This window comes from Bacillus hominis (assembly GCF_018332515.1).
GTDB lineage: Bacteria > Bacillota > Bacilli > Bacillales > Bacillaceae_G > Bacillus_A > Bacillus_A hominis.
In genome coordinates this window covers 1-57,671 of sequence record NZ_BOQD01000030.1, presented here as the reverse complement: position 1 = coordinate 57,671, position 57,671 = coordinate 1, and the positions used below count along the sequence as shown (strand labels likewise).

Sequence of the window (57,671 nt, the reverse complement as noted above, 5' to 3'; positions counted from 1 at the left end):
TATGGAAAATGCGATTGCTAGAGATAGAATGTCAGCAACGACAATTGGTGCAGGGGTCGCCATCCCGCATGGAAATCCTAAGCTTATTAAACAGTCAGTAATTGCGGTCGCTACGCTTAAGGAACCATTGGATTGGGGAGTAGAGAAGGTATCGCTCGTATTTATGTTGGCGGTTAAGAGTGACGGAAAGGAAGTTACGAAACAACTATTTCATGAGTTATCTTTTATAAGTGAACAACCTGTTTTTGTTCAGAAGCTTATAAAGGAAACAAATATAATAAAATTTTTATCTCATTTGAGATATGAATAGGTAAGGCGAGAAGCCTTACCTATTTGTTTGTTTCAGTAAAATAATGTTTTTTCCGGAGGTTACGGTAAAAAACAAAACTTTTATGAAGCGAGTATTGATATATATTATTTGTAGGCGCTTACATAAGGGTTGAGGGGGATTAAAATGAAAGTACTAGCGATTACATCGTGTCCAAATGGGATTGCCCATACGTATATGGCTGCAGAAAATTTACAAAAAGCAGCGGATAAATTAGGAATTCAAATGAAAGTTGAAACACAAGGTGGTATAGGTGTTGAAAATGAACTTACTGAGCAAGAGATTCGTGAAGCGGATGGCATTATTATAGCTGCAGATCGAGTAGTAAATAAAGATAGATTCGTAGGTAAAAAGCTACTAGTTGTAGGAGTTAAAGATGGTATTCGTAAACCAGAGGAGTTAATTCAAAAAGTAGTAGATGGTAATGTTCCTGTTTATCATTCGGATGTGAAAGAAAAAGGAAATGATTCACAAGGAAAAACGCAAAATCCAATATACCGCCATTTAATGAATGGTGTATCGTTCATGGTTCCTTTCATTGTGGTAGGTGGATTGTTAATTGCAATTGCATTAACACTTGGTGGTGAGAAAACGCCTGGTGGTTTAGTAATACCAGAAGGATCTTTTTGGAAAACGATTGAGCAAATAGGTGGAGCTTCGTTTGCATTTATGGTTCCAATTCTAGCTGGATATATTGCTTATAGTATAGCTGATAAGCCTGGACTTGTCCCTGGTATGATCGGTGGATATATCGCAGCAACAGGAAGTTTCTATGGTAGTGAGAGTGGGGCTGGCTTCTTAGGTGGAATTATCGCAGGTTTCTTAGCCGGTTATGTAGCTTTAGGAATTAAAAAGTTAAAAGTACCAAAAGCGCTTCAACCAATTATGCCAATTATCATTATTCCGGTATTTACATCGCTTATTGTTGGTTTAGCCTTTGTATTTATTATAGGTGCTCCTGTAGCACAAGTATTTGAATCATTAACGGCTTGGTTAGCTGGTATGCAAGGTTCAAGTTCAATTCTTTTAGCATTAATCTTAGGTGCAATGATTTCATTCGATATGGGTGGTCCAGTAAATAAAGTAGCATTCTTATTTGGTTCTGCAATGATTGGAGAAGGAAATTATGAAATTATGGGACCAATCGCAGCTGCAATTTGTATTCCACCAATCGGGATGGGACTTGCTACATTTATAGGAAAGAACAAATTTCAAGAGTCAGAAAGAGAAATGGGGAAAGCCTCATTTACGATGGGCTTATTCGGTATTACAGAAGGCGCTATTCCGTTTGCAGCGCAGGATCCATTACGTGTGATTCCAAGTATTATGGCTGGCTCAATGACTGGCGCTGTTATTGCAATGATTGGTCATGTAGGTGATAGAGTAGCACACGGTGGCCCAATTGTTGCTGTACTGGGAGCGGTAGATAATGTCTTCATGTTCTTTGTTGCTATTATTGTAGGTTCTATTGTAACGGCAATCATTGTGAACGTATTAAAGAAAGATATTTCAAAAGTTGAAGAAATACAAGAATCAAAAGAAATGAAAGAAGTTTCAGCAACAAAGGAAGTAGCAGAAGTTCAAGAGCAAGTAATAGAAAAGAAAGCTGAAAAGGTAGAAATTCAGAAGTTAACAGACATAACGAGTTTAGAGCTTATTGATATTAACTTAGCGGGAGAGACACGTGACGATATTATTGATGAGATGATTGGGAAATTAAATACTGTAGGCGCTTTACATTCTGATTCGGAATTTAAGCAAGCTATTATGAATCGTGAAGCTGAGAGTACTACAGGTATTGGAATGAATATTGCGATTCCTCATGGGAAGTCGGATGCAGTAAAAAAACCGAGTGTTGTATTTGGGATTAAACAATCGGGAGTAGATTGGAAAAGCTTAGACGGAACGGATGCAAAATTAATATTTATGATCGCAGTTCCAAAAGAGAGTGAAGGAAATGAGCACTTGAAGATTCTTCAAATGCTTTCACGAAAACTTATGGATGATAGTTATAGAGAGAGATTAATATCTGTCCAAACAAAAGAAGAAGCACATAAATTATTAGATGACATCGTATAAAATGGAGGATTTTAATCATGACGGAACCGCTATTTTTTGCACCCATTTTTAAAGAAAGAATTTGGGGTGGTACGAAATTAACTTCTTTCGGATATGAAATACCATCAGAACAAACGGGAGAATGTTGGGCGTTTGCTGCGCATCAGAACGGACAAAGTGTAGTTAAGAGCGGAGAGTATAAAGGCTTATCTTTAGGACAATTGTGGAATAATCATCGAGAATTATTTGGAAATATTGAGGGGGATCGCTTCCCTCTTCTTACAAAAATTTTAGATGCAAATCGTGACTTATCTGTTCAAGTACATCCGAATGATGAATATGCACGTATAAATGAAAATGGTGAGCTAGGAAAGACTGAATGCTGGTATGTCATTGATTGTAAAGAAGGTGCTGAGATTATTTATGGGCATCATGCAAAAACAAAGGATGAACTAGTAGATATGGTTGAACAAGGAGGATGGGACAAGCTATTACAGCGTGTAAAAGTGAAGCCGGGTGATTTCTTCTTCGTTCCAAGTGGAACTGTTCATGCAATTGGTGAAGGTATTTTAATATTAGAAACGCAGCAAAACTCTGATACTACTTATCGATTATACGATTATAATAGAAGAGATTCAGAGGGAGAATTACGTGAACTGCATCTTGAGAAAAGTATTGAAGTGATAGAAACACCATTTATTTCAGATCAACAAACTGTTCAATATGAAGAGATAGAAGATCTACATGTAACAAAGTTTATTGAGTGCCCTTATTTTTCAGTTAAAAAATGGGAGTTAGATGGAGTGGTCAACTTAACGCAAAAAAATTCATTTCTTCTTTTAAGTGTAATAGATGGAGAAGGAGAGTTGGTACATGGGACTGAAAAGTATCGATTTGAGCAAGGGGATCATCTCATATTACCAAGTGATTTTGGGGAATATAGAGTTGTAGGACGTGCTGAATTTATTATTGCGAGCGTGTAAGAGAGAAATATAACAGGAGAGAGTATCGTCGTTCAAAATACGTTCGACAATACCCTCTCTTTTTTTATCTGATTTTTGCTATACTAAACTGTACTATAATACAGGATGGAAGGAGGAGAATGATGAAAGTACTTGTAGTAGATGATGAGTCGAGTATTCGTAATTTGATTCGGATGCAGTTAGAGATGGAAGGGTATGAAGTATTGACGGCGGCTGATGGGAGAGAAGCTTTAGAGAGATGGAATGAAGGGCCGGATGTACTCATTTTAGATGTGATGCTTCCTGATACGGACGGGTATGAATTACTTCGATTGTTCCGTGAGAAAGATAGGGATATTCCGGTGCTTATGCTGACAGCGAAGAGTCAGATGAATGATAAGTTACTTGGTCTTCAGCTTGGGGCTGATGATTATGTGACGAAGCCTTTTAATTATGCGGAGCTTATTCTTCGTGTGAAGAATATGAGCAGGCGTGTGAAGAAGGAGGAGGCAACTGTAAGTCATGAAGTAATTCGCGCAGGCGAGTTAGTGATTTGTCCTAAGGAGAGAAAGATGCATGTTAGTGGACAAGAAATTCAGTTAACGTACCGAGAGTTTAATTTATGTCAGTTGTTTGTTTCGAATCCGCAGCGTGTGTTTATGAGGGATGAGTTGCTAGAGAAGGTGTGGGGGTTTGAGTATATAGGGAATACGAGAGCGGTTGATATTATGGTGCAAAGACTTCGAAAGAAGCTCGGTACGAGCGGTGAGTATATTAAGACAATTTATGGCGTTGGCTATAAGCTAGATTGTTAAGTGGTGATGATATGTCTTTAAAACGAAATATGGTGTTTGGAATAGTTGGCTTGTTGATTCCAATTCTTGTTCTGTTGTATGCGGTTGTTTATATTTCGCTAGAGAAGAATGTGTATCGTAATGCGGCAGATTCCTTAGAAAAGTTAAGTGTGGAAGCGCAAATTTATACGATGAATTATTTAGAGAAGGAAGCAGAAGTGGAGACGCTAGGTCCTAATTCGCTTTTAATTGCTTCATATTTAGCGAAGCGAATGGATGTCCGTGTGCAGATGATTGGGAAGAATGGAGATGTCGTTGCAGACACACAAAAGGGAGCATTACTTCACCGGAATATCGATATTGAGAGTTCTTTGAAGGGAAAGAAATCTTATGTTTTCGAGGAGGGAGACCCAGCTCCAATTCTTTTGTTTTCAAGTCCGGTTTATTATGGAAACGATGTCATTGGGAGTATTCGTTTTATAAATGGGTTAACGGATGAGAAGGAAGTTTTAACAAATGTGAGTTGGACGTTTTTAATGACGTCTCTTTGTTTAGTAGCTGCTGGTATTTTCTTTGCGATTCGTTTGGCGAAGTCTCTTCATAAGCCAATTGATCAGTTAAGACAAATGGCGCAGCGGCTTGCGAATGGAGATTATGAAAGTAAGATTGAGCTGAATGAGTATGTGGAAATTGCGCAGCTTTCAGCGTCCTTTAATGCGATGGCTGATGGGATTGAACTGCATATTAAGCAACTGAAGGAAGAGAAAGAGAAACAGAAAGATTTCTTGGACCGCATTACGCATGAGCTGAAAACACCGCTTACGGCAATTATCGGTTATGTTGATTTAATTCCGAAGTTACAATCGAAGGAGGATGTGCAGGAGAGCCTCCGTTATGTGTCTGTAGAAAGTGAGCGTCTATTATCACTTGTAGAGGAATTACTTAAGTCTTCAAAGTACGGGGCGAGTACGTTTGAAGTGTCACCTACAGTCGTGAATATAAAAGAATTGGCAGAAGAAGCAGTTTCGATTGTGAAACTTAGGTTGCAGCAGTTTGAAATTGAAGTTATGAATGAGTTAACGGATGTACATGTTGTTGCGGACTTTGATAAGACGAAGCAAATTTTCTTGAATGTGCTTGATAATACGATTAAATATAGTGACGCTACGCAAGTTCGTATGAATGTAATTATAAATGAGCAGGAAGCAAAAGTTTTTGTTCATGATGATGGTATTGGTATGGATGAAGGTGTGCTTGCAGAATGGAATGAGTCTCCGGAAGGTAAGGTGCTTCCTTCTAGTTACGGGAATGGTTATGGTTTATACATTTGTCAGGAGATTATGAAGAAGCAAGGCGGAAGTATGCGAATTGAGAGTAGTGAAGAAATGGGAACTACAATATGTATGACATTTTTACTTCCGAGACGGATGGAAGACATAAAAAACTTGAAAGCGGTTAAATGATACATTTATGAAACAATTATGCGGTATTTTCGAAACAACGTTTTTTTATCTTGGAGGTAGGCAGAAATGAAAAGGCTATCATTTCAAATTCTTATGTTTGTCTTTTGTATGATCGTTTCTCTTATTTTGTTTTATGTTATGGAGAAGCAAATATATAATCGAATCACAATTGTGGATGACAAACAAGCCGTTTTACAAAGAGTGAATGAATCTCTTCCTATTGAAGTGAAAGTAAGGCATGAGAAGTGGGGAGAAATTGTTGTAACGGATGAAGTTCGTTTGCATACGATTGTTTCATTCTTTGACCGAATTCGAATAGAACCGAGAGAAGCTAAGAGCCAAGAACAAGTATTTACTGGAGAAGTAACGTACTTGAATGGACATAAACGTACTTTTGCAGTAGGTGACTTGTTCCAGTATGAGGCTAATGTATACGGAAAGAATGGCACGGATCCGATGATCTCAGCATTTCAAACGTATTTGTTAAGTCTGTATTATACACCAGAGCGCATTAGTAATTTCTTTGCGGAGGCAAAGGAAGTTGTAGTGAGGCAAGGGGATGTAGTACGTACTATAGATCTTACGCAAATATTTGATTCTATTCGATACGCAAAGCAAATTACAGATTACGGAGAAATTCAGAAGTTATTACAATCACAGAAGGATCCTATCGCTTATATTACCGCTTATAAAACAGGTAAGCATGTAAAGAATGAGCGTGAGGATATTCTTACAATTTCTGTGTATCCATCGTATTTTGTTGTGCAATATCTCGGTGATAATAACGGGAATGTTATGTATATGAAGGGCTCCCTAGCAGATTTACTCGTAAAGGAGAGTGTGTCATGAGAAAGATAGCCTTTTTCTTCTTTTTGCTAGTAATCGGAGGAGCGATGTCTAGTTGCTCTCGAGATACAACCTCTATTAAATATAATAAAAGTGGTCTCCCTATTTTGGATAATCGTCATCTCGTTGCGTATGTAGCAGCCCGCGAGGAAGTTGGTGAAGCTTTGCTTTCGTCATTTTGTAAAGCGCGAGGGTGTACATATGAATTTATTCGCCTATCGACAGAAGAACTTCTTCGGAGAGTGGAAGAAGAAGCTGGAAATCCGAAGGCGGATATTATTATTGGCGGCACAGTAGATGCGCATCAAATGATGAAGCAAAAGAACCTTTCTATTCCAGTTATGAGCCAGCATGCGAACCGTATTTCAAAGTCTGTTAAAGATAAAGACGGTTATTGGTACGGTTATGAAGTGGAGAAACTGGCAATCGCGATTAATAAAGAGCGGTGGAATGAAGAAATAGCACCGCTCGGTCTTCCATATCCATCAAGGTGGCAAGATTTATTAGATCCGGTATATACGGGTAAGATTGCAATGCCTGATCCAAATGTTTCCGGCACAGCATATACTTTGTTTCAATCACTTATTGATACTTTAGGTGAAGAAGAAGCGAAAGAGTATGTTAAGAATCTCGCAAGGCAAGTTGGTGAAGTAACGGTGAATGGTTATATGCCCGCAGAACTGGTTGCGAGCGGTGAATATATGATAGGCATCAATTTTGCGGGAGATCAGAGAATGCTTCAGAAACAAGGCTTTCCTATTGTAAGTAATGAACCTGAGCAAACAGGTTTGTCTGTCAATGCGATTTCAAAACTAAAACGTGCACCGAGTGGTCTTATTGCGGATTTATTTATTGATTATTGTTTATCAGAAGAAGCGGGGCACATTTTAGAAAAAGTTTCGTTTGGCGTACCAACGATGTTTGCGAAGAATCAGAAAGAGATAGAAGGTCAGCCGGTTAGAAGGACGAACAAAAATATATCAAATAGTGGAATAATCGAGATATGGAATAGACAGCGTCTCTCTCAGCAGTGAGAAAAGGAGACGAAAGAATATGTTTAAATGGCTTAAGCCAGCACCTGCAATTGAGAGATTGCCGGCGGATATGATTGATAGAGTATACAAATTATTACGTATTCGTGTGCTAATGGGAATTTCAGTTGGGTATGCTGCTTATTATTTAGTGCGCAGTAACTTTACGTTATCAAGTACGTATTTAGTACAAGAATATGGTTTTAGTACAGCTGAAATTGGATTACTAGGTTCAGTAATGGCAATTGTTTATGGATTTAGTAAGTTCTTTATGGGGAATTTATCAGATAAAGCTTTCGCCCAGCGCTTTATCGCAGTCGGATTATTCTTATCAGGGCTTGTAAATATTTGTTTCGGTTTTGCATCTTCATTTGGAATGATTGTTACATTGCTTGTCCTAAATGGTATTGTACAAGGTATGGGAGCACCACCTTGTAGTATCGTTATGACGAAATGGTTCTCAAAGAAAGAACGTGGTACGAAAACAGGTATTTGGAATATTTCACATAACGTTGGCGGAATGCTAGTGCCGCCCCTTGTCGGAATTGGTGTAGGTATTTTCGGTGAAAATCATTGGCAAGGCGGCGTATTTATTTTCCCAGCGATTATCGCAATGGTAATTTCAGTTCTTGTTTGGATTAATGCGAAGGATACACCAGAGTCTGAAGGTCTTCCTCCAATTGATGAGTATCGTAATGACTATGAAAATCTTGAAAAAGCAGATAATGCTAGCAAGATGTCGCCAAAAGAAATTTTAATGAAATACGTAGTGAAAAATAAATTTGTATGGTTCTTATGTATTGCGAATGCATTTGTTTATTTAATTCGTTTCGGTGTTATTAATTGGGTTCCACTTTATTTAACGACAGTTAAAGGTTTTTCAAAAAATGAAGCACATGCAGCATACGCAATCTTTGAAGGTATGGCAATTCCAAGTTCATTAATTGTTGGTCTTTTAAGTGATAAATTATTTAAAGGAAAACGTATGCCATTGTGTATTATTAGTATGGTTGGAGTTGTTATTGGTACGGTTGTATATTGGCAAGCAACTAGCGTACTTGTTGTAAGTATTGCCGTTTCTATTATTGGATGTTTAATTTACGTACCACAGTTCTTAATCGGTTTAAGTGCGATGGAATTAGTACCGAAATTTGCAGTAGGTACGACAGTTGGTATGTGTGGTCTGTTCGGTTATGTAGGCGGGAGTCTTGTAGCAAACGCAGCAATTGGTGTTATTGTTGATCGTTCTGGCTGGGATGGTTGCTTTATCTTACTATTAACAGGTGCAATTTTATCAACAGTCTTCTTGTTCATCGTTCAACGTGGGCATGAGAGAAAAGGTCCTAAAGTGGCATAATAGTTTGTATAAAAAAGCGATCCAATTATTATTTTGGATCGCTTTTTTTATATAAGGTAATCTTTCCTTAAAACTATCTTAAAAGATAGGATGTCATATTTCTAATCATTGGTATTTTTGTTACAATATAAATGATTGTGTAAAACTTTGTAAAATGAGTGTAACAATGTAAGTGGAACTCTTATTTTCAGAAAGTTTTATATAATTAAATATCTATTAAACTATAAGATATAAAAAGGAGCGAGAATATGTTACCAAATACGGTTCGTACTCCAAACAAGAAGAAGAAATGGATTATTATCGGAGTTATTGCACTAATTGTTATTGTTGCAGCAGTTAATATTTTTGTTATGCAAGGTAAGAAGAAAGGTACAGCGACGAATGAGGCTGTGAGCTTTGAGAAAGTGACAGAGCGTAAGCTTAATAATACGAAGTTAATTTCGGGTCAGGTGAAGCCAGGGAATATTGAAAGTTTCTATGCAGATCCGACTAAAGGAAAAGTGAAAGATATCGCAGTGAAAGAAGGACAAGAGGTAGAGAAGGGAACGAAATTATTCTCTTATGATAATGAAGAAATTAATCTTCAAATGAAGCAAGCTGAGCTTGATCAGAAGATGGCTGATATGCGTTATGATCAAGGGAAAAAGAAGATTGATTCATTGAAGAAAGAAATTAAGAAGGTAAAAGATAGTGGGGCTGGGAAAGAAGTAACGGACCCAATGGAAGAGCAAGTAAGTGAGTTAGAAATGGCACAAAAGACAACTGACCTTGAGAAAGAAAAAGGGAAGTTGCAAAAAGAAGAGTTAAATAAAAAGCAGAAGGAACTTACGATTTATAGTAACTTTACGGGTGTTGTACAAAAGTTAGACAAAGATGCAGCGCAAAGTTCATCTCAGGCATTAGGTGGTCAAGGGAAAGCATTCTTGCAAGTTGCTTCTAAAGATCCGTTCCAAGTTCAAGGGACTTTAACAGAGCTTCAAAAATCACAAATTCAAAAAGATCAAACGTTCACTGTAACTGCGAAAGCAAATAATAAGAAGAAGTGGACAGGTAAGATTACGGAAGTAAGTGAGTTCCCAACAAGTGCGGAGATGGCTCAAGCTGCTGGTGAAGGAACTCAAAATATGTCTCAATATACATATAAGGCAAGTCTTGATAGCCAAGATGGTTTATCTCCAGGTTATCACGTTTCTCTGCAAGTGAATTTAGAGAATAAGACGATGATTGCTGTTCCAAGTAAGAGCATTGTAGAAAAAGGCGAAGATGCATTTGTTTATATCGAAGAAAAAGGAAAGCTTCGTAAACAAAATGTGAAAAAAGGTGCTACTGATGGAGATTGGACGGAGATTGTTGAAGGCGCAACAGTGGGGCAAAAGGTGGTTAAAAATCCTTCCGACAACGTGTATGACGGAATGGAAGTGAAAGAGAAATGATTACGTTAAATAATATTTCTAAAACGTATTATCAAGGGAAATTGGCAGTGCCAATTTTACATGGTATTAGTTTAACGATTCAAAGCGGTGAGTTCGTTTCGATTATGGGACCGTCTGGTTCTGGTAAATCAACGCTTATGAACATTATTGGTTGTTTAGATCGTCCAACAGAAGGTGAATATATGTTGAATGATGTGAATATCTTAACAGCAGACGAGTCAAAACTAGCTTTAATTCGTAATGAATATATCGGCTTTGTATTCCAGCACTTTAATTTATTACCGCGTCTTTCCGCAGTGGAAAACGTTGAACTTCCGCTCATCTATGGCGGGGTGAAGAAAGCAGAGCGTCGTCAAAGAGCTCTTGAAGCGCTGGGGAAAGTTGGATTATCAGATAGAGTACACCATTTACCTAGTGAGTTATCAGGTGGACAGAAGCAACGGGTAGCGATTGCAAGATCGATTGCAAATAATCCAACGTTCATTATGGCCGATGAGCCGACAGGTGCTCTTGATACGAAGTCTGGTGAACAAGTTATGGACATTTTCACGAAGCTAAATGCAGAAGGTACGACAATCGTTATGGTTACGCATGAAGAAGAGGTAGCAGCTTATTCTTCTCGTCGTATTGTACTGAGAGATGGGAAAGTTACAGAAGATAGAAGGTGTGCAGTATGAGTTTACTAGATAGTATAAAGATTGCCTTATCTTCTATTCTAGCTCATAAACTACGCTCAGCTCTTACGATGCTCGGAATTATTATCGGTGTTGGTTCAATTATTACTGTCGTTGCGATTGGGCAGGGCGGGGAAGCGATGTTGAAGTCGAAATTCGCAGGTTCTGGTGGTAATAACCTTATGCCAATTCAATTTAAACCAGATATTAATGATGAGTTTGCTATAGGTGGATTTGAAATACCAAAGTTAACGGAAGAAGATATTTTGGAAGTAAAACAAGTGAAAGATGTTTCACACGTTATTACGACAAACCAGAATTCAGAGGTGCTTGATGTAAATGATAAAAAAGCAAATCTGAATGTTATTGGTCTTGATAATGAATATTTTGCGGTTAATAAAGTAAAGGTTGTAAAGGGACGTACTTTAAATGAATCAGATATTTCTCATGCAAATAACGTTGTGATGATTAGTACAAAAACAGAAGAAACGTTATTTAAGGATGTAAACCCAGTTGGACAAATTATTGAGATGAAGGGGCAACCAATGCAAATTATTGGTGTGTATAGATCTGATAATGAGTTTATGGGATTTGAAATGGAAGAAGCGTTAATCCCCCTTACGTTATGGCCTGTTTTATACGGAACAGATGATATTCAAAATATCGCAATTCAAGCTAAAAATGTAGACGATTTAGAATCCGCGGGGAAAAAAGCTGTTGATGTATTAAATAGTCGTAAGCCAAGTGAAATTCCAGGTAAATATGAACTGGTGAATTTAAAAGAATTCCAAGAAAATGTTTCTAAAGTCACTAACATCATGACGATGATTATCGGCGGTATCGCTGGTATTTCACTAGTCGTTGGTGGTATTGGCGTTATGAACATCATGCTCGTATCTGTAACGGAGCGTACGCGTGAAATTGGGGTACGAAAAGCACTTGGTGCAACACGTAGTAAAATTTTATTACAATTTTTAATTGAAGCGGTTATGTTAACGCTTCTAGGTGGTTTAATCGGAATTGGTCTTGGATATGGCGGGGCATATATCGTTTCCACATTTGCGAAGTGGCCACCACTCGTTTCATGGGAAGTTGTCGTTGGCGGCGTACTATTCTCTATGACACTTGGTATTATTTTCGGATTAATTCCAGCGAACAAAGCTGCGAAATTAGATCCAATTGAAGCACTGCGTTATGAGTAAGTAATAGTGTAGTAGAGAGGGGGCTCTCTACTACACATTACCGTTCTAGTGGGCGGTTCGTAGCCTCAAAATGAGGATGTGAACCGCCCATTAGAACGGGTTATATAAATAGAAGGAGGCGTTATAGTGGAAGCAAATTTGAATACGCAAAAAGTTAGCGGAGAGAAGCCATCATTATTAGGAATGATTACTTCTCCAGGTGTGCAGTTTGAGAGAATGAAAACGAAAAGTCCGGTTTGGGGGGCATTTTTCCTGTTTGCTATACTTGGGACAATCACGGCAGCGGTAGTAGCTTATTTAGCGTTAGTTAATACCCCGGAGTTGGCAAAAGAGCTTAAGGGCGATTCAGCAGGTATGGTTAAAGGGTTTACTCTTGGAGGGGGAGCGATTTTTGGTTTCCTTGGAACAATTGTTGGTTTGTTTATTGTAGCTGGATTTTATAAGGTTATTATGATGTTCATGAGTAATGATACACCGTATATGAAGATATTATCTATTTACTTATATGCAAATATTGTTTATTATCTTGGTGGTATTCTAAATGCAGTGCTAGGTTTTATTCTTGGTGGAACTGGTACTGATAAATATACAAGTTTAGCGCCTTTATTTGATCAGGGAACGATTGCTTATGGTATTGGTTCTGCGTTTGAAGTGTTTAACATTTGGAGCTTGATCTTAACTGGTTTAGGCTTGCATATCGTTGCCGGTTTAAGTAAAAAACAGGCAATAATTTTAATTTCTATATTCTTTATCCTTACAATTGGATTTAGTATGTTAGGCGGTATGTTCTCTGGCTTTGGTAAGTAATATGTTATTTTGAAAAGGTGGCTCTTCCTAGAGTCACCTTTTTTATTTTTACTCCTATTTCAAATACCTCAAACAGAATTTCAAATACTGCCTAGTGTAATTTCAAATTTCGGCAGCAGCATTTGAAATTACCCACAATGAAATTTCCTTTCTCATTTTATATTGTAGAGGTACCGCGGAATACTGAAGAGGTATACCTTTTAGAAACGGGTACTGTGTGAAGCCAGCGACTTTTGCAGATACGGTTGTTTTGTATGAAGGTATGATTGTAAATCAAATAAAGAGGTTAAATATTTATCAAGATTATGAAGAGTATTATCAATGTGGTTTAATTGGTCTTTGGCATGCTTATGAAAGGTATGAGGAGGAGAAAGGTAGTTTTCCTGCTTATGCTGTCGTAACAGTACGTGGTTATATATTGGAGAGGTTGAAGAAAGAATGCGTAGTGCAAGAGAGGTATGTATGCACCGGAGAGTATGAGGAACGATTTGAGTGTGAAGATGCGGGAACGAGAGCGAAGGACTTTATGAGTGTGTTAGATGAGAGGGAGAGGCACATCATTTCAGAACGATTTTTTGCAGGTAAAAAGATGGGAGAGATAGCCATTGAAATGGGGATGACGTACTATCAAACGAGATGGTTATATCGACAAGCACTTGAGAAAATGCGAGATAGTGTAAGGGGATAAGAATAATAAATAGAATGGAAGGCAAGGAAAATATTGCGTTCCATTCTATTTATTTTAAGGCAGTAAATGTGGCCAGAGGTTTTTTAAGTGTAGTGAATCTTTCATGTTCATTCGGGATAATACATGTCCAGCTTTCAAAAATTGTTGCTGTAACTTATGAGGACTTATTAGTATTGTTACGGTAGTTCCATTTGAGAAATGAATGATAGATTTTTTAGTGTTCTTAAAAAATTTTATATCATCTATATGGTTATAGAACAACCAAATACAGTTTGGAGAAGAAGGAGATTCTGTTGGGAAAACACAAATATATTGTCTATGATTAATTGGGATCGGAACATTTTGTTTGAAATTAAAATTTGCTTGGACTGCATGACGTCTACCTTGATAAGTAGAATGAACATGTGTTAGACAAGATTTCTTTATGAGTTGAATAGCTGTTTGGCAAGAGTACAGAGGTTTTCCGCTACTGTCGATAATTTTTGTCCGGTAATAAGGGTGTTTGTAGGGCTCTAGCATCATTGTCGAACTAGAAATAAAAATATCATTTTCATTATCCATAATTCTAAATCCTCCCTTATACAAGTTATTATTTCGAATATAATTATATACGAATTATGTAAATTTATTATTAATCTTCTGTTGCATATTGTAAATTTTTATTGTTCGTTTACAATCAATAGATGATAGTCTTTCTAATTTGTATCGCTTGTACATATATATGAAAATAGAAAAGAGTAGGCGGTGATATAGCATGAAGAAAAAGTATATTATTATTGCCCTAGCTGTTGTTCTCTTAGTTTATTTAGCAAACAGTAATCCGGGTAAGGGAGAATATACGGATTGGGCAGCAAAACAATTTATGAAGCGTAATGATGTGAGTAAGAAGCTAGAAGAGGTTGAGAAAGAAAACAAAGAGGGTATACTTGGCGACTTAGCATCGGCGGGAAAAAAATTGGCAAATAAGTATGTTGAACCACAAGTTGGATTATTAATCGACCATTATACAAAGCAAAATGATTATATTTTCTTCTCAACATATACGACAGAGTTTGATTTAGGCGGAGAGAATTATAAGTATGTTTGTGTTGGTTTTTCAAACATCTTTATTCCAATTGAAATGCCGAAGAAAAAAGACGAATCTGCAAAATAATGCAGATTCGTCTTTTTGATTTACGGAGTGATCTGAATTTCAGATATGTTTTTTTCTATGAGGCGTGCCCCTTTTTTGCGGGTATTTTCACCAATTGATGAAAATACAGATGAAGAAAGAATGGTATCCATTACTTGATTTACGACTTGTTCATTTACTGGTGTAATGGGATTATCGATAGAAAAGACAACTGTTTTGCCATCTTCTTTCGCGAAAATTAATTCTAGTACTTGCATGCTTTATTCCCTCCCTTTTATTTACAGGTTAGAAAGATCTGACGTGCTTACAAGTTGTACAGCGTGAAGTGATGATTTTTGTAGTGAAGCAAGAGCACGTGCTACTTCATGTACTTTTCCTAAATCTGCGTTTGTTTTCACACGTTTGAATTGCTTGTTCTTAAAAACTGTTTTACCGTTTTTGTCTAATCCTCCGTTTAATACGAGACGTAAAGTTAAATCCATTACGATTGTTTCAACTGCCATGTTTATCACCCCCTTTCACTTTATAAATAGGGGGTAAATGTCATGTTTTGGCGTGAAATTTTTTCTTTTTTTTGTTACTCTTAAAAGACTAAGAGAGGAGTTTTCGGGAGAATGAATCGTAAATGGTTATTTTGGATTCCTGTATTATTATGGATGGGGCTTATTTTCTATTCTTCAGCACAGCCATATAAAAAACAGGATATGCGCTCGGATATTGAGCAATATGTAAATGTTGAGTTTGTGAAAGAGCATTTTTCATGGGTATCTATCGATTATGGCGGAGGTACACCTGTTAGTATCGCAAATAAAGGTGTAGGCGGTTTTGTTGAGTTTTTCCTTCGTAAAGGTGCTCATTTTATGGTGTTCTTTATGCTCGGTTCATTGACGTATTATGCTTTTCATCGATCGGGTTATTCGAGAAAAAGGTGCTTTGCATACGCCCTTCTTTTCGTTGCGGGGTATGCAACATTTGATGAGATTCATCAATGGTTTACGGGAGACCGTACACCGATGTGGCAAGATTCATTGCTTGATACGTGCGGTGGGTTAACAGGAATTATAATAAGCAATTGGTTTTGGCATAGAAAAAGGAGCTAATCTCATTTAGAGATTTGCTCCTTTTTCATTTATCCGGCTATTATACGCCAAGTAATTCTTTTAGTTCGTCGGTCGATAGTTCGGTCATCCAACTATCGCTTGTAATGACGGCGTTGTTTAATGATTGTTTTCGTTCTAACATTTCATCAATTTTCTCTTCAAGTGTTCCCGTTGTAATAAGTTTATGAACGTGAACGAAGCGTTTTTGACCGATGCGATAAGCACGGTCTGTTGCTTGGTTTTCTACAGCTGGATTCCACCAACGGTCATAGTGAATGACATGGTTGGCAGCAGTTAAGTTTAATCCTGTTCCGCCGGCCTTTAACGATAAGATGAAGATGTCATACGTTCCGTTTTGGAACTGCTCAATCATCTTGTCACGTTCTTTCTTCGGTACGCTCCCGTTTAAGAAGAGGACGCGCTGACCGAATGTTTCTTCTAACATACTTTTTAGCATGTTCCCCATGCCAATGTATTGAGTGAAGATTAAGCAACTTTCATTTTGGTCTTTTATATTTTGGATGAGCTCCATTACCGTTTTTGTTTTCATAGAGCGTTCGACGATGTTTTGTGGTTCTTCTTCTTTCAAATAAAGTGCTGGGTGATTACAAATTTGTTTTAGCTTGTTCAGCATCAGTAGTATAAAGCCACGGCGCTCAATTCCACTTAATCCTTCTACATTTTGCAATGTATCTTGAACAAGTTGTTCATATAAGGAAGCTTGTTCGCCAGTTAGTGGGCAATAAGCTTTCTGTTCTTGTTTATCTGGTAAGTTTAATGCGACTGTTTGATCTTTCTTCGTACGACGCAGTAAAAACGGCGAGATAAATCGTTGAACTTGCTGGATTTTTTCTTCATCGCGGTCCTTTTCGATCGGTGTGACGAAGCGGCGCTGGAATTGTCCTAAGCTTCCGAGATACCCATGATTGATAAAGTCGAAAATAGACCAAAGCTCAGCAAGTCGGTTTTCCATTGGTGTACCGGTCAAAGCAATTTTATGATTTGCTTGCAAGTTTCTTACTGCTTTCGACTGTTTTGTATGTGGGTTTTTTATATTTTGTGCTTCGTCTAAAATAACAGCGTCCCAGCATAACGTACTAAGTTCTTCTTCATCAAGTTGAGCTAATGCATAAGAAGTTAATATAACATCTGCTGATTGAAGAAAATCTTTAAATGACTCATCCTTAGCTCGGTTACTTCCATAGTGTAACTGAACACGTAAACTTGGTGCGAAACGCTCAAATTCTTTTTGCCAATTTCCAAGGACTGATGTTGGTGCCACAATTAATGCAGGACCTGTTTGGGGATTGTTTTCTTTAGCGTATAGTAAGTAAGTTATCGTTTGAATACTTTTTCCGAGTCCCATATCATCGGCTAATAATGCTCCAAATCCAAGCTTTCGTAAGTATAGCAACCATTCAATACCGTGTTGTTGATACGGGCGGAGTGTTGCTTGTAGCGAAGATGGTACATCTACTTTTGGAATATCTCCAATGTGCAGAAGTTTTTGGAAAAGCTCTTCATAATATCCATCTAGTTCGATTTCAATATCGCTAAACGGACTATCGTCTTCTACAACTTCCGTTTCCGCTGCGCTAGATAAATGTTGCTGCAATACGTCTTTCATTTCTAGTCCATATTTATCTGCACGGTGCATTAGTTTTTTTACTTCTTCAATAAAGGCAGGATCAAGTCGCATCCATTGACCATTTAAATTGAAAAGACGTTTGTTCTGCTCAACGAGTTCGAAAAATTCGCTTTCTGATAAATCAATGCCGTCCGTTGAAATGCGCCAGTCGAAATTAACGAGCGTATTCATGCCGAAGAAAGACTGTGTTTGTGCTGTACTTTGCTTCAGCTGTACGCGTAACCTTGGTTTTGTTGCTTTTAAATTTTGCCACCATGATGGTAGTAAAATTGTAATACCTGCTGCGAGTAATTCATTGCTTGCTTCGGTTAAGAAGTTCCAAGCTTCAGTTTCAAAGAGTTCTTCTCGGAACTTGTCGTCCTCTTTTAGCCACGGTACGAGCTTACTGAATCCTTCTTGTGTTTCAAGAATACGTTCTTCGTAATCGTGCCATCGTTTTGGCAAGGAATCGATACTTTCATATACATATATGCGATGCGCGCCACGTTTTGGCGTAACGATTGTTTCAAGCTTCCACATTTCAAATTCTTCTTGCGGTTCTTGTAGTCTTAAGCCAACTGTAAATGGAAGATCATCTTCAATGTAACCAATTTTTCGAAGCCAATCTTCTTCGTGCAGTGCAGCTTCCAATTGCCTTTTCGTAAAGTCGTAATGTTCATATAGTCTCTTTGCATCTTCCCATCCGTCATTTGAGCGAGCATCTTGCAAAATACTTTCGTTCACAGCGGCAGAGAAAAGAGATGCTAACATGGCATCTTCAATTGAGGTATTCTGAACTTTCCAAGATGGCTGCTGAGACCAATACTTCATGTCAGGTGCGAAGCTGCCGCTGACGAAAGCATCCCATAATTCACTTGCGTCCTTTGTAAGAGCCGTAATAGGACCGTTCATTTGCATATTTGCAAATGAATTCATCGGTTTATTTGCGATGTATTCAAATGCCTGTGCATTCGTTAGCATAACGCCTTGTTTTCCCTCATATGTTGCTTCTTTTAAAAATGTGCCGTAGAAGGAAGTAGAGTGCCAGGTAAATGCGTTTTTTTTCCAATTTGCTACGGATAGGGGAGTACCGCTATCGTCTTCTCCCCAAAGGAACCAACCTTGACTAACATGCTGTAGCCTAATTGTTACTTCAGTTTGTATGATCATCGATTAATTTTCCTCTCCGTAATTCTTCCTGCAGTGCGCGCAGACGTGAATGTAAATTTGCAATGTGAATAATGAAAGCATCCCATTCATCAGTTCGCTTCAGTCGTTTATAAAGCATACGTAATTTCTTTAAGTAACGAACGGCACGTCTATATGATTTGCGATTGCGTTCTTCAATTGCTTCAATTGCGGCAAGATGATAAAGAGGAAGTGCCGCTTCAGGCGCTTCTTTTTCAATATCTTTCAATGGTTCTTTCAAAAGTTCGATTGCCTCAAATCCATATAAGAGATGAAGTTCCGCCCATGCACGGTATTGTTTCTTCGCTAGTACGTATTGTTCATAATTTGTGAAACTATACGGCAGGAGTTCTTGTAAAATCATTTCTAATCCTGCTTGTTCATTCGTATGCGTTGCATATGTCTCATACATCATCACAAATAATCGAACGATATCTTGTATGAAGACGGTATTCTCTTGTTCCATTATCGTTTCCTTTACTTGTTTATAAGTGAAGGAAAGCCAGTTTTTAGCACGTTCCCACTGCATCGCACTTAATAACTCTTCTAACCAATAAAAGTAAAGACTCACAACAGAAGCAGGCTGTGTTGTGAGCAATTCCATTGCCGATAAATCTTCATTATTTAAAAAGAGCAGATGAGAGGATGCTAATGCTTTGGAAAGTGGATTGATTTTAGTATCGATTCGTTTTTCTTCTTCTTGTAGCTGCTCTTCTGTTCTTAACAGCTCACCCCATATGTGACGATAAATGAAGAATCGCTCTTGTGTATAGGCATCGGTAGAGAAGAATACTTCATGTGCGAGCCGAGCTGTTTCTTGTAAAATCAGTTTGGATTCTTCTGGAATCGCCTCTGTTTTTAGGTCCCTAACGATAGATTCAACTTTATCAACGAATAGGCGAACGACGTTAACTGGTTGGTGATAAGAATATAGTTTGTTTGCTTCAAATTCTTGAATTTCTTCTAATAATTTTTGAAAGCAATAAAGTGCTGCGTGCAACTTAAATAATTCATGAATAGCAACGATGCGCGGAGCTTTCCGTTCTAATTTTGTATAGAAGTCTGTAAAAAGACTCATAAGAAAATACATTTGTTTATAAGTGAGCCGCGCTTGTTCTTTTTTAAATGATTCATATTCATTTTCAAAGTACGTTTGCCAACTTTTATAATCCATTTCTTCAAAAGCTGATGATTGCAATACTTGTCGTGCAGTTCGAATAGGAGGAAGGGAAGGTTTCGTATTATTTTTGAATAAAGTTAATACATCTCCTACCTGCCCAAAACTAGAAGCTGCAGATAATAACACAGCAAGCATATGCTCACATTGCGTTGGCGCGAAGCAATCGCAATAGCTTTCAGCGACATTACGAATCGGGATGTGAACGCTATATACACTGCCTTCAGCATTTACAGTTCCGGATAGCGTATAGCCATCAAAGTCAACGTTATAGACAACACCACTACGATATAGGTGCCGAGCTGTAGCGACATGTTCCTGATCAGCAACTTGCTGCGGATCAAGTCCTTGAACGAACTCATTCGCAATCATCATAATTTCATCTTTCGTAATTGAGTGTTGCAGCATAATATTCCTCCGTACACAGATTTCTTTCCTTTACCATTATAAACAAAAAATGCTCAAAACAGAAAAAATGAAATTTGGATTACAATAATCGGAAATCATGGTAATATATAAAATGTTAATTTTGTATATTACTATGTAATTAAAAGGAGAGAATTTGTTTGTCAGATTTACATTGGTGGGAATTATTAATTCTTCTACCATGTATTCTACTAGTTAGGGCTGGAATGAAATTGGCTCAATATTGTATGCGAAATATGTACGTAACTATAGCAGTGTTTAGTGCTGTTTACACTGTGATGATTAGCAAAAATTCATATTACAGCCTCAGGAATTAAGGAAATTATGAAGGAGTTCGCTGGAATTTCTGGACCGATATTATCTATTCAAAGCAACACGCTATATTTAATAGTAGGTAGTTTTCTTATTTCTTACGTATTAACATTCGCAGGTATGAAATTAGTAAAAAAAATAAGGGGGAGAAATACTTGAAGTTTTGTGGAACATGCAATAAACAAGTTGCAGGACAAGTGAAATTTTGTCCTAGTTGCGGAAGTAAAGTAGAAGAAATTGCTGATCAAACAGCTTCTTCGCGTTCAGAAATGCAGTTAGAAACAAAGCCAGTGAAAAGTAAGAAAAACATGTTTTTACTTATAGGTTTTGTCATTGTTTTTGCTATTTTGTTTGGCACATATAAATTCGGTGCAAGCAAGTTTTCGAAGGAAAAGCAAGTAAATGCAATGATCGAGGCATTCCAAAATAAAGATGTTAGTGCAATCGATGAGTTTGTGAAAGTAGATGATCCAGGCCTAAAGGTTAAGCCAGAAGATATTAAAGCATACATACGTTATTTAAAAGATAATCCTTCGTACAATAAGACATTATTGTCCTATTTACAAAAAGAGGCAGTAGATGAAAATTCAGCAAGAGCATCTTTTCAAGATGGGACAATTATAGAAGACGGGAAAGAGTGGTTCTTATATCCGAAGTATAAGTTCAGTATGAAATCTTATTACATGAATGTTAGCACAACTGCAAAGAATGCTGAAATATATGTAAATGATAAAAAAGAAACAGAGCTTTCTAGTGGTAAAACTTCGAAAGAATTAGGACCATACTTCCCAGGTGCTTATGTTGTAAAGGCAAAGGCGAAGTCAGAGCTTACTGAATTAGAGACAGAAAAAGAAGTGGATTTAGCAAACGAAAAGAATGGGACAGTAGAAGTGAATTTATCACTTGAAGGAAATTATGTAACCATTTCTTCTGATGAAAAAGAAGCGGCTGTTTTTGTGAACGGTCAAAAGCGTGGGAAATTAAGTAACGGAAGCTATAAACTTGGTCCTGTAGCGACAGATGAAACGATTGAAGTACATTTAGAGAAAAACAGCGATCTTGGTGTCATTAAATCTGAAAGCATCAAAATTGGAGAACAAAGCAAATATTATTTAAAGTTCCCGAAAGAAACGTCAAGCTCAGCAGCTGGTGAATTTGTGCGAAAACATATTTATGATAATGTGCGCGCGATTTCATTAAATGATTTTAGCATAATTGAAAGTAATTATGATAAGAGCGGGCCATCGTATAAGGAAGACCGTGAATACTTACAATATCTACACAAAAAAGGAATTACAGAAGATCTATTAACGATGGATATTCGTAATGTAGAACGTCAAAGTGAAACGAAATATAAAGTAACGACATATGAAGAGTATCATATTCGTTACGGTGATGGATCTGTTAAGTTCAAAAGTTTTAATAATGAACATATCGTTACGGTTAATGGAAATGGAAAGATATTGTACCATTCTCTTGGAGCGAATAATACGCTGAAATCAGAGGATGTATCTGGTCCGACTCATTAGAATAAGAGAGAGGCTGTTCAATTTTGAACAGCCTCTTTTCTTTAGGTGCTTATTAATATTTCATGTCGAACCATTGATATAAACTCCTCTACTCGTGTTCATGAAGGAACATAAAAAGGATATCACCTAGTAAAATTTCACTAGGTGATATCCTTTTTGTAATTAAGAGCGCGCTTCCTTTAATACCGCTTGTACATACGGGTCACGCAATATTTGTTCCAAGATAGGTAACATGTTTTGTTCAAATGGAATGTCGATAGGGAATGGCTTTTGAGAGCCTGGTTTTATTCCGTATTGAACGATTTTGTAATGTGTATTTTCTTCAGACTTGAGCACAATTAATTTATAGCGATTGTCATCGCCAGCGAGTGAAAAATCAATTGAAGTAGCGTCATATGTGACTTCATCTTTATATATGTACGGTTTTGGTGTACCGACCCAGTCTACCTTTGCTTGTAAATTCATGGACATAACCTCCTTATAGCTATTATAAAAAAATAAAAGCCAGCTCTCAATAAAGAGAACCGGCTGTAATTTAGCAGTCATTGGTTATTTTAAAATTTTCACTTTAACAGTTTTGCGTCCCCATTTGTTAGCAGCGCTATCTGATCCAAGTAGAATATCGATACGGTTACCTTTAATTGCACCGCCAGTATCACCAGCGATTGCTTCTCCATAACCTTCTACCCATACTTTAGATCCTAATGGGATTACTTTCGGGTCAACAGCAATCATTTTCATGTTTGGGTTCGCTGTTAGGTCATGACCCATTGCAGTTAATACACGGCCGCCGTATGTGCCACCGTTTTCGCTCGGATGAGCTGTATATGCTGTAGCTACAACCGTTAACTCACGACCACCAGATGGTTCGTTAGTTTCAGCAGCTTTCACAGCAGGCTTAGCAGCTGTTTTTACTGGTGCAGGTGCTTGAGTTTTAGCTGGTGCTGCAGCTTTAGCAGGAGCAGCTGTTTCTTGTTTCTCAATAACAGGTGCTGTACCTGTTAAGAAAGGAACGTGAACGTAAGCTGTTTTCCCGTTATATTCAAATTGTAACCACTCATTTTGTACTTGGTTCGTTGTTTCGATCATATCGTCTTTCTTCAGCGTTCCAAGAATTTCTGAGTTTGTGTTCGCTTCAGCACGTACGTTTAATACGTTAGCTGTTACATAGTAAGAGCTTTTTGTAAACTCTGTACTTACGAATGCGTCTTTACCATCTAAATTGATTTTTGACCATCCGTTTTCTGTATTTTGAACATCTAATTTATGACCATTCTGTAATTTACCGACAACTTTTGATTCAGTAGTAGGGTTTTCTCGTACGTTTAGTACGTCTGTTTTTACAACAGTTTCTGCATTAGCAGATGATGTGAAAATCCCAAGACCAAAAACTGCTGCTGTTGCTATTCCAATTAATTTTTTCATGATAGCCTCCATTGCGTTTGTTTTCGTGTCCTCATTATAGCAACAGATTTTTTCGGATTTTGGGAAAACACACAATTACAAACCATTCGTAATAAGTCGTTAACAATTTGTAATATAGCTAGAATTAGAGGAAAGCGTTTTTCATTCCATATAATTAGTAGGTTTCTAGTTATATTCGAAATATTTAATACAACATAATTTTTTCGGCGTAAATAAAAATGTTACAGCAGTATTACGTAATGATTACTATACAGTTACATTCCTTGAGTATTTTACCGTTTTATGGGTAATATAGTTATATAAACATAAACATCTCGTTTGTGAAGTTATAAACACGCGCTATATACTAGCAAAAAAACCGCATAATTGTTACAAGAAGAAAGGGTTGTAAAGAATAAATCTGCCCTTTTTTAAAACTGTAACACATCCTTTTTTGGGAAAATCTCTTCCCATCCGCATTTTTCTCACACAATTTGACAGTAGTATTCCAATCTTGTAGCTCTTGCAGAGTGAAAAGGTTGTACGGAAGGTAAGACTGTCCATAAGAACTCTAATTGGTGAAGGCAAAACTAAGAGAGCCGAAAGAAAATCACCACAAAAAACTATGGTTTTCTATCCGATTTAACATATCGGAATTTATGTTATTTACAAGAAATGAAACATACGAAGGGGGATTTGATGAGGAAACTGACGAAAACATTTATTGTCTCATTAACATTATGTATTGCATTTACACTTTGGGGGATTATTCCCGAATCTATTATTGGAAAAGGTAGCTTAGGAAATGTAACGACTGCAATTCAAGCTGCGTTAGTTAGTAAGTTTGGATGGTTCTATATTATTTCCGTTTCTATTTTCTTAGGAATTGCTATTTTCTTAATTGTTTCTAAGTACGGTTCGATTCGTTTAGGTAAAGATGATGATGAACCTGATTATAGTTATATGACATGGTTTGCTATGTTATTTAGTGCTGGTATGGGAATCGGTTTGGTTTTCTGGGGCGTTGCAGAACCATTGAATCATTTATACACACCTCCGTTTGGAGAAGGGGCGACTGAAGAGAGTGCACGTCTTGCACTTCGTTTCTCATTTTTCCATTGGGGATTACATCCGTGGGGATTATATGCACTTGTAGCATTGTGTATTGCGTATTTTACATTTAGAAAAGGAAGAGCAAGTACAATTAGTGCGACAGTGGGTCCGCTATTTAAGGGCGGTGAACATGGCCGTATTGCCCGTATGTTTGATGTTCTAGCTGTATTTGCGACAGTATTTGGTGTGGCGACATCATTAGGACTTGGGGCAAAGCAAATTGCGGGTGGTGTTAGTTATTTAACATCCATTCCAAATTCATTACCGACACAGCTAGTAATCATCGGAATTGTCACTGTTCTTTATATGCTATCTGCACAAACCGGACTCGATAAAGGAATTAAATATTTAAGTAATGCGAATATTATTTTAGCGTTTGCACTTATGATAATTGTATTATTTGCAGGTCCAACAAACTTTATTATGAATTATTTCACTTCAACAATCGGATCATACATTCAAGAATTACCAAGTATGAGTTTCCGTTTAAGTCCATTAAATGAAGGCGGAAATCAATGGATTCAGTCATGGACAATTTTCTATTGGGCATGGTGGATTGCATGGTCACCATTCGTAGGTACGTTTATTGCTCGTGTGTCACGCGGGCGTACAATTCGTGAATTTGTTATTGGTGTGTTACTCGTACCAACAGTAATCGGTGCGCTTTGGTTCTCTGTTTTCGGAGGAACAGGTATTCACATGGAATTGTTCGATGGAGCGAATATATATGGCCAAATTAAAGAAATGGGCACAGAAGTAGGATTGTTTGCTATGTTAGGCCAGATGGGTGGCATAGGGCCAGCTTTATCTGTACTAGCTATTTTACTTATTTCAACATTCTTTATTACATCGGCAGACTCTGCTACGTTTGTTCTAGGGATGTTAACGACACATGGTAGCTTAAACCCACCAAATCGTATCAAAATGGTTTGGGGTATTGTTTTAGCAGTAATAGCTTCGACCTTATTGTATGTTGGTGGATTAGAGGCGTTGCAAACTGCGTCGATTATTGCGGCATTCCCATTTGTATTTGTTATTTTCTTTATGATTGCAGCACTATTTAAAGAGTTGCAAAAAGAAGGTCGTATGAAGCGTCATTAATAATAGAAGGAAAGGGGCTGATTTTATATCAGCTCCTTTTTTAGTGCGAATATTAGGAAAAGTGTGGATAGCTGTAGTTTAAAAAGGAAAATCGATATGTTTCGACAATATCCGATATTTTGTAAATTATGTTCATATTTTTGACAAAAATATGTCGGAAATGTGTTGTCACTTTTATGTATATGTGCTATATTATTTCCTGTAAGCGATTTCAAATAGTTTTAAAGCGCATTCAAGGGGGACATCTAGAATAATGAAACGTTACGAAAGAAAGTGGAAGCATATTTGTTTGAAACGTGTGGCACATCGAAATGTCCAAGAAAGCACGGAACCTAAAGCTGAAACTCGTAAAGAGCATCAAGAGAAGCAATTGGTTCTACAAAAATAGCAATCACTTTTTCGTATATAAATGAAGGTCGATCGTTCGTTGGGGGATGGACGTGAAATAACTTTCAGCTAAGGGGTATTGTCTGATATATAGTATTACGGTAAAAAATAAGCACAGAGCATACGGCGCTCTGTGCTTATTTTTTAATGAAATCTATTTTTCTTTCTTAAATCGTACTGTTTTATCCCAACCAATTACTTGTTTCTTGCTCTTTGCACGTAAGTAAAGAATGAGACTGCGAATAAACAAATACGTAAAGAGCTGTGCGTACGTAAAGTACATAATGACGCTTATGAAAATATTGGTCGGTGTAAAGGTTCGTTCGACGCTCTGGGCACTAAATAATTGAGAAACATATGTAATATATGCGACATACCACATAAATAGTAATGGAATGCTATATTGAATTTGGAATATCCCGAGCAGTCCAATTACAAACCAAACGTTTGAAATGATTAGGAATAGCCAAAATACGACATACACTAAAACTTGTTGTAAGGAATGGACGAGAAGTTTCCCTTTAAAGAAGCTTAACGAAGAAAACATTTTTTCTAAAATGTATAAGTTTCCTTGAAGCCAACGTGTACGTTGTTTAATAAGAATTTTTAAATGCTCTGGTTCTTGTTCCCATGTAATCGATTCCGGGACGATTGGTAAGAGATAGCCCTTTTGGGTAATTCTTAATGTTAATTCGGCATCCTCTGCAATTGCATAAGGATCATAGCCGCCAAGCTCTTCTAATGCAGAACGACGAAGAAGCATGTTTGTTCCGGTTAGTGAACCTGTTTGGAATAATAGCCAGCGTCCAGATTGCATAAGGAGCTGGAAAATCTGAAATTCTAATGAAATCATTCGTGTAAGCCAATTTCTTTTCTCATTTACTGTACGAACGTGTCCAACTGCTCCAACGGCATCCTGGATTGTTTCAGCATGTTCTACGAGCATTCGCAGTGCATGTGGTTCAGGTTGATTATCTGCATCGTAAACACAGAAATATTCACCGTCCGAAATGCTAAGGCCGTAGTTTAATACACGCGATTTTCCTTTCGGTTCGCCAGGTGGTACACGAATGTGATGAATATGAGCATAAGCTTTGTCGAAATCATCACCAATTTCAGGTGTTTCATCTTGAGAGTTATCGTTTAATAAATAAACGTTTAGTTTGCCTGGGTATTCAATCTTTGCCATTGCTTCTAATGTATCTTTAATAACGACCCCTTCATTATGAGCAGGTATAAAAATATCTACACTTGGATAATGTTCTAGCGTACGATCTTTTCGTTTACTAGTTCGATGAATTAAGCCCGCAATTGTTAAGAAAGAGTAATAAACGAGTAAACCAGAGAATAGAAAGGCTGTAAAAATCAATACATATTTAATTGAAAATGTGATGCTGATCCAGAAAACAAGTACACAAAACAAAATAAATAAAAGAAGCATAACGAGTGTCATCATAATGGGGCATGTCCTTTTGTATTGATTTGTTCTCGTTTTATTTTAATATCTTGAATTGCTTCAGCAGCAAGCCATTGCTCCATTTTTGGGTGTAGACGGTTCATTACAATATCAGCACCGGCTTCATTTGTGTTTTGTAATAAAATGACTAATGTGTTGTTGTCATATTCAGCAGCAAGGTCAAAGTCAGTTCTGACTGTATCAACTAATAATGAAGCTACACGATCCATGACACTTTCCTTCGTATATTTACTAAAGGAAGTGAAATCAAAGAAAATGATAATGCCTGTTTCATTACGACGACTCATTGCAGTCTTTAATAATGCTTGTCGTCTTTCAAATTCTTGTCTTGTTAATAATTTTGATTCTCCAATGTATTGCTCAAGCACTCTCACTCGTTCAGTTAACTCTTTATTTTTAAGGATAACCTTTTTTAATAGGTGGGTTGAAATATAAACAATGAAGAAGTTAGCTGCCATCAGGAAGTGGGTAATAATATATTCCCATTGATCTGATGTACTCCATAAGTGAAGCCACGCTTCATAAAATAAATAGAATACTGAAATAATGGTTCCTAGTATGAAGAAAATAAATGCTGTTTTATCAGCTAAAAATAGGAATAGTACATTTATGATGACATATATAATTGTAAAAATGAGCGCATGCTCATATTTCGTCACATGTACAGTAGTAAAATAAAATAAAATTTGTAAAATCCACATAGAGAGGATTTTATAGGACTTATCTTTCACGAAACTTTCCTCCTTAAAGATAATTCGTGCTGGATATTTGTAGTATGCACAATTATTAAGAAATGGACCATGTAGCTGGAAGTCTTTTGGGGGCGAGAAACATCAAATAGTATCCCCCTTGTACAAGAAAAAATAAACAGACATACTAATTATTGTAACATAACGTCTATACATCTAGACATAAAGTATTTAATGTATATACGGAAATCATATTTGTACAATATAAAAAAGCCTCCTTTTTAAAAAAGGAGGCTTTTCATGAAATTATTATAGGAACATCATACCTGCAACTGCTGCGTTTAAGAAGTTCGCTAGTGTACCAGCGATAACTGCTTTAATCCCTAATTGTGCAATTTGTTTACGGCGAGTAGGAGCTAACGTTCCTGTTACACCTAATTGAATTGCGATAGAAGAGAAGTTTGCAAAACCACAGATTGCGAATGTTAAAATTAGATTTGTTTTTTCAGAGAACTCTGCCATGTGTGGTCCTAAGTTTGCGTATGCAACGAATTCGTTGATTGCAAGTTTTTGACCGATGAAACTTGCTGCTTGTATAGCTTCACCTGGAGAAACCCCGATTAAGATTGCAAATGGTGATAGTAAGTAACCGAAGATTAAATCAAGGCTAAGTTTAATATCGAACCAAGAGCCAACCCATCCTAATAGACCATTTAATAAAGCGATTAATGCGATGAAAGCCATTAACATTGCTGCTACGTTAATAACAAGTTGCATACCTTCAGATGCACCACGTGCAGCTGCGTCGATAACGTTTGCGTCTTCACGTTCTGTAGAAAGTTCAACGTTGTTATCTACTTTTTCTGTCTCTGGCATAATTAGTTTTGCAATTAATAAACTTGATGGAGATGCCATAATTGCTGCTGCTAATAAGTGTTCTAATGGAATTCCCATGGCTGCATAGCCGACAAGAACCGATCCGGCAACAGCTGTCATACCACTTACCATAATAGTGAAGAATTCACTGTTAGTTAAACGTGCTAAGTATGGTTTAATTAAAATTGGTGCCTCAGTTTGTCCTAAAAATACAGTTGTTACTGAGTTTAAACTTTCTGCTTTCGAAGTTCCAAGAAGTTTACTTAATGCGCCACCAACAATACTAACAAATTTCTGCATAATACCGAAATGATATAAGATTGCAACTAATGAACTAATAAATACAATTGGAAGTAGTGCTTGAATCACGAAGATAAATCCCCAAGGTCCTTTTGCGTTGACTAAATCCCCAGCAACGAATCTAATTCCCTCGTAAGAAAAATTAATTAATCCTTGAACGCCGTCAGCAGCGTATTTTAAAACTGCTTTTCCAGCATCCCATCGTAATACGATAAATGAAAATGACATTTGTAATGCTAGCGCGATTAAAATTGTGCGCCAATTAATAGCTTTGCGGTTGGAAGATAGTAAGAAAGCAATTGCTAATACTCCAATCACGCCGCCAATTCCCCATAAAAGATTCATGCAGTGTATGCTCCTTCCTCATAGTAAAAACGTGTATAAACCAGTTGTCTATACTTTTGCGAATATAACATCTTAAGTAACTTATCATAATGGACATCGGAGGTCAAACGTCTAACGAAAAGTTTAAATAAAAAGAAAATTCTTTGAAAAAACACATATAAAATGAATCGACATGAAATAGGTTATGTTTTTTGGGGAAATATATACATTATGATAACGCTTTGGATAATTTTTATAGAATGTAGTGTATGAAATAGGGAAATGAACGCATAATTTTTGCGTAGAGAGAATAAAAGGGGATTACTATATTGAGCCTTTTAAAAAAGAGCCTTCTAGTAAACTAGAAGGCTCTGAAACTATCACTTAAGGTGCTTTCGTATACCCTAAGAAATGACTTTTCCAATAAGAGTTACTTAATGAAGCGATTGCTACACCTTTATCTCCAGATTGGATAAATGATCCGCCACCAAGGTAGATACCCATGTGAGAAGGACCTTTTTTATAAGTGTCTTTGAAATAAATTAAGTCACCTGGTTGTGGATTTGAAGTTTGTGATAAGCTGCTCCAATATCCAGCAACACTTTGGCGGCTAATGTTATGACCAAATTTCTTGAACACGTGGTAGATGTAACCACTGCAGTCAACACCGTTAGCAGAAGTACCGCCCCAAACGTATGGTACGCCTTGCATAGATTTCGCGTATGCAAGTAGAGAAGAACTGTCACCGCTATTATTAGTGTTATTATTGTTGTTATTATTTTGATTATTATTTTGATTGTTATTTTGATTGTCGTTAGGCTTATTATCTACTGCACCACCAACTGGTGTTTTAGATAGGAAACGTGTTCCGATGTAACCAGTTTGACCGTTGTAGTTAATTTTGCTCCATCCAGAGTTTTCAGAGATTACTTGAACCTTCTGTCCTTGTGGAAGTGCGCCTATGATTCTATAATTTGTACCTTCGCCGCTACGTACATTTAGTGCAGAAGCATTAATGTAGTAGTCACCAATTACACCTTGTTCAGGTTGTTTTGGCTGCTCTGGTTGTTTCGGCTGTTCAGGAGTAGAAGTGCCACCTTTAACGAATTTTACAAACTCGCTACTAACATAGCCTGCTTTTCCTTGATAGCTTACTTTAAACCATCCGTTTTCAGAACCAACTACGTTTAATGTTGTACCATTTAATACGCCACCAATTACACTATGGTAAGCAGCAGGGCCTGTACGAACACGTAGCGATGTTGCGTTAACAACGTAAGTTCCGCCAGTTTGAACAGTTGCATTATTGTTTTGTTCTGGCTTATTATTTTGCTCTTGGTTGTTACCTTGAGTGACGTTTTCGTTAGAACCGCCTTTTGTTACGTAGTCTTTGCTTAAGTAAGCTGTTTGTCCCGCATAATTGATTTTGAACCAATCTTGAACTTCGCCTACAACTTGTACTACTTGTCCTTGTTTAACAGATCCTACAGTTGGATGAGAAGTGCTAGGACCCGTACGAACGCGAAGGGAAGATACGTTTACTGTATAATTTCCGCTTGCTGGCTGTACATTTGTTTGATTGCTATTATTGTTGTTACTGTTTGTAGAACCCGCATTTGAAGAAACGCCCGATACAAATTCGCTACTAACATAGCCAGTTTGTCCGTTATGGTTGATTTTCACCCAACCATTTTCTTGACCGATAACGTTTAAAGCTTGTCCTTCATATACACGTCCAGAAACAGAACTAGAAGTGTTAGGAGCTGTACGAACACGTAATACATCAGCAGTAACTTTATTGTTTCCACCTGTGCTTACATTGTTAGTTGCTGCTCCGTTTTTTGATAAAAATTCACTACTAACATAACCTGTTTGTCCGTTATGGTTAATTTTGAACCAACCATTTTCTTCTCCAATTACGTTTAATGATTGACCATTATAAACGCGAGAGATGACGTCGTGAGAAGTACTTGATCCTGCACGAACATGCAGCACGCTAGTATTCACCGTATACGATGAACTGTTTGATGCGGAAGCTTGGACAGTTTGTGTAGCAGCTTTTTGTGTGTTTTGTTCAGGGGCAGCTTGAACGCTATCAAGTGTAGGGGCTGCTCCTCCTGCTACAGACACTGCCGCAAGACCGGCAAGGTATTTTTTCATAATTTGTCGATTCCTTTCTGTCTGTAATGTAGTGAAGAAATATTTACCAACTGTTAAAAATTCTAAAGAGCATGTCGATTACTGTCAAGACTTATGCGGTAATCTGAATATGACAAAAAGATTACAAGAAAAAATCAAGGCATAAATTCACACCTTGATTTCCATTTAAATACATATATTTGATGTGGAAAATGAGAAAATTATTCGTATTTAGGAAGATGTGCTGTTGGATTTTAAAAGGCTTCGAGAAAATGACCTTTGTAGTAATTTGGTGATAGGGCCAACTTGACCATCTTGAATCGCAGTTCCATCAAGGTGGGTCATCGGCAAAATTTCAATAGTCGTTCCCGTAAAGAAGCATTCATCTGCTTGATGAACATCGCGAATGCTGAAAAGCTCTTCTTGTACAGGAAGTTGAAGAGTGTTAGCTAAAGAAAGGACGTACTGACGAATAATGCCGTTTAAAATAAGGTGATTGGCTGGATGCGTATACAGTGTTCCGTTTTTTATGAGAAAGAAGTTAGAGTGGCTACCTTCAGTTACGATACCATTTCGTACGAGAAGTGCTTCTTTACAACCTTTGCGCTCAGCTTTCGTATAAGCTAATACATTTGGTAATAAATTTAGCGATTTAATATCACAGCGGAGCCAGCGCGTATCAGGTTCTGATATAGCACGTACACCGTATTCAATCCATAAAGCCGGTCTTTCTTTTTTTGAAATATAAGCATAGATTGTCGGAGAGGTGTCATATGAGAATGCATGTGCTCGAGCTTGTACACCACGAGATACTTGTAAATAAATCGTTCCATCTTCGTGGAAATTATTATTTTCAATTAGTTTGTAGAGTAAGATGATGAGTTCGGCTTTTGAGAAAGGGAGCGATAATTCTATTTCGTCCATGGAGCGATATAATCTTGTTAGGTGTGGATCTAATAAGTGAAAGTTTCCGTTATAAAGGCGAATAATTTCATAGACACCATCGCCAAATTGTAAGCCTCTTTCTTCAAGTTCTATGTACGCGCGATGTTTCGTTGTATCAATAACTGCATCATTCCATAGTACAAATCTTTCGTATGCCAATTTTCGTCCCATCCTTTCGTTAGTACATAAGTAACGTGAAACTTTAATTCATTCGGAATAAAAATCACTATAGTAATTTTTATGTGAGTAATTCTCTACATATGACGTATATATATTTTTGAGACTCCCACGCCTAAAGACGATGGGCTTTCTCGTTGGGAAAGGGCTGTAAATCATAGAGAAGTAATGATGATTTATCCCGTAAAAGCCCGATTGTTGAAGGTTAATAATCAGTGGGGGATGAACAAAACCCCCACTGATTAAAGTTTCACTTTACAGCATTTTGTATATACAAATTCGAAAATGAGAAATAAGAATCCTGCTTTTTGAAAAAAAAAAAGCAACATTCGTATGGAATGTTGCACAAGGAGGGTAGCTATCTTTCATAGGGACATTGCCTGATTAAAGGTTTTGTGTATGGAAACAAAAACACTTTAAAAGACAATTATAAGAAAGTTGAAAACAAATGATGCGCATATTTCTCTAAGGGATCTTATTACAGATGAGAGATAAGAAATATGTGGAACCTTGTTTACATATTTTATTATAAAGATGCTTCGTTAATGTGGTGTAAATATTAGATGAAGGTTATGTAATTTTAAAGTTAATGTATAGAAGAATTTGTAGGGAGGAAAATAAAAAAAGAGGCTGAGATTACTCAGCGCTCTTCTTTTCTTCTTTAATAGCTGTTTTTACTTCACCAGTTTTGATTTTATTGCTTTCAGAGAAGCGAAGTAAGTCGCCTTCAATAATTTTGTCTGACATGTTTAATTCATTTTGTGCACGATCAATAAGTGGTTGAGCTTCTTCTTTCGGTAATTGTACAACTTCACCTGTGTTACGGTCGTAGAATGTACTGTTTGTGTACATGTACTTATCTGTAATGAAGCTACCGTCACGAAGAACAACGAATCCTTTATTGTCTGGTGAGAATACGTCATGACCGAATTGAATTTGATTCGTAGAATCTATACCAAGTAAGTTTAGAATTGTTGGTTTAATGTCAATTTCACCAGTTGGTTTTGAAATTGTTTTACCTTCTTTTTGACCTGGAACGTGAATAAACATCGGTGTTTTTTGTAAGTTCATATGGTCAAATGTAGTAATTTCTTCTTTTCCTAAGAACTGTGCCATTGCACGGTTATGGTTTTCAGAAATACCATAATGGTCACCGTAGAATACGATAACAGAGTTGTCATAAATACCGTCTGCTTTTAGACGCTCAATAAAGTGTTTCATTGCTTCGTCTAAGTAGCGAGCTGTTACCATATAGCGGTCGAATACACCATCACCAGAGTTGTACGGCTCGATCAATTTCGTACTGTCATCATAAGTGAATGGGTAATGGTTTGTTAAAGTAAGGAAGCGAGTATAGAACGGTTGCTTCACCTGTTTTAACATATCGATAGATTGATCAAAGTATTCGATATCTTTTAGTCCCCAGTTTAATTTTGTTTCTGGCGTAATCTTATAGTCAAGTTCGTTGTAGTAACGATCATAACCAAGTGCCGGATACATAATATTACGGTTCCAGAATGTTGCGTTGTTTGCGTGGAATACTGATGTGTTATACCCTTGTTGACGCAAAATTTCTGGAGTTGCTGTATATTCGTTATTACCGTGTGTGAAGAATACAGCACCGCGGTCTAGTGGATATAATGAAGTATCTACTAAGAATTCAGCATCAGATGTTTTTCCTTGCCCAGTTTGATGGAAGAAGTTATCGAAGTAATAACTTTCTTTCGCAAATTGGTTTAAGAATGGTGTAACTTCTTGTCCGTTAACTTGCGCACCAATTAAGAATGTTTGTAATGATTCAAGAGAGACAACAATTACGTTTTTCCCTTTTGCAGTACCGAACATATTTGGATCTGGTTTACTTTGTGTTGTTTTCACATAGTTTTCTGCTTCTTGTAATTTACTACTATCCGCAAATGCTTTTTGTGAACTTGATTTTGCTTGTAAGCCAAGATCATATGCTTGATGTACATATAATCCTAAGTTTTTAACAAGCATAACGCGGTCGAATGAACGTGTTAATAGCTCTGGACGCTCAGCTTCTGCAAATCCTAGATTTACGAAGAAAATAGCGATTGTTGACACGAAGTATAAAGAACGCATCGGACGTGCTACACGCTCTGTCGGTGCGAAATTTTTCTTCTTCTTCAATAGAACGAAGAATACGATAATATCCGCAAATGCAAGGATGATTTTGTAGTTAAATAATTCTTTCACACTAGAACCTAAACTTCCGAAATTAGACGTTTGTCCTAATACTGGTAAAGTAACGAAGTCATTGTAGAATCCGTAGAACATTACGTTACCAACAAGAATGAACGTTAAAATAAAGTTAATTCCTAGTGCTATATAGTTACGTTTTTTCCCTTTTGCAAATAATGCAAGACCCACAAACAGTAATGATGCTGCTAATGGACTAATGAATAAAATGAATTCTTGCATGAAAGATTCAAGTTTTAAATCGAAGCTAGTGCGTGTAATGATGTAGGTTTTTAGCCATACGGCCAAAGCTACGAATAAAGTGAAACGCACATTTTGAAATTGTGATTTCATGGTTTCTTTCATTCATTTCCACCCTTTCTCTATCAGGCTTGGTCGATTTTGGAGCGAAAAATGTTAAAATAAAAAATACATAGTTTTCTTGGTCATAATTAGAGTTTCTATATTCACCCATATACGACTTTAACTATGCATACCCTTTTTGGTTTCTTGTGCTGCTCATAAGCATAACGTCATTTCTGTATTATACAACAAAATTCATTTCTGAGAAACACTATAACATTTTACATTTTTTGTATGTGTTTTGTCACTACCAGAGAAAACTTTAACATTCGTTTATATGCCCGTCAACTAGAAAATATAACAAAAATAGAAAAGAATGTTAAGTGGAATTGAAAGTTTTTTGGTTGAGAAATATGGAATAGAAATTTTTAAGTGGTTGTCTAGAAAACTATTATATGAAGGAAAATACTAAAAAATTAACGAACACTTGTTCTTTTTAGTTTTGTTTGTTACAATGAAATTTCATTGATAGATTATGTGTAATTTTGATGAACTTTTACTGATAACATAACATATTGTAGCTTATTTCTTTTGAAAAATAGGGAGGCTTTTGAATGAAACAAAAATTTTCAGTTGAAGCGTTTTGGAAGAAAATAAAACATGTTGCGAAACAGGCAGGGCAATCGGTCATTTATGCCAGTTTATTATTGTTTTACGTTTTGCAAAGACCGGATGTTCCAAAACGAGTGAAAATTATTGTAATCGGAGCACTTGCTTATTTCATTGCACCGGTTGATGCAATCCCAGATTTCGTTGCTGGAATTGGTTATACGGATGATTTAGGTGCGTTAACGGCGGCACTATTACAAGCATCGATATACGTAAATGAAGAAGTGAAAGATAAGGCACGAGTGAAGTTGGCAGAATGGTTTGGTTCGGATATAGACACATCATTTATCGATCAAAAATTAGATCAATAGGTGAGAACTGTCATAGGATGACAGGGCGAACGTAAGCGAGGAAGTGCATTATGCCATCAGGAAGAACGCATACGAAAATAAACTTAATATCCCTTCCGGTTGTTTTGTTTATGCTTGTTTCGTATGGATTAACAAATTTTGATTTTTTATTAACTTTTGCAATTGGATTTCTAGTAGGTACTTTCTTTTTAACACCGGATTTAGATACGTATAGCAATGCGTATAATAAATGGGGATTACTCCGCATTTTTTGGTATCCATATAGGAGCGTAATGCCCCATCGTTCCTTCTTCACGCATACGATTATAATTGGTGATGTTATTCGTATTGCATACATGTTAATCGTGTTTTCTCCGTTTTTATTCCTATTAAATGTAATCGCATTGGACGGAAATTTAATAGAAATTGCGAAAAAACATGAGGTTGAAATTGTAACGTTTATAATGGGAATTGTTGTGGCAAGTACGCTCCACATTATAGCGGATAAAGCGAATACGCGCCGAAAGAAAATGATGAGAAAAAAGAAGAAACGCAGAAGATAAAGTGAAACTTGAATCAGTGGGGGGATATCCCCCACTGATTATTAGCCCTCACTAATCGGGAAAAAGGACACTTTCAGTTTGCAAGTGTCCTTTTTAATTAAATGTTTGTTTAAAATTATGCTTTCAGTACTTTAATACCTTTTACGATATTCCAAATGAAGTAGTATAAGCTAATGATTCCGCAAATACATAAGACAATCATTGCTCCAATTCCAAGTGTTACGTCTGGTCGGTCAGATCCGATGCCCATAATTCCTAAAATAATTAGGCCAATGAATGTAGCTATACTTGGAATAATGTGTGTCCATAGCGCACGTTTTGCATGTGGTTTCGTTTCAGCATCGCCCACAATCCAAACGATAATTGGGAATAAGATAGGGGCAAATAGTACACTAAAGTATGATAAAGCAGCTAGTATTTTGTTTCCGTTCATATATATCACCTCATAAATAATGTCCGTTGTTATACTTTTAGTATGCAGTAAATTTGGTAAGCTTACTATCGATGAACATTACAAGAACGTGACGTTTTTGTAAGATTTGCATATTAAATAATGAAATTTTCAAAAAAATCTTTTTTAATGGAAATTGTTGTGATAAAGTATAAAAGAAGTTAGTGAAAACGTTTTCTTAAACGTTTTTTATTTTTAGACTTAAAGGTATGATGACCCGATAGTCTATTGATAAGGTTATATCTATTTAAAAGGGGATTCTTTAGGGGGAGAGAACAATGAACACATGGACACAAGTTTACGATCCGTTCGGTAACATTTGGATTTCGGCAGCAGTCGCACTTATTCCAATCATCTTTTTTTTCTTAGCTTTAGCAGTTTTTCGCATGAAGGGGTACGTGGCAGGGTTTATTACAGTTGTATTAACGATTTTGGTGGCGTTATTTGCGTATAAAATGCCATTCACAATGGCAATGGCAGCGACCGGATACGGTTTCTTATACGGATTATGGCCAATTGCGTGGATTATCATTATGTCAGTATTTTTATATAAAATTTCTGTGAAAACAGGTCAATTTGATGTCATTCGTGCATCAGTATTATCCATTACGAATGATCATCGTTTACTCGTTATTTTAATCGGTTTTTCATTTGGAGCATTTTTGGAAGGAGCAGCAGGATTTGGTGCACCAGTAGCGATTACGGCAGCACTTCTTGCAGGTCTTGGCTTAAATCCTTTATACGCGGCTGGTCTTTGTTTAATCGCAAATACTGCACCAGTAGCATTCGGAGCGATGGGAATTCCGATTACAGTGGCTGGACAAGTAACTGGTATTGATCCGCATAAAATCGGACAAATGGCTGGACATCAATTACCGTTCTTATCATTATTTGTTCCGTTCTTTATCGTATTTTTAATGGATGGTTTTAAAGGAGTAAGACAAACGTGGCCTGCTCTATTTGTAGCGGGTAGTTCATTTGCAATTACACAGTTTATTACAGCGACATTTTTAGGACCAGAACTTCCTGATATTACGTCAGCACTTGTAAGTTTAGTGAGTTTATCGCTATTCTTAAAAGTTTGGCAGCCGAAAGAAATTTATCAGTCTAAAGAAGCGAATAGTGAAGTAGCAGCAACAAAGGCGACATCTATGCCGAAACTAACGGTAGGAAAAGTAGTAAAAGCATGGTCTCCGTTCATTATTTTAACTGTGATGGTAGTCATTTGGAGCCAAAGTTTCTTTAAAGCATTATTCGCTCCAGGCGGCGCGTTAGAAAGTCTTGTATTTAAGTTTGAAGTTCCAGGCTTACACAATTTAGTAATGAAAGCAGAGCCAATTGTAAATAAACCAACACCTTATGAGGCAATTTTGAAGCTTGATGTATTATCAGCAACGGGAACAGCGATTTTAATTGCTTGTATTATTTCCATGTTTATTTTGAAAATGAGTGCAAAAGATGCAGTAGCAACATTTAAAGAAACGTTAAACGAACTTAAGATGCCAATTCTATCTATCGGATTCGTATTAGGATTCGCATTTATCGCAAATTATTCTGGTTTATCTTCTACATTAGCGCTAGCACTTGCAGGAACTGGTGGACTATTCCCGTTCTTCTCACCATTCCTAGGTTGGATCGGCGTATTTTTAACAGGATCCGATACGTCAGCGAATGCACTTTTCTCGAATTTACAAGCAATTACAGCGCAGCAAGTCGGTGTATCTGAAGTGCTTCTCGTTGCAGCAAATACAACGGGCGGTGTAACAGGTAAAATGATTTCTCCGCAATCGATTGCGATCGCTTGTGCGGCAGTTGGTCTTGCTGGGAAAGAATCAGATCTGTTCCGCTTTACAGTGAAGCATAGTTTATTCTTCGTAATTATTGTGGGGATTATGACTTATGTACAGGCTTATTATTTAACTTGGATGATTCCGTAAACAAAAAAGAAATAACCTTTTCATTTTTCAGATTATCATGTATGATGGGAAAGTATTGAAAATTAAATCAGTGATAAACTAGGGGTGCCTAACGTATGCGTAGGCTGAGAGAGAAGCGTGTGAACTTCTTAACCCTTTGGACCTGATCTGGCTCGTACCAGCGTAGGGAAGTTAACGGCTTTACATAATTATGTCTTTATGAGCCAGGTCCTTATTTTTTTATGGACCTGGCTCTTTTTATTTTGGCATACGCTGGCCATATCTCGTCCTTGTCACGTACAGGGGGGCAACAAAGGTTATGAAACAATCTGTTTCAGCTGAGCAAATTGAATTGAAATCGAGTTTACCAGGAAGTAAGAAAGTGTATGTGGATGGACCACGGGAAGGTATGAAAGTACCGATGCGTGAGATTGCACAAAGCGATACGAATGGTGTTCCAAATCAGCCAATCCGTGTGTATGATACGAGTGGACCTTATACAGATCCTGAGTATAAAGTGGAGCTGGAAAAGGGGATTCCAACGCCGCGCCATTCTTGGACCATGGGGCGTGGTGATGTAGAAGCATATGAAGGGCGCGAAGTAAAACCAGAGGATGACGGTGTCAAGGTGGCTTCAAAACATACACCTGTTTTCCCGCAAATGGATCGCAAGCCGCTTAGGGCAAAGCGAGGTGCAAATGTTTCACAAATGCATTATGCGCGTAATGGTATTATTACGTCTGAGATGGAATATGTTGCGATTCGTGAAGGGGTAGAGCCTGAGTTTGTTCGTAAGGAAATTGCAGAAGGTCGTGCCATTTTACCAGCGAATATTAATCATCCGGAAGCAGAACCGATGATTATCGGACGTAATTTCCACGTGAAGGTAAATGCAAATATCGGAAACTCTGCTGTATCGTCTTCTATTGCAGAAGAAGTAGAGAAGATGACGTGGGCGACTCGCTGGGGTGCAGATACGATTATGGATTTATCTACAGGAAAAAATATTCATACAACACGTGAGTGGATTATTCGTAATGCTCCGGTACCAGTTGGAACTGTGCCAATTTATCAAGCGCTTGAAAAAGTAAACGGAATTGCAGAGGATTTAACGTGGGAAGTGTATCGCGATACGTTAATTGAGCAGGCGGAGCAAGGCGTTGATTACTTCACGATTCACGCCGGTGTATTACTCCGTTACATTCCAATTACTGCAAAGCGTACGACAGGTATTGTTTCGCGCGGTGGTTCGATTATGGCGCAGTGGTGTTTATTCCATCATAAAGAAAACTTCTTATATACTCATTTCGAAGAGATTTGTGAAATTATGAAACAGTACGATGTGTCATTCTCTCTTGGAGATGGATTACGTCCAGGATCGATTGCAGATGCAAATGACGAAGCGCAGTTTTCTGAGCTTGAGACACTTGGTGAATTAACGAAAATTGCTTGGAAACATGATGTGCAAGTTATGATTGAAGGACCTGGGCATGTACCGATGCATTTAATTAAAGAGAATATGGAGAAAGAGCTTGATATTTGTCAGGGCGCGCCGTTTTATACACTTGGGCCGTTAACGACAGATATCGCACCAGGTTATGACCACATTACATCCGCAATTGGCGCAGCAATGATCGGTTGGTTTGGAACTGCGATGCTTTGTTATGTAACACCGAAAGAACATTTAGGTTTACCAAATAAAGATGATGTTCGCGAAGGGGTTATTACGTACAAAATTGCTGCGCATGCAGCCGATCTTGCGAAAGGGCATAAAACGGCTCATCAGCGTGATGATGCACTTTCAAAAGCACGATTTGAATTCCGTTGGCGCGATCAATTTAATTTATCTTTAGATCCTGAACGCGCGATGGAATATCATGATGAAACGTTACCAGCAGAAGGGGCGAAAACAGCGCATTTCTGTTCAATGTGTGGCCCGAAGTTTTGTAGTATGAAAATTTCACATGATATTCGTGAATATGCGAAAGAAAATGATTTAGAAACGACAGAAGCAATTGAAAAAGGAATGAAAGAGAAATCGAAAGAATTTAAAGACACTGGTAGTCATTTATACCAATAACACGTTACACCTCTTTACTTGATTGATCACACTGTAGTACCTAACTTAAATATAGAAGAAGCCCGCTTTGCTAAGACGGTAGCAAAGCGGGCTTCTGTCGTTTATAAGGCGAAGAAGAGGTGTACCCAGTAGTATAAGAGGAATAATGTGACGACTGTTGTGAGTGGGATGACGATGAGAGATACGCTTAAATAATCTTTCCATTTCACTTTAATCTTGTTTTGTCTTAGGATATACATCCAAATGAGGGAAGCTAGCGTACCGATTGGTAATAATAGTGAACCGATATCACTACCAATGATATTTGCGAGATAGATAGTTTTTAATGTGACTGGATCTAGGCCCATTTCTGTTAACGTAATGGTACCAATCATAAGTGCAGGGTGGTTATTGAAGACGTTAGAGAGGAGGGAAACGAGTCCGCCCATTGCAAAGCTAGCATAGAGTAGATGCTGACTTACAACTGGCTCAAGCCAAGTTACAAGTGCCGCTGTTAATCCTGCGTTGTGAAGCCCGTAAATAATTACATACATAGAGAAAGCGAAAACTAAAATGTGCCACGGTGTCTTTTTCAAAATATCGATAGGGTTTGTTCGTAAGTAGTACCATCTCCAAATGAGGAGAACGAGTGAACCGAGTACAGCAACAATTTCGATTGGAATCGATAAGAAGGATGCAACGAATAGAAGACAGCGCATAAGGAAGACGAAGCCTAATACTTTTAACATGAATTTTGTACGTTTTTGTTTCGTATCAACAGAATTTTTTCCTTTTAACGGATGGAAGTTTTTCGTGAAGAAAATTTCTTCGATATCATATGAAGAAACAGGTAATTTTTCTGGTAGCTTTTTCTTTAAAACTGTATACATAAGCCATGACATAAACAGTAGTCCTAATGTTGCTGGTACAAACATCATAGCTGTGTGCATATAAAGAGTCATATGAACGATATTTAATGCGATTAAGTTTACGATATTACTTACACCAATTGGTGCACTAGATGCAGTGGCGATTAAAGCACCGCTTAATAAATAAGGGATTTGTTGATGAGGTTTTAATTTAAGGTTTCTCAGTAGTAAAATTAGGATTGGTGTTGTAATTAAAATACTACCGTCGTTATTGAATAAAAGAGTCATAAGAAAACAAAGTAATTGAATATACCAGTATAAACGGCGACCGGAGCCCTTTGCTAAATTTGCAAGTTTCGCTGCGGACCAATGGAAGAAGCCGAAGCTTTCTAATATAACCGCCATAACGATGGTCGCTAATATTGTTATGGAGGCACCGCCAATTTTACTTATAATGTCCATGACGTCTGGTTTGGATACAAGTCCAGTAATGAGGATAATGCCAGCGCCAATTGCTGCCGGCCACGCCTCATTTAAACCACGAGGTCGCCAAAAGATAACAATCATCGTTAAGAAGAATACAATAATAGTAATCCATATTTCAATGCTCATATTTAACCTACCTTTCTATTTTCCCTTGAACAAATGTAGCTTGTCTCAAGTTTATATTGGTAGTATATTCAGCAAAAAATAAGAAGAACTAGACGTATAATGGAATGATGTGAATATGTGTTTTTTGAGCTATAGGACAAGTGCCAGTGGTAGTGTAATAACTATTAGGAGAGACGTCTAATAAATAGGGGCATTCTATGTACGAATGCCCCTCGTTTATCCAGCTATTTGCGGGTAGTAAGACTCCCACTTCAAAATTCGGCGAATGCGAGGGAGTTAGGTGGGAGCCGGGATGCCCGTAAAAGCCCGATTGGTGAGGGCTAATAATCAGTGGGGGATGGACAAACCTCCCCACTGATTAAAGTTTCACTTTATTATTTTTCCTTCAAAAAAGTTCGATCCTTCAAGAATAAATTCCAGAAGAAAATGAATCCGGGTAGTAAAATTGCAATCCCGATTGCGTAAAGAATAAGAAGTGCATAGAATGTTTCGACTGTCGTAAAGCTTGTAAATACAGTTACGTCCGGGTAAATGATATACGGTAAATGGGCGACGCCGTAAGCATAGCTTGCAAATGCATATTGAGCGACGACAGCTAAAACTGCAATGCGAGGAAAGCCTAGTGTGCCATACTTCTTATTTGTCCACCAAAGGGAGGAATATCCGATAACAAATAAAACGATAGAGACTGTAAACCATGGGAATTGCTTTATTAATCCTTGCATAAGCCAGTGTGTTTCAGGGTCCATTACAACGAGAGCGATAATAGCAGTCACGAGCGTTGCAGGACCAAGTATGATGGCGTTTCTTCTATAAATTCGGTACGTATCTTCAGAACCTTGTTCTCTAGCAAAATCAGCAAGGAAGAGAGAAGAGAGAAATAGTTCCGAAGTTAGTCCGAAGAGCATATAACAATATATAACGGGACTAGAAAGAAGTTTTCCGTAAAGGAGCACTTCTTTTCCTTCAACCATTGTAATGTAAGCACCTTCTGTAACGGGCAGAACGGTAATTAATAGAGCTGGGATTAAGAGCCCTGTAATACCTGAAATAATACGAAGAAGGTGTTGGTACTTTGGCAGGGAGTAAGCAAATACCATAAATGTACTGCGAATTGCAACGAGTACTAAAATTAACATAACTGGTACAAACATAACCGTTGCAAGGGTAAAGGCCGCTTTTGGGAAGAAACCGAGAAAAGCGACAACGACAAAGACGAGAAACGTATTTGTTACTTCCCAAGTTGGTGATAAGTACCGATTAGCAAGCTTGGCAGCGAGCGTTGGATGTTTAGCGTATACCATACCCCAAAAGCCAGCTCCAAAATCAATGGACCCTAGTATGCTATATACGAAAATAAGAGCCCATAAGATGATGATTGCAATGCTTTCCTCATGCACGAGAATCGCCTCCTTGGTGATGTAAATCATTCTTTAATGGATGTTTCTTAAAGAATGTCCGTAGTACAAAGACTGTTAAAATAGCGAGTCCGATATATAAAATGATGAATAGAACAAATAAAGGTCCGACGAAATCAGCACGTGTAGAAGCATCTACTGTGCGTTGCATGCCATAAATTGTCCATGGCTGGCGACCGCTACAACTGAAAATCCATCCGAACTCAATACCGAGCATCATAACCGGTCCGCATGCCGCGGTACCCCAAAGAAGCCACTTCGGTAACTCCGCCCCTTTTTTTCGATAAACAAAGTACCAATACAAGAGAGCGATAGCTGCGACTGCAAAGGTAAATGTAGCGGCACCGACCATTAAGTTGAAAAGGGTATGTGTATAAAATGGTGGCCACGTTTCTCGCGGAAACTCATTTAGCCCTTTTACGACGGTACTAGGATCGAATCCTACTAGTAAGCTGAGCATGTTCGGAATTTCGAGTGCATAGTTTAGTTCAAGTGTATTAGGATCCACAACCCCGCCAAGCGATAAAGGAGCGTGTGATGTCGTTTCAAACAGCGCTTCAGCAGATGCTAGTTTTTCGGGTGAATGTTTATGTAAGGCAATAGCAGATTCGTGTCCCGAAAGCCACATCGTAGCACCTGTGATAAATGTAACGACAAGCCCTAACAGTAATCCTTTTTTATGGTAAGCAATTTCACGCGTACTTAAATTTTTCTTTAATAATTTAAATCCAGCGATAGAAGCGATAACAGCTGCTCCAGTTGTATAGGCTGTAATAACGACATGGAATGCACTTGTGCCAAAGCTCGGATTAAAGAAAGCTTTCCACGGATCAACGTTAAAAACTGAGCCATCTGGCCCCATTGAAAAGCCCGCAGGTGTATTCATCCATGTATTTGCTGATGTAATAAGCACGGCGGATGCAGTGGCACCAATCATAACGAAAAATAGAGAGACTAATCTCATAACTGGAGGTAGTTTGTCAGCTGCATATACGTAAATAGACATGAATAAAGCCTCTAAAAAGAAGGCGAAAATCTCAATTTGAAACGGAACGGAAATAACTTGTCCAACAATTTTGGCGAAACCAGGCCAAAGAAGTGAAATTTGTACACCAACAATTGTTCCAGTTGGAATTGCTACACCGAGAAGGATAGCAAAAGCCTTTGTCCATCTTTTTGCCATAATGGCATAGTCAGAATCTTTCTTCCAGTGATACAATATTTCACTTAAAAAAATCATTAAAGAAAGCCCGACGCCAAGCGTTGCAAAGATAATGTGGAATGCTAATGAAGAACCAAAAAATGCCCGTGCTAATGTTACGGTATCCATATGTATACTCCTCTTCTTTTTTGCCATTATTTTCTGATTGAATTGGAAAATTTATTCAAAAAACTGCCAAAAATATATATGCATTTAAAAAAGGGAATGTGGTAGTGTTGTTTTTGAATATTCAAAAGAAAAAGAAATGTATGTTGGGTAATATTTTGTTTGTTTTTTAGAGAGGAATATTTTATAATCTTTTATGCGAACATAAGTTCCGTCTTGGCGTATTACGTTTATGAAATGAAGAAGTTTATGTGAAATGGAGAGGGTGTCTTATGTATCCTGAAGTTATTAAAAAGATGGCATTTTCAAAAGAGCATAGAGATTTATTATTAAAGTTATATAATAAAGAAATTACGCGTCGTGAATACGATCGACTTGTGGAATCGCTATATAGACCTTCTAAATAGGTTTGTGGGGGATAAAGTGGGGGAGACAATCTAGTGGATTGTCTTTTTTATATTTGTGTATGTTCTGGTAAAATTAAGGTTAGCCTTACTAGGGAGGTGACAAGTTTGCGAAAACGTTTATATATAGGGATTGGAGTTATTGTCTTGCTTGCTTTAGGTGGAATTGTATTTTGGTCGGCTTTACAAGGAAACCGTACGGAGCATTTTATTTTAAGGCATATGGTAAATGAAAATGGGACACTTGCAACGTACCGTTTAGCAGATACGAAGGCAGGAACGGGTGAGGCGAAGGGCCGTGAAGCTTTATCAGAATCGGCAGGACTATGGTTACAATATACGCTTGATAAAGATGATCAGTTGCTATTTGATGAACAAGTAAAGGTCATTCAAAATAATTTTGTACATAAGGATCACATCGTTTTATGGAAAATCTCTGAAAAGGGAGAAAAGCAGTCAGCCACAAATGCACTTATAGATGATCTTCGTATTATTGAACAATTATATCGTGCTTATGAAATGTATAAGGAAGAGCGCTATAAAACCTTTGCTGATCAATTGAGCAATGCTGTACTTCGTTATAATAAAAAAGATAATTATTACGTGGATTATTATGATGCAGATACAGGTAAACAAAATAAGTTTACAACAACATCTTACATAAATCCTCATGCATTCTCTTATATGAAAAAGTACGGAAAAATTTCTGCACAGCAGTATCAGGAAGTTGTTCAGTTTTTAGCTGATTATCCGAGAGAGGGTTGGGCATTTCCGAAAGAGTATAAAGAAGATGGTACATTTACGTACGATAAAGAAGTGAATCTTATTGATCAATCATACGTTGCGTATCATCGCAGTTTAGGCGGTCTTTCATCAGATGCTTATTTGGAATTTATAAAGAAAAAATTCCATGAAGACGGAAAGTTATACGGTCGTTATAACTTAGAAACGGGAAAACAAACTGTAAACTATGAATCACCAGCGTCTTATGGATTAACAATTTTGTACGTACTACAAACAGGTGATACAAAGTTTGCGAAGGAATTGTATGAGCGGATGAATACATTCCGAAATGATAATGTATTCAGTAGATATTATGGTGGATATGTAACAGGTGAGAATAATAATACACATATTTTCGATAACGTACTACCGCTTTTGGCTGAAATGGAATTAGAGAAGAGTAAGAGATAGAAGGTGCCATCCTATAGGGTGGCACCTTCTATTTGTGTCGTTATTTTTTTGTAAAGCGATATAATTTTACACCCTAATATTGGAGAAATAGTCAATCACAAACTTACGAAATTGCTGAGCGGTTTTTGATAAGTAACGTTTCTTCGACCAACTTAAGCCGATGGTTCGCTCGCAATTAGGTTCAATAATACGTAACTTATTAGAGGCTAAAGTGGAGTTTTTTAATAAAGTTAAACTTGGGACAAATGCGATGCCAAGACCTTGCTTAATAAGATCGCTAATAACGGTTGGTTCATCTACTTCAAAAGCGATATGCGGAGTGAAACCAGCTTCTTTACAAAATTCATCTGTTAAGTGCCGAAATCCGTAACCAGTGTTCATACTAATAAAAGATTCGTCTTTTACTTCATGTAGATGGACACTTTCCCGGTTTGATAACCGATGGCCTGAAGGAACGACTAAGAAAATTTCTTCTGTAATAAGTGGTTCCCAAACGATCTCCTCGCCTTCAATTGGTACAGAAGAGATACAAAAGTCAATTTCTATATTATCTAGTTGCCGTTTCATAGAAGGAGTAGACGCGAGAAATTGCTGGAATCGAACGTTAGGATGTTCTAGTAAAAAAGAACCGAGTAGTTCTGGTAATATTCGCGGAATAGAAACGGCTAGCGTAATAGAGCCTTGTTGTAATGCAGCTAAATCTTTAATTTCTCGTTCTCCTTCACTTAATTCATGAAAAATACGTTCTACTCGTTTTAAAAATACTTTTCCGAAAGAGTTTAATATAATCTGTCGACCTTGGCGATCAAATAATGGAACGCCTAAGTCCTTTTCTAGTCTAGCGATTGTTTTGCTGAGTGAAGGCTGCGCGATATGTAATTCTTCAGCTGCTTTTGTCATATGTTCTAGTCGCGCGACTGTCTGAAAATATTTTAATTGAAGAAGTTCCATTTCGAATCTCCTTTCTATAGACCAAAAGGAATGAATTTATAATTAAAGATGTATTATACAGTATGGAAAGTGACGTGTATAGTAAATCTGTTAAACCATTCGAAGGGTGTTAAATTAGAAGAAGGAGTATGTTTCATGAAGGGAATTCAACTTATATTTAAAGATTGGAAGGCGATGTGGAACCATAAACATGGACGTATCGCTTTAATTTTTTTGTTAATCGTTCCTTTAATTTATTCAGGATTCTTCTTAGCTGGATATTGGGATCCATACGGAAAATTAGATAAATTACCAGTTGCGGTTGTGAATTTAGATAAGGGTGCTGCGATGGATGAAAAAACAATTCATGCAGGAGACGATTTTGTTAAAAATCTAAAAGAGAATAAGGAACTGGCTTTTCATTTCGTATCAGAAAAAAATGCTGATGAAGGGCTAAAAGAAGATAAGTATTATATGGTTGTTACGATCCCAGAGGATTTCTCTAAAAAGGTAAGTACACTTATGGATGAGAAACCAGAGCCGGCACAATTGCAGTACAAAGTAAATCCAGGGAAAAACTTTGTAGCAGCTCAAATTGGAACGACAGCTGTTGAAAATATGAAAACAAAAATCTCAAATAGTATTACGAAATCTTATACAGAAGGTGTCTTTTCAAAGTTTCAAGATTTGGCACAAGGGTTGAGTGATGCAAGTAATGGTGCTGAGAAGTTACATGAAGGAACGACGGATGCAAAAAATGGGGCGAATCAGCTTGCGGATGGTATTCATCGTTTAAGTGACGGGACAGTGAAGTTGAAAGAAGGAAGTGATAAGCTTGCCTCTAACCAAGCGGCGTTAACAGGGGGAGCAAATGAGCTTGGTCAAGGAGCGACATCACTTCATAGTGGTATGGAGTTACTAGCGCAAGGTGAAAAAACTTTACAATCAGGAGTTAGTGAATTAAGTGCTGGTACAAATGAATGGGTGAACGGAAGTGAGAAACTTGCTGAGGGACAAGTAAAAGCGGATGATGCGGCAAGTAGTGTGAAGAAGCAATTAGAGGAGTATATGAAAAGTCATCCAGAAGCACAGCAAGATCCTGCTTTTCAAAAAATCGTTGCTACTTCTAATGGATTAGCTAAAGCAACAAATACTTTGAATAATAGCCAGCAACAATTGACACAAGGCGCGAGGAAGCTTGCTGACGGTCAGCATAAGGTTGAAGAAGGCATGAATACATTCGGAGTTAAGTTAAATGAAGCTGTTGCTGGAACGAAAAAGATAGCAGATGGCACTTCGAATTTAGCTGATGGATTTGCGAAGTGGGGGAATGGATTTAATTCTCTACAAGAAGGTGTAAATCAGCTTGCAAGTGGTGGAACGGAGCTAAATAACGGTGCTGAGAAGTTAACGAACGGATTTGTTAAACTTGACGATGGTGCGAAAGAACTTTCCACGAAATTGGGAGAGGGTGCAGAGAAGATAGCGGATGTTCGCAATGATGATGCACGCAATACGATGTTCGCAGAACCAGTTCAATTAGTGAAGTCAACAGTTTCTGACGTGCCTAACTATGGTTCGGGTATCGCGCCATATTTCTTATCGCTTGCATTTTATGTTGGTGGAATTATGGCATCGAATATTTTACCTCTTGGCCGTAGACAGAATATGAAGGTGAGCGGAACGGTACATTTTGTTAATAAACTAGGGTTGGTATATTTAATTGGACTTATTCAAGCACTACTTGTAGATGTGGTTGTGCTAGGAGTTATGAAATTAGAAGTTGCCAGTGTGCCGCTCTTTGTTTTATCTAGTATTGTTATTTCCTTTACGTTCATGACATTTATTCTTATGTTAGTAACGGTATTTGGTCTTGTTGGGAAGTTTGCAGCGGTAACGCTCCTTGTCCTGCAATTAGCGACGAGCGGAGGTACTTTCCCAGGAGAATTAAACATAGCTGTTCTTAGCAAAATCGGACAGTTTCTCCCAATGTCTCATTCTCTTAGAGGATTACAAGATGTTATCTCTTTAGGAGATTGGTCGCAATTACAAATGCAAATTTTAATATTGTTATGCTACCTCGTTGTTGCTGGAGGAATTGCTTGGATCACGAGTCATATACAACATAGAGAAAAGAGTGCAGAACAAGTTTCTTAAAATAAAAGAAGCTATCCGATTTTTCCGGATAGCTTCTTTTTATTTGCGTTCCATTACCGCAAAGTAATTATTTTCATTATCAGCAAAATTGAATGCTCTACCAGTAGGTAAATCTACAACTTGTCCAACTGTAACGTTTTTCTCAGATAGGTCTTTATATAGACGGTCTAAGTCATTTGAGAAGAACATAAGTGAAGGTGTATTAAGATTTAATTCAGGCTGCATCTTCGCAATTAACGCTTTATCGTGAAGGATGATGCTTGTCAAAGCTTCTTTTGCCGGCGCAATTTCAATCCAGCGAAATCCTTGTCCGTTATTTTCTTCCGCAACGATTTGGAATCCTACTGTTTCTGTCCAGAATTGTACTGATTCATCTTGATTATTTACATATAACATAATTTGTCCGATTTGATTAATCATAGGTTACGCTCACTTTCTTTTCTTGGATGAAATACTATTATATCAAAGATATGGTTTAAATACTTTTTCATGATTCTTCCGAATGGAAATCTTGATCCATTTCATATTTGTCGTAGGGGAAGGACCTGTAATCCATATATGAAATGGTAGTGTACTACAAATGACCATTGTGAATATAGAAAGTACGGCTGTTACTGAAAATAGTAATAGACTATATAATATTGTGTTTTCTTGTAGTGCAAATAGAGAAAGAAACTTTGTGCCTATATGTAAAAAGAAGAGATGGGCTAAATAGGCGCCATACGTATAGTTTCCGATGAATTTTAATGTTTTATATAATAAGCCCCTTCTTTTTACAATCATAATAGATAATACGTACAGTATAATAATTTCACAAACAATATATAAAAACATGGACGGTTTTAAATAAGTAGAAACAGTTAAATGAATAGAATTGGCCCCGTAAAAACTAAATAACTCATAATTGATGAATAAAAATAAGATGAAAAATAAGATTGTTATAAGCGGGATATGTTTCATGGTAAATATACGCCAAGTTTTTAATGCGACAGCAGCTATTCCTCCCATAACGAAATAGAATGAGTAGAAGAAGAAGGAACGATCTGTATAATGTAAAATGGTTGAACTAGTCAATTTCTCTCCATTAAAAATGTAGTGAGAAGAGTACCACATTAAGAGGAAATATAGACAAGCAAAGATTGTCATATATTTATATATGTCTTTTTTATTTTCTGTTCGTTTTTGAAACCAATAAAATAGTGTGCATAGTAAAGGGAACAATAAGTGAATTTGGAACATCATAATAACGTACCAAAGATGAGGTGCGGCTGTTCCGAGTAATAAACTTTTTATTCCGCCTTGTATTGTAATGATATCGTTTGTTGTTAATAGATAAAGAATAGACCAGAAGAAATAAGGGATGAGTAAATGTGCAGCTTTTTCATAAATGTATTCTGTATAAACGAGTTGCTTCGTATATTGCCGAATTAAATGGAAGCCAACGATAAATATGAATGCAGGTGCTGAAAATTTTGCAAGATTAAATAGCATGCCCATAATGAGGGATTGCTCAAGTAAGACATTTCCTTGATTCATTGTATATAATAAGGAACTTTGCAAAACGACAGCAAGAAATGCAATGCTTTGCAAAACTTTAAATTCTGGTGCGCTTTGTGTCATTGTCTCCATCTCCTTTTCCATACATGATTATAGTACGGAGAATGGATAAGAGGTGTGGAATATTTGTGAAAATTTTAACAAATTTGTGGCGGAATGGGATTATATTAACAGATTTGCTAATATATCAACGATTTTTCCAATGTATTGATTCGCTGACAAATAACAAAAAAAGAAGATGCTCCAAACGAGCATCTTCTTTCTATCTATTAAGCAAATTTATTTTTGATCCAGTTTTTTCCTTCTACAAGGCGAGCTGTCATTACGGCACAAGCGTTATCCGCTGTTACGTTTAACATTGTTGCAGGAGGATCGATGATTGTACTAATTGCTGCGATAATTGGCAACGCTTCTGGCGGGAAGCCGTATAGAGAAACGATTAACATTTCACCAATCATACCGCCGCCTGGAATAGCACCCATTACTGTTCCTACTAAAAGAGAAACGACAAGTGCGATTGCTAATGTTTTCGGTCCTTCGAATTCCATGTTGAAAATACCGAATAAGAAAGCAATTTTTAGTACGCCGCCTAAAACAGATCCATCTTTATGAAGTGTAGATCCAAGAAGGACAACTGTTTCACGAATGTCAGAAGAAATACCCATTTTCTTCGTCGCTTCTAAGTTGGCTGGAATACTTGCGGCACTACTACAAGTTGCAAGAGATGTAACTGTAGGAGAGACCATGTTCTTCCAAAAGATTTGAACACCTTGTTTGCGACCTGCAAGGTATGCATAGAATGTGAAGAATACAAAGAAGTAAATTAGAGACGCTGGATAGTATACCATTGTTGCTCGGAAGTAAGTTCCAAGAAGTTGTGGTCCGAATTCACCAACTAATGCTGCGAAGTAGGCAGCTAGTCCGATTGGAGCGTAGTACATAATGAAAGATACAACTTTCATTGAAATTTCTGCACCAGCTTGTAGGAATGTAGCGAATGGTTTCCCTTTTTCGCCAACTGCTGAAGTTGCGATTCCCATTAAGATTGAGAAGAAAATAAGAGCTAACATATTCTCACGAGATAGTAACTTCGAGAAGTCAGATACTGTTAGAATACCAACAATCTGATCAGCAACGCTAACAGCTTTTTCAGCTTTATCAGGTTGTGTTAGTTCTAATACAACACCTTGTGCTGGCGGGAATACTTTCACGATGATAATCATAAAAATAGCAGCTAAAATACTTGTAAATAAGAAAGTCCCAGCCATACTAGACATAATTTTACCGAAACGTTTTAATCCATCCATATTAGCAATAGATGACGCGATGCTAAAGAACACAAGAGGTACAACAATCGTAAACATTAAGTTTAAGAAAATGTCACCAAGCGGCTTTAAAGCAACTGCATCGGCACCCATGAAATAACCAATGAAACCACCAATTAGGATAGAAGATAATAAAATAAGCGGAAAGCGATATGCCTTCATAAATAAACCCTCCTATCGATTATAAAAAAAATCATACTGAATCATTATAGCGAGATAGAGACTTCTTTACTAGGAAAATACGGATAGATGGAATAGCGTGAAAACCTAGAAATTTTTGTTTTTAGGCTCGGCATACAGTTAGAAATCTAGACATATATATTTGTAACCTAGTGGTGGCAAGGGGTGCACTATAACTTGGGTGTAGAAAAAGGGGGAGGGAAGCGGGATGAATATTTTGCTTTGCTGTGCAGCGGGAATGTCTTCCAGTTTGATAGTTACAAAAATGGAGAAAGCAGCACAGGCAAGTGGGATAGAGGTAAAAATTTGGGCTGTATCAGGTTCAGAAGTGCGAAATCATATTGATGATGCAGATGTACTTTTACTTGGGCCGCAAGTACGTTATTTATTACCGAAAATGAAAGAGTTATGTAAGGAGAAAGGAATACCCGTTGATGTCATTCAATCTGTCCATTATGGGCTTTGTAATGGAGAAGCTATCTTACAAGCAGCTTTGTCAATGAAACCATGAGGAGAGTGGGATAGATGATACGGTTTTTAGAGAAATACGTGATGCCAGTGGCAGGAAAGGTTGCAGAACAGAGGCATTTGCAAGCGATTCGTGATGGGATTGTTTTAACGATGCCATTTTTAATTATCGGCTCTTTTTTTCTTATTATTAGTGCTTTACCAATACCAGGGTATAATGATTTTATGGCCGGCTTGTTTGGGGAGGGTTGGCAGAAAGCTTTGGGGTACCCAGTAAGTGCTACTTTTAATATAATGTCTTTAGTGGCTGTTTTTGGAATCGCTTACAGACTTAGTGAGTATTATAAAGTGGATGCTTTAGCATCTGGGGCATTGTCACTTGTATCATTTTTGCTTGCAACACCATTCCAAGTTATGTATATGATACCAAATACAAAGGAAAGTGTACTTGTAGATGGAGTGATACCAGCTGCATTAATGGGAAGCCAAGGTTTATTTGTGGCGATGATTATTGCAATTATATCTACTGAAATTTATCGATTTGTTGTACAAAAAAAGATAATTATAAAAATGCCAGAGACAGTTCCGCCAGCAGTAACACGTTCATTTGCTGCGCTTATTCCAGGTTTTATTGTTGTGACGGTCGTTTGGATCATTAGATTGATTTTTGAACATACGACTTTCGGTAGCATTCATAATGTTGTAGGAAAGCTTTTACAAGAGCCTCTTAGTGTACTAGGGGCTAGCCTTTGGGGCGCAGTAATCGCAGTTATTATTGTCCATGTACTTTGGGCGTGCGGAATCCATGGCGCTGCAATTGTTGGTGGGGTAATGAGCCCGATTTGGTTGTCATTAATGGATCAAAACCGAATTGCTTTTCAGGCTGGTCAAGACGTACCGAATACGATTACCGCACAGTTTTTTGATTTATGGATTTATATGGGCGGTTCTGGTGCAACATTAGCTTTAGTTGTAGGGATGTTACTGTTTGCGCGAAGTCAGCAATTAAAAAGTATCGGCCGATTGTCGATTGCACCTGGTATTTTTAATATTAATGAAATGGTGACTTTCGGTATGCCGATTGTCATGAATCCACTTTTACTTATTCCATTTATATTAGTTCCAGTTGTGTTAACAATTGTTTCTTACTTTGCGATGGAATGGGGATTAGTTGCCCGTCCGAGCGGAGCTGCTGTACCTTGGACTACACCTATTCTTTTTAGTGGATATTTAGGATCAGGCGGGAAAATTTCGGGGGTTGTTTTACAACTCGTTAACTTTGCACTTGCATTCTTTATTTACTTGCCATTCTTAAAAATATGGGATAAACAAAAAGTAGCGGAAGAAAAGGGGGAGTAAAGAACTAAAATGGATACGATAGAGACGAAAGCTTTTCATTTAATCTTGCATGGGGGAAATGCGAGAAGTTGTTCAATGGAAGCAATTGATTGTGCTAAGCGCGGTGAATTTCAGGAAGCGGAAGCTAAACTACAAGAAGCGTTAAATGAATTGCAAGAGGCGCACCGTTTACAAACAGAGCTCATACAGAAAGAGGCTGGCGGGGAAAAGACAGAAGTTACCCTGCTGATGGTACATGCGCAAGATCATTTAATGAACGCAATTACAGTGAAGGAATTGGCGAGTGAGTTTGTAGAATTATATAGGAAGATGTCAGTAGCTGAATGAACCTTGCTTATGCAAGGTTTTTTCATGTTTTTAAAAGAGACAGTTATGACGAAACAAAGACCACTTACGCATGATTGTATTTATTTTTTTCAATTTTATGAAAAAATGAAAGTGTAAAGGGGGTGGGAAATAGATGAAAGTTCGCATCGAATTGGACCCATCACAAGAAGAATGGAGTATATTAAAACAGACAATTATTCACTTTATTATTTTGTTAGGGACATTTTTACCGATTGCAATTTGGGTGGGGTGGGTTCCGAAACGCCTCGGTCCGATTGTTATTTGTACAGTAAGCTTCATTGTTATTTACGTCATTATATGGTTTATGATGACTTTATATTGGAAACGAAAAATAGCAAAATTAAATCATCAATTAAGATAAAGTGAAACTTTAATCAGTGGGGGTTTTGTTCATCCACCACTGATTATTAGTTTTACTGCCCGGCAAATAGCGGGGTGAATAGACTATGTATGTGTGCGTACCATCAGTGGAGTGTTATAAGTTCCACTGATGGTATTTTTATATTAACAAGCCTCCTTCTTCATGGACGAAATAGGGATGATAACTAATCGATAGTAACGAATTCTCCTACACCACGAATTAATTTTTTTATATGAATACGTTCTGGTGTTAATACGCTTATTATAGAATCAATGGCTTTTTGAGGATCAACAGATGTGCCGCAAGTATAACAATCAATTGCTGCAAATTCCTTTTCAGGATAAGTGTGAATAGAGAGATGGCTTTCTGATAATAAAATTAATACCGTAACTCCATATGGGTGGAATTCCTTATTACTTACATTTAAAACGTGGGCACCAGAGCGATTCGCAGCGGCAACTAAATGATGTTCTAAAAAATGAATATCATTTAATAGAGAAAAATCTACGCCCCATAAATCTACTATTATATGACGCCCAAACGTAGAATATTCCATATACTTTCCCTTCCTTGTCAAAATATTATTAGAACATCATTTCTTGTTGATAGCAATGATGTAGAGTAAGGTCCGATTCTGAATTTAAAACGGCATTATTGCGGTGCTCTAAATGTTCTTCTTGAAATTGAAATAAAGGAGCAAGAAGAGAAGGTAATGTTCGAGGAACTGGTACTACGTATAATTGTTCAATTTGATCAAGTACATAGGCAGAGTTAGCAGCAATATGAAATCCCCAGTCAGTTCCGAAAGAAGGAACAATTGTATGATAGCTTTTTACAATTAATCCGGCATTTTCAATTGTATTAGCAATACTCCAATATACAAGAGGTGCATCAGCAGGTGAATTAGATTGGCAGACAAATGCGCCATCCTCTGTTAGGAACGTAGCTATACGAGCAAAAATTTCACTTGTATATAAAGTGCTTAATAACTCTGTCGCTGGATCTGGAAAATCAATAATAATTACATCGTATAAAGAGGAAGGAGATTTCAGAAATTCTTTTGCGTCACATACATGTACATTTGCACGATCATCAAAGAATGCGCGTTGGTTTAAAGAAACTAATTCTGGAACATTGCGAGCCATCTTAATCATTTCTTCGTCTAAGTCCACGAGGTCTACATGGATAACCGTTTCATATTTTAAAACCTCTCTTAAAGCAAGACCATCGCCACCGCCTAATATGAGAACACGCTTTGGATCTATTACCTTTGACATAATCGGATGAACTAGTGCTTCATGATAGATTTGCTCATCGACGGAACTAAATTGTAGTTGCTTATCCAAATATAGACGGATATCACTTACTTGGAGTAAATCAATGTTTTGATAATTGCTTTTTTTTTCAAATAAACTTGTATGTTCGCCAGTTTGTATTTCTTTTAGTGAAATTTCATCCCATATATCTAAGCTGTGCGAATCTGTTGGTACTATTATTACATCTTCCGATTGTACTTGCTTATCCTGTTTATCTTGCTTATCGTGTTTATCTTGTTTATCCTGTTTATCTTGTTTATCCTGTTTATCTTGCTTATCGTGTTTATCTTGTTTATCCTGTTTATCTTGTTTGTCCTGTTTATCTTGTTT

51 protein-coding genes, 2 pseudogenes and 1 riboswitch (1 of these 54 running past the window's edge) are annotated in these 57,671 nt (G+C 37.3%); of the genes and pseudogenes, 30 read left to right on the top strand and 23 right to left on the bottom strand.

Going from position 1 to position 57,671, the window contains the following annotated elements:
* The 13 genes from KI356_RS04565 to KI356_RS04505 form a co-directional block, all read left to right on the top strand.
* On the top strand, nucleotides 1–310 hold the final stretch of the coding sequence (locus KI356_RS04565; RefSeq protein ID WP_212934884.1) for a BglG family transcription antiterminator. It extends 1,637 nt beyond the left edge of the window; 310 of the gene's 1,947 nt are visible here — the last part of the coding sequence; the start codon falls outside the window, past its left edge; its stop codon occupies nucleotides 308–310.
* 144 nt (nucleotides 311–454) lie between these two features.
* Complete coding sequence (locus tag KI356_RS04560) at nucleotides 455–2,407, top strand: PTS fructose transporter subunit IIABC (protein WP_212934883.1); 1,953 nt, start codon at nucleotides 455–457, stop codon at nucleotides 2,405–2,407.
* 17 nt (nucleotides 2,408–2,424) lie between these two features.
* Nucleotides 2,425–3,369, top strand: coding sequence for a mannose-6-phosphate isomerase, class I (manA, locus tag KI356_RS04555; protein WP_212934882.1), 945 nt, complete (start codon nucleotides 2,425–2,427; stop codon nucleotides 3,367–3,369).
* A gap of 122 nt (nucleotides 3,370–3,491) precedes the next feature.
* Nucleotides 3,492–4,163 (top strand): response regulator transcription factor, encoded by a 672-nt coding sequence (locus KI356_RS04550; RefSeq protein WP_212934881.1) that lies wholly within the window; start codon nucleotides 3,492–3,494, stop codon nucleotides 4,161–4,163.
* A gap of 11 nt (nucleotides 4,164–4,174) precedes the next feature.
* The gene (locus KI356_RS04545; RefSeq protein ID WP_212934880.1) at nucleotides 4,175–5,605 is read left to right on the top strand and encodes a HAMP domain-containing sensor histidine kinase; all 1,431 of its coding nucleotides are present in this window, start codon (nucleotides 4,175–4,177) and stop codon (nucleotides 5,603–5,605) included.
* A 66-nt stretch (nucleotides 5,606–5,671) separates the two neighbouring features.
* Nucleotides 5,672–6,454 carry a DUF3919 family protein gene (locus KI356_RS04540; RefSeq protein WP_212934879.1) on the top strand — a complete coding sequence of 261 codons (783 nt, stop codon included), beginning with the start codon at nucleotides 5,672–5,674 and terminating at the stop codon, nucleotides 6,452–6,454.
* The gene (locus KI356_RS04535; protein WP_212934878.1) at nucleotides 6,451–7,485 is read left to right on the top strand and encodes an ABC transporter substrate-binding protein; all 1,035 of its coding nucleotides are present in this window, start codon (nucleotides 6,451–6,453) and stop codon (nucleotides 7,483–7,485) included. The genes KI356_RS04540 and KI356_RS04535 overlap by 4 nt, the downstream gene beginning before the upstream one ends.
* 19 nt (nucleotides 7,486–7,504) lie before the next feature.
* Entirely contained in the window at nucleotides 7,505–8,839 is a 1,335-nt protein-coding gene (locus KI356_RS04530) for an MFS transporter (RefSeq protein ID WP_212934877.1), read from the top strand.
* 248 nt (nucleotides 8,840–9,087) lie between these two features.
* A complete protein-coding gene (locus KI356_RS04525; RefSeq protein WP_212934876.1) occupies nucleotides 9,088–10,272 on the top strand; it encodes an efflux RND transporter periplasmic adaptor subunit in 1,185 nt (394 codons plus the stop codon).
* Nucleotides 10,269–10,949 (top strand): ABC transporter ATP-binding protein, encoded by a 681-nt coding sequence (locus KI356_RS04520; protein ID WP_002123883.1) that lies wholly within the window; start codon nucleotides 10,269–10,271, stop codon nucleotides 10,947–10,949. The genes KI356_RS04525 and KI356_RS04520 overlap by 4 nt, the downstream gene beginning before the upstream one ends.
* Nucleotides 10,946–12,148, top strand: a complete 1,203-nt coding sequence (locus KI356_RS04515; RefSeq protein WP_002123885.1) for an ABC transporter permease — start codon at nucleotides 10,946–10,948, stop codon at nucleotides 12,146–12,148. The genes KI356_RS04520 and KI356_RS04515 overlap by 4 nt, the downstream gene beginning before the upstream one ends.
* 126 nt (nucleotides 12,149–12,274) lie before the next feature.
* On the top strand, nucleotides 12,275–12,955 hold the full coding sequence (yknW, locus tag KI356_RS04510) for a YknW family membrane protein (protein WP_128281784.1): 681 nt from the start codon (nucleotides 12,275–12,277) through the stop codon (nucleotides 12,953–12,955).
* Between the two features lie 217 nt (nucleotides 12,956–13,172).
* A complete protein-coding gene (locus KI356_RS04505; RefSeq protein WP_002123891.1) occupies nucleotides 13,173–13,643 on the top strand; it encodes a sigma-70 family RNA polymerase sigma factor in 471 nt (156 codons plus the stop codon).
* A gap of 54 nt (nucleotides 13,644–13,697) precedes the next feature.
* Here the strand turns inward: KI356_RS04505 and KI356_RS04500 are convergent, their stop codons facing one another.
* Nucleotides 13,698–14,204, bottom strand: a complete 507-nt coding sequence (locus KI356_RS04500) for a competence protein ComK (protein ID WP_128281785.1) — start codon at nucleotides 14,202–14,204, stop codon at nucleotides 13,698–13,700.
* Nucleotides 14,205–14,397: 193 nt separating this feature from the next.
* Between KI356_RS04500 and KI356_RS04495 the strand changes: the two genes are divergently transcribed.
* Nucleotides 14,398–14,796, top strand: a complete 399-nt coding sequence (locus KI356_RS04495; RefSeq protein ID WP_002123893.1) for a DUF4359 domain-containing protein — start codon at nucleotides 14,398–14,400, stop codon at nucleotides 14,794–14,796.
* 20 nt (nucleotides 14,797–14,816) lie between these two features.
* Here the strand turns inward: KI356_RS04495 and KI356_RS04490 are convergent, their stop codons facing one another.
* A complete protein-coding gene (locus tag KI356_RS04490; RefSeq protein WP_212934875.1) occupies nucleotides 14,817–15,032 on the bottom strand; it encodes a DUF2922 domain-containing protein in 216 nt (71 codons plus the stop codon).
* Between the two features lie 21 nt (nucleotides 15,033–15,053).
* Nucleotides 15,054–15,278: a DUF1659 domain-containing protein gene (locus KI356_RS04485; RefSeq protein WP_078179479.1), complete on the bottom strand. Its 225-nt coding sequence runs from the start codon at nucleotides 15,276–15,278 to the stop codon at nucleotides 15,054–15,056.
* A 111-nt stretch (nucleotides 15,279–15,389) separates the two neighbouring features.
* On the opposite strand from KI356_RS04485, the gene KI356_RS04480 reads away from it, so the two are divergent.
* Nucleotides 15,390–15,875, top strand: coding sequence for a VanZ family protein (locus KI356_RS04480; RefSeq protein WP_212934874.1), 486 nt, complete (start codon nucleotides 15,390–15,392; stop codon nucleotides 15,873–15,875).
* 40 nt (nucleotides 15,876–15,915) lie between these two features.
* Here KI356_RS04480 and KI356_RS04475 read toward each other — a convergent pair whose 3' ends face one another.
* Together KI356_RS04475 and KI356_RS04470 are read right to left on the bottom strand one after the other, a co-directional pair.
* Nucleotides 15,916–18,672 carry a DEAD/DEAH box helicase gene (locus tag KI356_RS04475; RefSeq protein WP_212934873.1) on the bottom strand — a complete coding sequence of 919 codons (2,757 nt, stop codon included), beginning with the start codon at nucleotides 18,670–18,672 and terminating at the stop codon, nucleotides 15,916–15,918.
* Nucleotides 18,656–20,275: an SWIM zinc finger family protein gene (locus KI356_RS04470; protein ID WP_212934872.1), complete on the bottom strand. Its 1,620-nt coding sequence runs from the start codon at nucleotides 20,273–20,275 to the stop codon at nucleotides 18,656–18,658. The genes KI356_RS04475 and KI356_RS04470 overlap by 17 nt, the downstream gene beginning before the upstream one ends.
* 161 nt (nucleotides 20,276–20,436) lie before the next feature.
* On the opposite strand from KI356_RS04470, the pseudogene KI356_RS04465 reads away from it, so the two are divergent.
* Nucleotides 20,437–20,764: pseudogene (locus tag KI356_RS04465) on the top strand (hypothetical protein); the annotation flags it as partial.
* Complete coding sequence (locus tag KI356_RS04460; protein ID WP_212934871.1) at nucleotides 20,761–22,134, top strand: zinc ribbon domain-containing protein; 1,374 nt, start codon at nucleotides 20,761–20,763, stop codon at nucleotides 22,132–22,134. The pseudogene KI356_RS04465 and the gene KI356_RS04460, both read left to right, overlap by 4 nt.
* Before the next feature lie 162 nt (nucleotides 22,135–22,296).
* On the opposite strand, the gene KI356_RS04455 is transcribed toward KI356_RS04460, so the two are convergent.
* Both KI356_RS04455 and KI356_RS04450 read right to left on the bottom strand, forming a co-directional pair.
* Entirely contained in the window at nucleotides 22,297–22,599 is a 303-nt protein-coding gene (locus KI356_RS04455; protein ID WP_212934870.1) for a DUF3910 family protein, read from the bottom strand.
* An 84-nt stretch (nucleotides 22,600–22,683) separates the two neighbouring features.
* Nucleotides 22,684–23,559 carry a cell wall-binding protein EntA gene (locus tag KI356_RS04450; protein ID WP_212934869.1) on the bottom strand — a complete coding sequence of 292 codons (876 nt, stop codon included), beginning with the start codon at nucleotides 23,557–23,559 and terminating at the stop codon, nucleotides 22,684–22,686.
* A 678-nt stretch (nucleotides 23,560–24,237) separates the two neighbouring features.
* Between KI356_RS04450 and opuD the strand changes: the two genes are divergently transcribed.
* Both opuD and KI356_RS28400 read left to right on the top strand, forming a co-directional pair.
* Nucleotides 24,238–25,752, top strand: a complete 1,515-nt coding sequence (opuD, locus tag KI356_RS04445; RefSeq protein WP_212934868.1) for a glycine betaine transporter OpuD — start codon at nucleotides 24,238–24,240, stop codon at nucleotides 25,750–25,752.
* Between the two features lie 253 nt (nucleotides 25,753–26,005).
* Nucleotides 26,006–26,140, top strand: a complete 135-nt coding sequence (locus tag KI356_RS28400; protein WP_265176551.1) for a hypothetical protein — start codon at nucleotides 26,006–26,008, stop codon at nucleotides 26,138–26,140.
* A 153-nt stretch (nucleotides 26,141–26,293) separates the two neighbouring features.
* Here KI356_RS28400 and KI356_RS04440 read toward each other — a convergent pair whose 3' ends face one another.
* From KI356_RS04440 to KI356_RS04415, 6 genes are all read right to left on the bottom strand, one after another.
* Nucleotides 26,294–27,595 (bottom strand): glycosyltransferase family 2 protein, encoded by a 1,302-nt coding sequence (locus KI356_RS04440; protein WP_212934867.1) that lies wholly within the window; start codon nucleotides 27,593–27,595, stop codon nucleotides 26,294–26,296.
* Nucleotides 27,592–28,347, bottom strand: coding sequence for a nucleotidyl cyclase domain-containing protein (locus KI356_RS04435; protein WP_088060545.1), 756 nt, complete (start codon nucleotides 28,345–28,347; stop codon nucleotides 27,592–27,594). The genes KI356_RS04440 and KI356_RS04435 overlap by 4 nt, the downstream gene beginning before the upstream one ends.
* 267 nt (nucleotides 28,348–28,614) lie before the next feature.
* The gene (locus KI356_RS04430) at nucleotides 28,615–29,826 is read right to left on the bottom strand and encodes a NupC/NupG family nucleoside CNT transporter (protein WP_212934866.1); all 1,212 of its coding nucleotides are present in this window, start codon (nucleotides 29,824–29,826) and stop codon (nucleotides 28,615–28,617) included.
* A gap of 363 nt (nucleotides 29,827–30,189) precedes the next feature.
* Nucleotides 30,190–31,965 (bottom strand): C40 family peptidase, encoded by a 1,776-nt coding sequence (locus KI356_RS04425; protein ID WP_212934865.1) that lies wholly within the window; start codon nucleotides 31,963–31,965, stop codon nucleotides 30,190–30,192.
* A gap of 210 nt (nucleotides 31,966–32,175) precedes the next feature.
* The gene (locus KI356_RS04420) at nucleotides 32,176–33,060 is read right to left on the bottom strand and encodes a D-amino-acid transaminase (protein WP_212934864.1); all 885 of its coding nucleotides are present in this window, start codon (nucleotides 33,058–33,060) and stop codon (nucleotides 32,176–32,178) included.
* 642 nt (nucleotides 33,061–33,702) lie between these two features.
* Nucleotides 33,703–35,631, bottom strand: a complete 1,929-nt coding sequence (locus tag KI356_RS04415; RefSeq protein ID WP_212934863.1) for an LTA synthase family protein — start codon at nucleotides 35,629–35,631, stop codon at nucleotides 33,703–33,705.
* 551 nt (nucleotides 35,632–36,182) lie between these two features.
* Here KI356_RS04415 and KI356_RS04410 point away from each other — a divergent pair.
* Together KI356_RS04410 and KI356_RS04405 are read left to right on the top strand one after the other, a co-directional pair.
* Entirely contained in the window at nucleotides 36,183–36,548 is a 366-nt protein-coding gene (locus tag KI356_RS04410) for a YkvA family protein (protein WP_128281803.1), read from the top strand.
* A 50-nt stretch (nucleotides 36,549–36,598) separates the two neighbouring features.
* Complete coding sequence (locus KI356_RS04405) at nucleotides 36,599–37,090, top strand: metal-binding protein (protein WP_128281804.1); 492 nt, start codon at nucleotides 36,599–36,601, stop codon at nucleotides 37,088–37,090.
* Between the two features lie 115 nt (nucleotides 37,091–37,205).
* Here KI356_RS04405 and KI356_RS04400 read toward each other — a convergent pair whose 3' ends face one another.
* Nucleotides 37,206–37,523: a magnetosome magnetite crystal formation protein family gene (locus KI356_RS04400; RefSeq protein WP_002123936.1), complete on the bottom strand. Its 318-nt coding sequence runs from the start codon at nucleotides 37,521–37,523 to the stop codon at nucleotides 37,206–37,208.
* A 296-nt stretch (nucleotides 37,524–37,819) separates the two neighbouring features.
* Between KI356_RS04400 and lldP the strand changes: the two genes are divergently transcribed.
* Entirely contained in the window at nucleotides 37,820–39,478 is a 1,659-nt protein-coding gene (gene lldP, locus KI356_RS04395; protein WP_212934862.1) for an L-lactate permease, read from the top strand.
* A 70-nt stretch (nucleotides 39,479–39,548) separates the two neighbouring features.
* Nucleotides 39,549–39,664: riboswitch (TPP riboswitch) on the top strand.
* Nucleotides 39,665–39,776: 112 nt separating this feature from the next.
* Nucleotides 39,777–41,537, top strand: a complete 1,761-nt coding sequence (gene thiC, locus KI356_RS04390) for a phosphomethylpyrimidine synthase ThiC (protein ID WP_128281806.1) — start codon at nucleotides 39,777–39,779, stop codon at nucleotides 41,535–41,537.
* A gap of 101 nt (nucleotides 41,538–41,638) precedes the next feature.
* On the opposite strand, the gene KI356_RS04385 is transcribed toward thiC, so the two are convergent.
* The 3 genes from KI356_RS04385 to cydA all read right to left on the bottom strand — a co-directional run bounded on the left by KI356_RS04385 (nucleotide 41,639) and on the right by cydA (nucleotide 45,745).
* Entirely contained in the window at nucleotides 41,639–42,997 is a 1,359-nt protein-coding gene (locus KI356_RS04385) for an arsenic transporter (RefSeq protein WP_212934861.1), read from the bottom strand.
* A 374-nt stretch (nucleotides 42,998–43,371) separates the two neighbouring features.
* Entirely contained in the window at nucleotides 43,372–44,397 is a 1,026-nt protein-coding gene (locus KI356_RS04380; RefSeq protein ID WP_212934860.1) for a cytochrome d ubiquinol oxidase subunit II, read from the bottom strand.
* Nucleotides 44,390–45,745 (bottom strand): cytochrome ubiquinol oxidase subunit I, encoded by a 1,356-nt coding sequence (cydA, locus tag KI356_RS04375; RefSeq protein ID WP_212934859.1) that lies wholly within the window; start codon nucleotides 45,743–45,745, stop codon nucleotides 44,390–44,392. The genes KI356_RS04380 and cydA overlap by 8 nt, the downstream gene beginning before the upstream one ends.
* 269 nt (nucleotides 45,746–46,014) lie before the next feature.
* Here cydA and KI356_RS28395 point away from each other — a divergent pair, with 269 nt between their 5' ends.
* A complete protein-coding gene (locus tag KI356_RS28395) occupies nucleotides 46,015–46,149 on the top strand; it encodes a hypothetical protein (protein ID WP_002123947.1) in 135 nt (44 codons plus the stop codon).
* A gap of 105 nt (nucleotides 46,150–46,254) precedes the next feature.
* Nucleotides 46,255–47,340: a transcriptional regulator gene (locus tag KI356_RS04370; protein WP_212934858.1), complete on the top strand. Its 1,086-nt coding sequence runs from the start codon at nucleotides 46,255–46,257 to the stop codon at nucleotides 47,338–47,340.
* A gap of 66 nt (nucleotides 47,341–47,406) precedes the next feature.
* On the opposite strand, the gene KI356_RS04365 is transcribed toward KI356_RS04370, so the two are convergent.
* The gene (locus tag KI356_RS04365) at nucleotides 47,407–48,291 is read right to left on the bottom strand and encodes a LysR family transcriptional regulator (protein ID WP_044738109.1); all 885 of its coding nucleotides are present in this window, start codon (nucleotides 48,289–48,291) and stop codon (nucleotides 47,407–47,409) included.
* Nucleotides 48,292–48,426: 135 nt separating this feature from the next.
* Here KI356_RS04365 and KI356_RS04360 point away from each other — a divergent pair, with 135 nt between their 5' ends.
* Nucleotides 48,427–50,427 (top strand): YhgE/Pip family protein, encoded by a 2,001-nt coding sequence (locus KI356_RS04360; protein WP_212934857.1) that lies wholly within the window; start codon nucleotides 48,427–48,429, stop codon nucleotides 50,425–50,427.
* 39 nt (nucleotides 50,428–50,466) lie between these two features.
* On the opposite strand, the gene KI356_RS04355 is transcribed toward KI356_RS04360, so the two are convergent.
* The 3 genes from KI356_RS04355 to KI356_RS04345 all read right to left on the bottom strand — a co-directional run bounded on the left by KI356_RS04355 (nucleotide 50,467) and on the right by KI356_RS04345 (nucleotide 53,471).
* Nucleotides 50,467–50,847, bottom strand: coding sequence for a VOC family protein (locus tag KI356_RS04355; protein WP_212934856.1), 381 nt, complete (start codon nucleotides 50,845–50,847; stop codon nucleotides 50,467–50,469).
* A gap of 42 nt (nucleotides 50,848–50,889) precedes the next feature.
* On the bottom strand, nucleotides 50,890–52,047 hold the full coding sequence (locus KI356_RS04350; protein WP_212934855.1) for an acyltransferase family protein: 1,158 nt from the start codon (nucleotides 52,045–52,047) through the stop codon (nucleotides 50,890–50,892).
* Between the two features lie 206 nt (nucleotides 52,048–52,253).
* Nucleotides 52,254–53,471 carry a dicarboxylate/amino acid:cation symporter gene (locus KI356_RS04345; RefSeq protein WP_212934854.1) on the bottom strand — a complete coding sequence of 406 codons (1,218 nt, stop codon included), beginning with the start codon at nucleotides 53,469–53,471 and terminating at the stop codon, nucleotides 52,254–52,256.
* 226 nt (nucleotides 53,472–53,697) lie between these two features.
* On the opposite strand from KI356_RS04345, the gene KI356_RS04340 reads away from it, so the two are divergent.
* From KI356_RS04340 to KI356_RS04325, 4 genes and pseudogenes are all read left to right on the top strand, one after another.
* Nucleotides 53,698–54,000, top strand: coding sequence for a PTS sugar transporter subunit IIB (locus KI356_RS04340; RefSeq protein ID WP_088060532.1), 303 nt, complete (start codon nucleotides 53,698–53,700; stop codon nucleotides 53,998–54,000).
* Nucleotides 54,001–54,014: 14 nt separating this feature from the next.
* Nucleotides 54,015–55,316, top strand: a complete 1,302-nt coding sequence (celB, locus tag KI356_RS04335) for a PTS cellobiose transporter subunit IIC (protein ID WP_212934853.1) — start codon at nucleotides 54,015–54,017, stop codon at nucleotides 55,314–55,316.
* A gap of 9 nt (nucleotides 55,317–55,325) precedes the next feature.
* The gene (locus KI356_RS04330) at nucleotides 55,326–55,643 is read left to right on the top strand and encodes a PTS sugar transporter subunit IIA (protein ID WP_071769811.1); all 318 of its coding nucleotides are present in this window, start codon (nucleotides 55,326–55,328) and stop codon (nucleotides 55,641–55,643) included.
* A gap of 163 nt (nucleotides 55,644–55,806) precedes the next feature.
* Nucleotides 55,807–56,025: pseudogene (locus KI356_RS04325) on the top strand (DUF3021 domain-containing protein); the annotation flags it as partial.
* A 184-nt stretch (nucleotides 56,026–56,209) separates the two neighbouring features.
* On the opposite strand, the gene speD reads toward KI356_RS04325, so the two are convergent.
* Nucleotides 56,210–56,581, bottom strand: coding sequence for an adenosylmethionine decarboxylase (speD, locus tag KI356_RS04320; RefSeq protein WP_128281816.1), 372 nt, complete (start codon nucleotides 56,579–56,581; stop codon nucleotides 56,210–56,212).
* Between the two features lie 28 nt (nucleotides 56,582–56,609).
* Nucleotides 56,610–57,671: polyamine aminopropyltransferase (locus tag KI356_RS04315; RefSeq protein ID WP_212934851.1), on the bottom strand; the 1,062-nt coding region annotated here is incomplete at its 5' end.

Bases quoted from the DNA above. Each gene is read 5' to 3' on its own strand.
- KI356_RS04360 (WP_212934857.1), top strand. From the start codon at position 48,427: ATGAAGGGAATTCAACTTATATTTAAAGATTGGAAGGCGATGTGGAAC.
- KI356_RS04535 (WP_212934878.1), top strand. From the start codon at position 6,451: ATGAGAAAGATAGCCTTTTTCTTCTTTTTGCTAGTAATCGGAGGAGCG.
- KI356_RS04400 (WP_002123936.1), bottom strand. From the start codon at position 37,523: ATGAACGGAAACAAAATACTAGCTGCTTTATCATACTTTAGTGTACTA.
- KI356_RS04420 (WP_212934864.1), bottom strand. From the start codon at position 33,060: ATGGGACGAAAATTGGCATACGAAAGATTTGTACTATGGAATGATGCA.
- KI356_RS04530 (WP_212934877.1), top strand. From the start codon at position 7,505: ATGTTTAAATGGCTTAAGCCAGCACCTGCAATTGAGAGATTGCCGGCG.
- KI356_RS04385 (WP_212934861.1), bottom strand. From the start codon at position 42,997: ATGAGCATTGAAATATGGATTACTATTATTGTATTCTTCTTAACGATG.
- KI356_RS04485 (WP_078179479.1), bottom strand. From the start codon at position 15,278: ATGGCAGTTGAAACAATCGTAATGGATTTAACTTTACGTCTCGTATTA.
- KI356_RS04550 (WP_212934881.1), top strand. From the start codon at position 3,492: ATGAAAGTACTTGTAGTAGATGATGAGTCGAGTATTCGTAATTTGATT.
- KI356_RS04470 (WP_212934872.1), bottom strand. From the start codon at position 20,275: ATGCTGCAACACTCAATTACGAAAGATGAAATTATGATGATTGCGAAT.
- KI356_RS04430 (WP_212934866.1), bottom strand. From the start codon at position 29,826: ATGAATCTTTTATGGGGAATTGGCGGCGTGATTGGAGTATTAGCAATT.
- KI356_RS04440 (WP_212934867.1), bottom strand. From the start codon at position 27,595: ATGATGACACTCGTTATGCTTCTTTTATTTATTTTGTTTTGTGTACTT.
- KI356_RS04560 (WP_212934883.1), top strand. From the start codon at position 455: ATGAAAGTACTAGCGATTACATCGTGTCCAAATGGGATTGCCCATACG.
- KI356_RS04415 (WP_212934863.1), bottom strand. From the start codon at position 35,631: ATGAAAGAAACCATGAAATCACAATTTCAAAATGTGCGTTTCACTTTA.
- cydA (WP_212934859.1), bottom strand. From the start codon at position 45,745: ATGGATACCGTAACATTAGCACGGGCATTTTTTGGTTCTTCATTAGCA.
- KI356_RS04450 (WP_212934869.1), bottom strand. From the start codon at position 23,559: ATGAAAAAATTAATTGGAATAGCAACAGCAGCAGTTTTTGGTCTTGGG.
- KI356_RS04475 (WP_212934873.1), bottom strand. From the start codon at position 18,672: ATGATCATACAAACTGAAGTAACAATTAGGCTACAGCATGTTAGTCAA.
- thiC (WP_128281806.1), top strand. From the start codon at position 39,777: ATGAAACAATCTGTTTCAGCTGAGCAAATTGAATTGAAATCGAGTTTA.
- KI356_RS04340 (WP_088060532.1), top strand. From the start codon at position 53,698: ATGAATATTTTGCTTTGCTGTGCAGCGGGAATGTCTTCCAGTTTGATA.
- KI356_RS04545 (WP_212934880.1), top strand. From the start codon at position 4,175: ATGTCTTTAAAACGAAATATGGTGTTTGGAATAGTTGGCTTGTTGATT.
- KI356_RS04355 (WP_212934856.1), bottom strand. From the start codon at position 50,847: ATGATTAATCAAATCGGACAAATTATGTTATATGTAAATAATCAAGAT.
- KI356_RS04495 (WP_002123893.1), top strand. From the start codon at position 14,398: ATGAAGAAAAAGTATATTATTATTGCCCTAGCTGTTGTTCTCTTAGTT.
- KI356_RS04500 (WP_128281785.1), bottom strand. From the start codon at position 14,204: ATGGATAATGAAAATGATATTTTTATTTCTAGTTCGACAATGATGCTA.
- KI356_RS04490 (WP_212934875.1), bottom strand. From the start codon at position 15,032: ATGCAAGTACTAGAATTAATTTTCGCGAAAGAAGATGGCAAAACAGTT.
- KI356_RS28400 (WP_265176551.1), top strand. From the start codon at position 26,006: ATGAAACGTTACGAAAGAAAGTGGAAGCATATTTGTTTGAAACGTGTG.
- KI356_RS04405 (WP_128281804.1), top strand. From the start codon at position 36,599: ATGCCATCAGGAAGAACGCATACGAAAATAAACTTAATATCCCTTCCG.
- KI356_RS04455 (WP_212934870.1), bottom strand. From the start codon at position 22,599: ATGAATTTACAAGCAAAGGTAGACTGGGTCGGTACACCAAAACCGTAC.
- lldP (WP_212934862.1), top strand. From the start codon at position 37,820: ATGAACACATGGACACAAGTTTACGATCCGTTCGGTAACATTTGGATT.
- speD (WP_128281816.1), bottom strand. From the start codon at position 56,581: ATGGAATATTCTACGTTTGGGCGTCATATAATAGTAGATTTATGGGGC.
- celB (WP_212934853.1), top strand. From the start codon at position 54,015: ATGATACGGTTTTTAGAGAAATACGTGATGCCAGTGGCAGGAAAGGTT.
- KI356_RS04410 (WP_128281803.1), top strand. From the start codon at position 36,183: ATGAAACAAAAATTTTCAGTTGAAGCGTTTTGGAAGAAAATAAAACAT.
- KI356_RS04365 (WP_044738109.1), bottom strand. From the start codon at position 48,291: ATGGAACTTCTTCAATTAAAATATTTTCAGACAGTCGCGCGACTAGAA.
- KI356_RS04515 (WP_002123885.1), top strand. From the start codon at position 10,946: ATGAGTTTACTAGATAGTATAAAGATTGCCTTATCTTCTATTCTAGCT.
- KI356_RS04525 (WP_212934876.1), top strand. From the start codon at position 9,088: ATGTTACCAAATACGGTTCGTACTCCAAACAAGAAGAAGAAATGGATT.
- manA (WP_212934882.1), top strand. From the start codon at position 2,425: ATGACGGAACCGCTATTTTTTGCACCCATTTTTAAAGAAAGAATTTGG.
- KI356_RS04480 (WP_212934874.1), top strand. From the start codon at position 15,390: ATGAATCGTAAATGGTTATTTTGGATTCCTGTATTATTATGGATGGGG.
- opuD (WP_212934868.1), top strand. From the start codon at position 24,238: ATGAGGAAACTGACGAAAACATTTATTGTCTCATTAACATTATGTATT.
- KI356_RS04425 (WP_212934865.1), bottom strand. From the start codon at position 31,965: ATGAAAAAATACCTTGCCGGTCTTGCGGCAGTGTCTGTAGCAGGAGGA.
- KI356_RS04350 (WP_212934855.1), bottom strand. From the start codon at position 52,047: ATGACACAAAGCGCACCAGAATTTAAAGTTTTGCAAAGCATTGCATTT.
- KI356_RS04520 (WP_002123883.1), top strand. From the start codon at position 10,269: ATGATTACGTTAAATAATATTTCTAAAACGTATTATCAAGGGAAATTG.
- KI356_RS04345 (WP_212934854.1), bottom strand. From the start codon at position 53,471: ATGAAGGCATATCGCTTTCCGCTTATTTTATTATCTTCTATCCTAATT.
- KI356_RS28395 (WP_002123947.1), top strand. From the start codon at position 46,015: ATGTATCCTGAAGTTATTAAAAAGATGGCATTTTCAAAAGAGCATAGA.
- KI356_RS04540 (WP_212934879.1), top strand. From the start codon at position 5,672: ATGAAAAGGCTATCATTTCAAATTCTTATGTTTGTCTTTTGTATGATC.
- KI356_RS04330 (WP_071769811.1), top strand. From the start codon at position 55,326: ATGGATACGATAGAGACGAAAGCTTTTCATTTAATCTTGCATGGGGGA.